The 54259-nt window shown below is 57.3% G+C and carries 64 protein-coding genes and 1 tRNA gene (2 of these 65 running past the window's edge); 32 read left to right on the top strand and 33 right to left on the bottom strand.

Annotation, left to right across the window (positions count from 1 at the left end; translation table 11 throughout):
• The 4 genes from ABLN94_RS21365 to ABLN94_RS21350 form a co-directional block, all read right to left on the bottom strand.
• Nucleotides 1-1445, bottom strand: the 5' portion of a protein-coding gene (locus tag ABLN94_RS21365) for an FG-GAP repeat domain-containing protein (protein ID WP_352996252.1). 1021 nt of this gene lie to the left of the window's left edge; 1445 of the gene's 2466 nt are visible here — the first part of the coding sequence; the start codon lies at nt 1443-1445; its stop codon lies off the left edge, out of view.
• 410 nt (nt 1446-1855) lie between these two features.
• Nucleotides 1856-1978, bottom strand: coding sequence for a hypothetical protein (locus ABLN94_RS21360; RefSeq protein ID WP_352996250.1), 123 nt, complete (start codon nt 1976-1978; stop codon nt 1856-1858).
• Nucleotides 1979-3047: 1069 nt separating this feature from the next.
• Nucleotides 3048-3123 (bottom strand) — tRNA-Ala (locus ABLN94_RS21355).
• Between the two features lie 141 nt (nt 3124-3264).
• The gene (locus ABLN94_RS21350) at nt 3265-3591 is read right to left on the bottom strand and encodes a TIGR02300 family protein (protein ID WP_352996248.1); all 327 of its coding nucleotides are present in this window, start codon (nt 3589-3591) and stop codon (nt 3265-3267) included.
• Between the two features lie 100 nt (nt 3592-3691).
• Between ABLN94_RS21350 and ABLN94_RS21345 the strand changes: the two genes are divergently transcribed.
• From ABLN94_RS21345 to ABLN94_RS21335, 3 genes are all read left to right on the top strand, one after another.
• Nucleotides 3692-4387, top strand: coding sequence for a M48 family metallopeptidase (locus ABLN94_RS21345; protein ID WP_352996246.1), 696 nt, complete (start codon nt 3692-3694; stop codon nt 4385-4387).
• 30 nt (nt 4388-4417) lie between these two features.
• Nucleotides 4418-5065, top strand: coding sequence for a GntR family transcriptional regulator (locus ABLN94_RS21340; RefSeq protein ID WP_352996244.1), 648 nt, complete (start codon nt 4418-4420; stop codon nt 5063-5065).
• Nucleotides 5066-5176: 111 nt separating this feature from the next.
• Nucleotides 5177-6304, top strand: coding sequence for a lytic murein transglycosylase (locus ABLN94_RS21335; protein ID WP_352996242.1), 1128 nt, complete (start codon nt 5177-5179; stop codon nt 6302-6304).
• A 4-nt stretch (nt 6305-6308) separates the two neighbouring features.
• Here the strand turns inward: ABLN94_RS21335 and ABLN94_RS21330 are convergent, their stop codons facing one another.
• The gene (locus ABLN94_RS21330; RefSeq protein WP_352996240.1) at nt 6309-7271 is read right to left on the bottom strand and encodes an acetyl-CoA carboxylase carboxyltransferase subunit alpha; all 963 of its coding nucleotides are present in this window, start codon (nt 7269-7271) and stop codon (nt 6309-6311) included.
• 123 nt (nt 7272-7394) lie between these two features.
• On the opposite strand from ABLN94_RS21330, the gene ABLN94_RS21325 reads away from it, so the two are divergent.
• The gene (locus ABLN94_RS21325) at nt 7395-8228 is read left to right on the top strand and encodes an AraC family transcriptional regulator (RefSeq protein ID WP_352996238.1); all 834 of its coding nucleotides are present in this window, start codon (nt 7395-7397) and stop codon (nt 8226-8228) included.
• A 1-nt stretch (nt 8229) separates the two neighbouring features.
• Here the strand turns inward: ABLN94_RS21325 and ABLN94_RS21320 are convergent, their stop codons facing one another.
• Entirely contained in the window at nt 8230-8826 is a 597-nt protein-coding gene (locus ABLN94_RS21320) for a LysE family translocator (RefSeq protein ID WP_352996237.1), read from the bottom strand.
• Between the two features lie 73 nt (nt 8827-8899).
• Here ABLN94_RS21320 and ABLN94_RS21315 point away from each other — a divergent pair, with 73 nt between their 5' ends.
• Complete coding sequence (locus ABLN94_RS21315; protein WP_352996235.1) at nt 8900-9352, top strand: Lrp/AsnC family transcriptional regulator; 453 nt, start codon at nt 8900-8902, stop codon at nt 9350-9352.
• A gap of 117 nt (nt 9353-9469) precedes the next feature.
• Nucleotides 9470-10048, top strand: coding sequence for a PA14 domain-containing protein (locus ABLN94_RS21310; protein ID WP_352996233.1), 579 nt, complete (start codon nt 9470-9472; stop codon nt 10046-10048).
• A gap of 35 nt (nt 10049-10083) precedes the next feature.
• On the opposite strand, the gene ABLN94_RS21305 is transcribed toward ABLN94_RS21310, so the two are convergent.
• Entirely contained in the window at nt 10084-11046 is a 963-nt protein-coding gene (locus ABLN94_RS21305) for an L-malyl-CoA/beta-methylmalyl-CoA lyase (protein WP_352996231.1), read from the bottom strand.
• Nucleotides 11047-11341: 295 nt separating this feature from the next.
• Here ABLN94_RS21305 and dgcN point away from each other — a divergent pair, with 295 nt between their 5' ends.
• From dgcN to ABLN94_RS21290, 3 genes are all read left to right on the top strand, one after another.
• Nucleotides 11342-12343: an N-acetyltransferase DgcN gene (gene dgcN / locus ABLN94_RS21300; RefSeq protein WP_352996229.1), complete on the top strand. Its 1002-nt coding sequence runs from the start codon at nt 11342-11344 to the stop codon at nt 12341-12343.
• 64 nt (nt 12344-12407) lie between these two features.
• Nucleotides 12408-13373, top strand: coding sequence for an N-acetyl-D-Glu racemase DgcA (gene dgcA / locus ABLN94_RS21295; protein WP_352996228.1), 966 nt, complete (start codon nt 12408-12410; stop codon nt 13371-13373).
• An 11-nt stretch (nt 13374-13384) separates the two neighbouring features.
• A complete protein-coding gene (locus ABLN94_RS21290) occupies nt 13385-14245 on the top strand; it encodes a D-amino-acid transaminase (RefSeq protein ID WP_352996226.1) in 861 nt (286 codons plus the stop codon).
• Nucleotides 14246-14289: 44 nt separating this feature from the next.
• Here the strand turns inward: ABLN94_RS21290 and ABLN94_RS21285 are convergent, their stop codons facing one another.
• From ABLN94_RS21285 to ABLN94_RS21275, 3 genes are all read right to left on the bottom strand, one after another.
• Complete coding sequence (locus ABLN94_RS21285) at nt 14290-14604, bottom strand: DUF1244 domain-containing protein (protein ID WP_352996224.1); 315 nt, start codon at nt 14602-14604, stop codon at nt 14290-14292.
• Nucleotides 14605-14716: 112 nt separating this feature from the next.
• Nucleotides 14717-14956: a DUF6868 family protein gene (locus ABLN94_RS21280; protein ID WP_352996222.1), complete on the bottom strand. Its 240-nt coding sequence runs from the start codon at nt 14954-14956 to the stop codon at nt 14717-14719.
• A gap of 87 nt (nt 14957-15043) precedes the next feature.
• Nucleotides 15044-15781, bottom strand: coding sequence for an N-formylglutamate amidohydrolase (locus tag ABLN94_RS21275; RefSeq protein ID WP_352996260.1), 738 nt, complete (start codon nt 15779-15781; stop codon nt 15044-15046).
• Between the two features lie 133 nt (nt 15782-15914).
• Between ABLN94_RS21275 and pyk the strand changes: the two genes are divergently transcribed.
• The 7 genes from pyk to ABLN94_RS21240 all read left to right on the top strand — a co-directional run bounded on the left by pyk (nt 15915) and on the right by ABLN94_RS21240 (nt 21504).
• On the top strand, nt 15915-17360 hold the full coding sequence (gene pyk / locus ABLN94_RS21270) for a pyruvate kinase (protein ID WP_352996220.1): 1446 nt from the start codon (nt 15915-15917) through the stop codon (nt 17358-17360).
• Nucleotides 17361-17605: 245 nt separating this feature from the next.
• Nucleotides 17606-18043 (top strand): universal stress protein, encoded by a 438-nt coding sequence (locus tag ABLN94_RS21265; RefSeq protein WP_352996218.1) that lies wholly within the window; start codon nt 17606-17608, stop codon nt 18041-18043.
• A 14-nt stretch (nt 18044-18057) separates the two neighbouring features.
• Nucleotides 18058-19608, top strand: a complete 1551-nt coding sequence (locus ABLN94_RS21260; RefSeq protein ID WP_352996216.1) for an alanine/glycine:cation symporter family protein — start codon at nt 18058-18060, stop codon at nt 19606-19608.
• A 182-nt stretch (nt 19609-19790) separates the two neighbouring features.
• On the top strand, nt 19791-19991 hold the full coding sequence (gene rpmI / locus ABLN94_RS21255; RefSeq protein ID WP_010443552.1) for a 50S ribosomal protein L35: 201 nt from the start codon (nt 19791-19793) through the stop codon (nt 19989-19991).
• Nucleotides 19992-20005: 14 nt separating this feature from the next.
• Nucleotides 20006-20371, top strand: coding sequence for a 50S ribosomal protein L20 (gene rplT, locus ABLN94_RS21250; protein WP_008756009.1), 366 nt, complete (start codon nt 20006-20008; stop codon nt 20369-20371).
• Between the two features lie 236 nt (nt 20372-20607).
• The gene (locus tag ABLN94_RS21245; RefSeq protein ID WP_352996214.1) at nt 20608-20775 is read left to right on the top strand and encodes a hypothetical protein; all 168 of its coding nucleotides are present in this window, start codon (nt 20608-20610) and stop codon (nt 20773-20775) included.
• 45 nt (nt 20776-20820) lie between these two features.
• Nucleotides 20821-21504, top strand: coding sequence for a phosphatase PAP2 family protein (locus ABLN94_RS21240; protein ID WP_352996212.1), 684 nt, complete (start codon nt 20821-20823; stop codon nt 21502-21504).
• 73 nt (nt 21505-21577) lie between these two features.
• On the opposite strand, the gene ABLN94_RS21235 is transcribed toward ABLN94_RS21240, so the two are convergent.
• Both ABLN94_RS21235 and ABLN94_RS21230 read right to left on the bottom strand, forming a co-directional pair.
• Entirely contained in the window at nt 21578-22039 is a 462-nt protein-coding gene (locus ABLN94_RS21235) for a hypothetical protein (protein WP_352996210.1), read from the bottom strand.
• A 121-nt stretch (nt 22040-22160) separates the two neighbouring features.
• On the bottom strand, nt 22161-23552 hold the full coding sequence (locus tag ABLN94_RS21230) for an aspartate aminotransferase family protein (protein WP_170493667.1): 1392 nt from the start codon (nt 23550-23552) through the stop codon (nt 22161-22163).
• Nucleotides 23553-23774: 222 nt separating this feature from the next.
• On the opposite strand from ABLN94_RS21230, the gene ABLN94_RS21225 reads away from it, so the two are divergent.
• Nucleotides 23775-25403, top strand: a complete 1629-nt coding sequence (locus ABLN94_RS21225; RefSeq protein ID WP_352996208.1) for an acyl-CoA synthetase — start codon at nt 23775-23777, stop codon at nt 25401-25403.
• Here ABLN94_RS21225 and ABLN94_RS21220 read toward each other — a convergent pair.
• The 6 genes from ABLN94_RS21220 to hmgA all read right to left on the bottom strand — a co-directional run bounded on the left by ABLN94_RS21220 (nt 25400) and on the right by hmgA (nt 31219).
• Nucleotides 25400-25741 carry a DOPA 4,5-dioxygenase family protein gene (locus ABLN94_RS21220; protein ID WP_352996206.1) on the bottom strand — a complete coding sequence of 114 codons (342 nt, stop codon included), beginning with the start codon at nt 25739-25741 and terminating at the stop codon, nt 25400-25402. The genes ABLN94_RS21225 and ABLN94_RS21220 overlap by 4 nt on opposite strands.
• Before the next feature lie 99 nt (nt 25742-25840).
• Nucleotides 25841-26038: a DUF2783 domain-containing protein gene (locus ABLN94_RS21215; RefSeq protein ID WP_352996204.1), complete on the bottom strand. Its 198-nt coding sequence runs from the start codon at nt 26036-26038 to the stop codon at nt 25841-25843.
• 5 nt (nt 26039-26043) lie between these two features.
• Nucleotides 26044-27654, bottom strand: a complete 1611-nt coding sequence (locus tag ABLN94_RS21210; protein ID WP_352996202.1) for an FAD-dependent oxidoreductase — start codon at nt 27652-27654, stop codon at nt 26044-26046.
• 299 nt (nt 27655-27953) lie between these two features.
• Nucleotides 27954-29210 carry a fumarylacetoacetase gene (gene fahA / locus ABLN94_RS21205; RefSeq protein ID WP_352996200.1) on the bottom strand — a complete coding sequence of 419 codons (1257 nt, stop codon included), beginning with the start codon at nt 29208-29210 and terminating at the stop codon, nt 27954-27956.
• A gap of 22 nt (nt 29211-29232) precedes the next feature.
• Nucleotides 29233-29856: a LysE family translocator gene (locus tag ABLN94_RS21200; protein WP_352996198.1), complete on the bottom strand. Its 624-nt coding sequence runs from the start codon at nt 29854-29856 to the stop codon at nt 29233-29235.
• A 7-nt stretch (nt 29857-29863) separates the two neighbouring features.
• A complete protein-coding gene (gene hmgA / locus ABLN94_RS21195) occupies nt 29864-31219 on the bottom strand; it encodes a homogentisate 1,2-dioxygenase (RefSeq protein ID WP_352996196.1) in 1356 nt (451 codons plus the stop codon).
• Between the two features lie 56 nt (nt 31220-31275).
• Between hmgA and ABLN94_RS21190 the strand changes: the two genes are divergently transcribed.
• The 3 genes from ABLN94_RS21190 (at nt 31276) to ABLN94_RS21180 (ending at nt 34169) form a co-directional block, all read left to right on the top strand.
• Nucleotides 31276-31728 carry a MarR family winged helix-turn-helix transcriptional regulator gene (locus tag ABLN94_RS21190; protein WP_352996194.1) on the top strand — a complete coding sequence of 151 codons (453 nt, stop codon included), beginning with the start codon at nt 31276-31278 and terminating at the stop codon, nt 31726-31728.
• A 65-nt stretch (nt 31729-31793) separates the two neighbouring features.
• Nucleotides 31794-33029 carry an adenylate/guanylate cyclase domain-containing protein gene (locus ABLN94_RS21185; protein ID WP_352996193.1) on the top strand — a complete coding sequence of 412 codons (1236 nt, stop codon included), beginning with the start codon at nt 31794-31796 and terminating at the stop codon, nt 33027-33029.
• 192 nt (nt 33030-33221) lie between these two features.
• Entirely contained in the window at nt 33222-34169 is a 948-nt protein-coding gene (locus ABLN94_RS21180) for an AEC family transporter (RefSeq protein ID WP_352996189.1), read from the top strand.
• A 30-nt stretch (nt 34170-34199) separates the two neighbouring features.
• Here the strand turns inward: ABLN94_RS21180 and ABLN94_RS21175 are convergent, their stop codons facing one another.
• A complete protein-coding gene (locus ABLN94_RS21175; protein ID WP_170493701.1) occupies nt 34200-35009 on the bottom strand; it encodes a division plane positioning ATPase MipZ in 810 nt (269 codons plus the stop codon).
• A gap of 218 nt (nt 35010-35227) precedes the next feature.
• Here ABLN94_RS21175 and ABLN94_RS21170 point away from each other — a divergent pair, with 218 nt between their 5' ends.
• The gene (locus ABLN94_RS21170) at nt 35228-36115 is read left to right on the top strand and encodes an AEC family transporter (RefSeq protein ID WP_352996187.1); all 888 of its coding nucleotides are present in this window, start codon (nt 35228-35230) and stop codon (nt 36113-36115) included.
• 79 nt (nt 36116-36194) lie between these two features.
• Entirely contained in the window at nt 36195-37790 is a 1596-nt protein-coding gene (locus ABLN94_RS21165; RefSeq protein ID WP_352996185.1) for an MFS transporter, read from the top strand.
• Between the two features lie 32 nt (nt 37791-37822).
• Here ABLN94_RS21165 and ABLN94_RS21160 read toward each other — a convergent pair whose 3' ends face one another.
• Nucleotides 37823-38050 (bottom strand): hypothetical protein, encoded by a 228-nt coding sequence (locus ABLN94_RS21160; RefSeq protein WP_352996183.1) that lies wholly within the window; start codon nt 38048-38050, stop codon nt 37823-37825.
• Nucleotides 38051-38219: 169 nt separating this feature from the next.
• Between ABLN94_RS21160 and ABLN94_RS21155 the strand changes: the two genes are divergently transcribed.
• Entirely contained in the window at nt 38220-39218 is a 999-nt protein-coding gene (locus tag ABLN94_RS21155) for a Hint domain-containing protein (RefSeq protein WP_352996181.1), read from the top strand.
• Between the two features lie 186 nt (nt 39219-39404).
• On the opposite strand, the gene rpmE is transcribed toward ABLN94_RS21155, so the two are convergent.
• Both rpmE and rplS read right to left on the bottom strand, forming a co-directional pair.
• A complete protein-coding gene (rpmE, locus tag ABLN94_RS21150; protein ID WP_352996179.1) occupies nt 39405-39626 on the bottom strand; it encodes a 50S ribosomal protein L31 in 222 nt (73 codons plus the stop codon).
• An 11-nt stretch (nt 39627-39637) separates the two neighbouring features.
• Nucleotides 39638-40021, bottom strand: coding sequence for a 50S ribosomal protein L19 (gene rplS, locus ABLN94_RS21145; protein WP_170328369.1), 384 nt, complete (start codon nt 40019-40021; stop codon nt 39638-39640).
• A 380-nt stretch (nt 40022-40401) separates the two neighbouring features.
• Here rplS and ABLN94_RS21140 point away from each other — a divergent pair, with 380 nt between their 5' ends.
• Nucleotides 40402-41199 (top strand): glycoside hydrolase family 25 protein, encoded by a 798-nt coding sequence (locus ABLN94_RS21140; RefSeq protein ID WP_352996177.1) that lies wholly within the window; start codon nt 40402-40404, stop codon nt 41197-41199.
• On the opposite strand, the gene trmD is transcribed toward ABLN94_RS21140, so the two are convergent.
• From trmD to ffh, 8 genes are all read right to left on the bottom strand, one after another.
• Nucleotides 41196-41993, bottom strand: a complete 798-nt coding sequence (gene trmD / locus ABLN94_RS21135; RefSeq protein ID WP_352996175.1) for a tRNA (guanosine(37)-N1)-methyltransferase TrmD — start codon at nt 41991-41993, stop codon at nt 41196-41198. The genes ABLN94_RS21140 and trmD overlap by 4 nt on opposite strands.
• A complete protein-coding gene (locus ABLN94_RS21130; RefSeq protein ID WP_352996173.1) occupies nt 41990-42805 on the bottom strand; it encodes a hypothetical protein in 816 nt (271 codons plus the stop codon). Before ABLN94_RS21130 ends, trmD begins: the two co-directional genes overlap by 4 nt.
• Entirely contained in the window at nt 42805-43308 is a 504-nt protein-coding gene (gene rimM / locus ABLN94_RS21125; RefSeq protein ID WP_352996171.1) for a ribosome maturation factor RimM, read from the bottom strand. Before rimM ends, ABLN94_RS21130 begins: the two co-directional genes overlap by 1 nt.
• A gap of 144 nt (nt 43309-43452) precedes the next feature.
• Nucleotides 43453-44088: a 5,6-dimethylbenzimidazole synthase gene (bluB, locus tag ABLN94_RS21120; protein ID WP_352996169.1), complete on the bottom strand. Its 636-nt coding sequence runs from the start codon at nt 44086-44088 to the stop codon at nt 43453-43455.
• Nucleotides 44089-44100: 12 nt separating this feature from the next.
• On the bottom strand, nt 44101-44478 hold the full coding sequence (gene rpsP / locus ABLN94_RS21115) for a 30S ribosomal protein S16 (protein ID WP_352996167.1): 378 nt from the start codon (nt 44476-44478) through the stop codon (nt 44101-44103).
• Between the two features lie 96 nt (nt 44479-44574).
• Nucleotides 44575-44871, bottom strand: a complete 297-nt coding sequence (locus ABLN94_RS21110) for a chorismate mutase (protein WP_170493735.1) — start codon at nt 44869-44871, stop codon at nt 44575-44577.
• Nucleotides 44872-44905: 34 nt separating this feature from the next.
• On the bottom strand, nt 44906-45460 hold the full coding sequence (locus ABLN94_RS21105; protein ID WP_352996165.1) for a GNAT family N-acetyltransferase: 555 nt from the start codon (nt 45458-45460) through the stop codon (nt 44906-44908).
• Nucleotides 45457-46962 (bottom strand): signal recognition particle protein, encoded by a 1506-nt coding sequence (gene ffh, locus ABLN94_RS21100; protein ID WP_352996163.1) that lies wholly within the window; start codon nt 46960-46962, stop codon nt 45457-45459. The genes ABLN94_RS21105 and ffh overlap by 4 nt, the downstream gene beginning before the upstream one ends.
• 258 nt (nt 46963-47220) lie before the next feature.
• Between ffh and ABLN94_RS21095 the strand changes: the two genes are divergently transcribed.
• A complete protein-coding gene (locus ABLN94_RS21095) occupies nt 47221-48108 on the top strand; it encodes a 5'-methylthioadenosine/S-adenosylhomocysteine nucleosidase (RefSeq protein WP_352996161.1) in 888 nt (295 codons plus the stop codon).
• Between the two features lie 68 nt (nt 48109-48176).
• Nucleotides 48177-48707 carry a prolyl-tRNA synthetase associated domain-containing protein gene (locus tag ABLN94_RS21090; protein ID WP_352996159.1) on the top strand — a complete coding sequence of 177 codons (531 nt, stop codon included), beginning with the start codon at nt 48177-48179 and terminating at the stop codon, nt 48705-48707.
• On the opposite strand, the gene ABLN94_RS21085 is transcribed toward ABLN94_RS21090, so the two are convergent.
• Together ABLN94_RS21085 and ABLN94_RS21080 are read right to left on the bottom strand one after the other, a co-directional pair.
• Complete coding sequence (locus ABLN94_RS21085) at nt 48708-49448, bottom strand: aspartate/glutamate racemase family protein (RefSeq protein WP_352996157.1); 741 nt, start codon at nt 49446-49448, stop codon at nt 48708-48710.
• Between the two features lie 72 nt (nt 49449-49520).
• Nucleotides 49521-50102 (bottom strand): FMN-dependent NADH-azoreductase, encoded by a 582-nt coding sequence (locus ABLN94_RS21080; protein WP_352996155.1) that lies wholly within the window; start codon nt 50100-50102, stop codon nt 49521-49523.
• Nucleotides 50103-50219: 117 nt separating this feature from the next.
• Here ABLN94_RS21080 and ABLN94_RS21075 point away from each other — a divergent pair, with 117 nt between their 5' ends.
• The 4 genes from ABLN94_RS21075 to ABLN94_RS21060 all read left to right on the top strand — a co-directional run bounded on the left by ABLN94_RS21075 (nt 50220) and on the right by ABLN94_RS21060 (nt 52855).
• The gene (locus ABLN94_RS21075) at nt 50220-51098 is read left to right on the top strand and encodes a LysR family transcriptional regulator (protein ID WP_352996154.1); all 879 of its coding nucleotides are present in this window, start codon (nt 50220-50222) and stop codon (nt 51096-51098) included.
• Nucleotides 51095-52009: a DMT family transporter gene (locus ABLN94_RS21070; protein ID WP_352996152.1), complete on the top strand. Its 915-nt coding sequence runs from the start codon at nt 51095-51097 to the stop codon at nt 52007-52009. The genes ABLN94_RS21075 and ABLN94_RS21070 overlap by 4 nt, the downstream gene beginning before the upstream one ends.
• Before the next feature lie 60 nt (nt 52010-52069).
• Complete coding sequence (locus tag ABLN94_RS21065) at nt 52070-52351, top strand: hypothetical protein (protein WP_352996150.1); 282 nt, start codon at nt 52070-52072, stop codon at nt 52349-52351.
• A 90-nt stretch (nt 52352-52441) separates the two neighbouring features.
• Nucleotides 52442-52855 (top strand): universal stress protein, encoded by a 414-nt coding sequence (locus ABLN94_RS21060; protein WP_352996148.1) that lies wholly within the window; start codon nt 52442-52444, stop codon nt 52853-52855.
• Nucleotides 52856-52861: 6 nt separating this feature from the next.
• On the opposite strand, the gene ABLN94_RS21055 is transcribed toward ABLN94_RS21060, so the two are convergent.
• Complete coding sequence (locus ABLN94_RS21055) at nt 52862-53197, bottom strand: ArsR/SmtB family transcription factor (RefSeq protein WP_352996146.1); 336 nt, start codon at nt 53195-53197, stop codon at nt 52862-52864.
• Nucleotides 53198-53428: 231 nt separating this feature from the next.
• On the opposite strand from ABLN94_RS21055, the gene ABLN94_RS21050 reads away from it, so the two are divergent.
• A complete protein-coding gene (locus tag ABLN94_RS21050) occupies nt 53429-53761 on the top strand; it encodes an AtpZ/AtpI family protein (protein WP_352996144.1) in 333 nt (110 codons plus the stop codon).
• Nucleotides 53762-53763: 2 nt separating this feature from the next.
• Nucleotides 53764-54259, top strand: the 5' portion of a protein-coding gene (locus ABLN94_RS21045; RefSeq protein WP_352996142.1) for a F0F1 ATP synthase subunit A. It continues 263 nt past the right edge of the window; 496 of the gene's 759 nt are visible here — the first part of the coding sequence; it begins with the start codon at nt 53764-53766; its stop codon lies beyond the right edge, outside the window.

The raw sequence follows: 54259 nt of genomic DNA, 5'->3' as shown, positions 1-54259 counted from the left end.
GCCGCCAAAGTACCGTTTTCGCCCGGCGTGATCCCCGTCTTGCGCGTTGTGAACTTGCCGGTTCCGTCATTAAGACCCAGAACCACCTCGCCGTTGTCAATGTACCACACATCAGGGGTCGGCTCGGGTGATGGATCTGTTGATACGGGCTCAAAGCGCAGAAAATCCGTGCGCAACGGCTCACCGCCATTGGCTTTGCCGACCAACGTGATCTGGTCACCTTTCTCAAGGGTCAGATTCTTGATTGTACGTTCCGCGCGACTACTCGCACTGGCCAGATCGCTTCCATCGGTACTGTCCCACTCGAAACTGTCGATCTCTTTGCCATTTAAAAGGACCCGCATAGACGAAACGCCGTCGGTTTCATCAAAATAGCCGATCGTAAAGTCAAAGGTTCCAGCTTTTTCCACCGTATAAAGCGCGCTGGCTTCGGCACCTTCTCTGGCCTGCAAAAACGCATCGCCCGAGGCGTTGGGATTTTCAACCACTCTGAAACCAGAGAGGATATCCAGCGTCTCAGCCTCGACAATGAATGGCTTGCCTGGTGAGGGAGGTGGCGGTCCATCGGCCGACGGTTCGAAGCGCAGAAAATCCGTTCGCAACGGCTCACCGCCATCGGCCTTACCGATCAACGTGATCTGGTCATCTTTCTCAAGGGTCAGATTCTTGATTGTACGTTCCGCGCGACTACTCGCATTGGCCAGATCGCTTCCATCGGTACTGTCCCACTCGAAACTGTCGATCTCGTTGCCATTTAACAGGACCCGCATAGACGAAACGCCGTCAGTTTCGTCAAAATAGCCGATCGTAAGGTCAAAAGTGCCGGCTTTTTCAACCGTATAAAGCGCTCTGGCTTCGGCACCTTCTCTGGCCTGCAAAAACGCATCGCCCGAGGCGTTGGGATTTTCAACCACTCTGAAACCAGAGAGGATATCCAGTGTCTCGGCCTCGACAATGAATGGCTTGCTTGGTGAGGGCGGAGGCGGCCCATCGGCCGACGGTGCAATATCCAAATAATCCGTGCGCAACGGCTCACCGCTATCGGCCCGACCACGCAGCACGACACTGTCTCCCGGGTTTAGCCAGACAGAGAGAACCGTGCGCTCTTGTAGCCCATCGGGTGTCACAATCCTGCTGCCGGTTGTGCTGTCCCATTGGAAACTGTCGACGACAATTCCGTTGACGACGAGTTCCATGTAAGAAACGCCGTCAGTCTCGTCGAAGTAACCGACAGTCAGATCAAAATAACCAGACTCACCTTCAAATAGCCCTCCGGCCCTGGAAATATCACCTTGGGCCTGCAAAAAGCTGTCGTCGGAGGCATGTGGATTTGTTTGGATTTTAAACCCGCTGTCAAAGCTGAATTTCTCAGCTTCATTTCGGCCTAGAGCCAGCGTGGCAGTAAAATCAGATTCAATAGGATCGTTGGGAATGGTATCGGGCATCGGGCCACCTCTTTAAAAAAAAATTACAGTTTTTAGGGATCTGAAAATCTTGTTCTTCAAAAGGTAGTGCCGACGATGTTGCCAGAAAAACCGATTCGAATCACGTTTCTCCTTCGTCTTGTCTCTTCGTCAGTCAACTGTCATTAAATAGTCCGCCTTGTCCGCAACTCGGACTTTTGTCCGTTTGCGGGAGAATTAAGGCGTCCGATGTAATGCTCTACGGAACCGTCAATCGTATCAATGCAGACAGAGCTGCGGCATCGACTTTAAAAAAAGGGCGCGCAGTTTTTGTCTATGAACCTTGCTTTTTCATCTGTGCCTTTATGGGATTGGAGAACAATTGCCTCGGCCAGCGCCAATTGCTCAGCGCTCGGGAGCCAACCCTGCTCCGCCTAAGCTTCAAGCCCAGCTCAGTGCGAAAAACCCAACGCGGCGGCAATCGCGTTGAGCGCTGCGTGTTGAGCAACACGGTCGGCCCGCGCATATCGTTTTGCGAGCGTTATAAGTGTGGTGGTTTCGTTTTTCTTTGTCATGATCTGTTTCCAGATGGGATCTGACCAAGTGTCCGCTACTAACCAGATCCCACAATCAGGCTGGATTGCTCATGTGTTAAGGAGAGTGCTGCGCAGTTTCGCGTGGCGAACACACCGGCGTCCACCTAAGGTCAAATTGAGTGTGCAGGGTTTTACCAGGTCCGTCGGGTAGTTGCCGAAGGTCTCTAGAGGTGCCGGATGTGCGTAAGAATCTGTGGTTGACTGACGCACGGCAAAGGGGGCGCATGAAGGTTTGGGAACAATTTGAAGCCAAGCTAGCCAGCGCAATCAGAACGAGTAGCAACTAGCCGATAGCAACGCGACGGAAGTACTGGAAACATTGGGTCTGCTTAACTACCTATATTGCATGATTAAATCGTTACGCCTGGCATTTGCGACGGCACTTTTTCTGTCTTCGTTTCCAGTGATCGCCGAGAACTCTATTTTGCCGGAACAAGGGTTCCCGAGAGGAGCCGAAGTAGCGTTTGAAGTCGTGTCCTGCATAAACACTGTGAATGGTCATGTTGAACCCGTTCTTGGAACACCTTGGGAACTGACACAAGCTGTCCTCGAACTGCCATATGAACATGAGCTCGAACGGTTAGCTGACGGGCTTTTTTTTTGTTGTTGGTAGAAGGCTTGGGTATCACGGGACTTGGGTAGTCCTTCTCGATATCTCTCGAAGCGATTGGTTGCGTATGAAGTCAGGGATGAAGAAGCGGACCTTTGGACTTTTGGAGCAAGTCTTGTGTCGACCGAAGTCATTTCCGCTCTGTAAGAATGCAGTGTGAGATGCGGTGGGTTCTGGGCCAATGAGTTTCCGATGTTCCCTCTCGAAGCTCCTACTGTAGCACCGTTGCCAAAGGAACAGAGGCTTCCAGACAACCTCTTAAAAAATGATGCTAACTTGCTGCCACCAATTGCAGAGGGCGAATAGAAACGCCGCATGAAATGTAACCTTTCCGCATGCCGTGTCTAGACAACGAGAGATGCGCACGCAGCTTTATTTTGTGTCACACCTGTGTGTTACACCGCTCTAAGGCTTGATACGAGTTGTTCTATTAGGTTTTGGTGGAGCCTAGGGGAGTCGAACCCCTGACCTCTTGCATGCCATGCAAGCGCTCTCCCAACTGAGCTAAGGCCCCATCTAGGTACTGCCGAAGCAGTGGACGGACGTTTATGAGACGGCGGCGGTGAGCGCAAGTCCAAAAAATGGAAAATGCCAAAAACTTTCCGACTTACGTCCTGGTCGGTATGAGGCGGCGGTGGGCCGCCTCTGACCGGTCTTAGTTTTCGTCTTCCGACGACATGTCGGTGATATCGTCCAGCGAGACGTTATCATTGCCGTCGTCATCATCGTCCAGCAGGTCGTCGTCCAGATCGACGTCGACATTGTCGTCATCATCCAGAACCAGATCTTCTTCCGACGCGTTCTCACGCGCCTTGGCCGAGGCCGCATCTTCCGCGTCAGCGGCGATCATCCGGCTTTTTCCGGTTTCCAGCTCCACGATCTCGCCAGTGTAGGGGCTGATGATCGGGTCCTTGTTCAGGTCATAAAACCGCTTACCGGTTGTCGGGCAAACGCGCTTTACGCCCCATTCTTCCTTGGGCATGTCAAATCCCCTTGATATCAGGTGAGTCGTAATAATGATTCAGGTCACGTGCCACATGCAGCAGGCACTGTCAAAGCCTTTGAGCAGGAGAAACAGGCATATGGGAGATCACGCACTGCCCGGTCGGCCTCCGGTGCCACTAACGTTACGCAAATCGGCACGGGCGCGGCGGATCAGCTTGCGGATTTCCCAGTTGGACGGGCGGGTTACACTGACCTATCCGCAGGGTGTGCCCGAGGCCGAGGCACTGGATTTCGCCCGTGTGAAAGAACAGTGGATACGTCAACATTTGCAGGATCGACCCGATCCGGCGGTGGTTCAGTATGGCCAAGTTATTCCCATCGAGGGGGTGGAGCGGCGAATCGTTCCGGCAAGCGGGCGACGGGTATTGCTGCAGGGCGACGAGATTGCGGTGCCCGAAGGGTCCGAGGCGCGGCGCCTGTCGCGGTTTCTGAAGGAACTGGCGCGGGATCGTCTGACCGGGGCCTGCGACGATTACGCCGCGATGCTGGGCAGGTCGTATTCCAGCCTGACAATCCGCGACACTCGGTCCCGTTGGGGGTCTTGCAGTTCCACCGGTGGGTTGATGTTCTCGTGGCGACTGATCCTCGCCCCATCTGAAATCCTGCACTACGTCGCTGCTCATGAAGTGGCGCATCTGGTCGAGATGAACCACTCAGCCGCTTTTTGGGCGCAGGTTGAACGAATTTTCGGCGACTTTCGCGATCAGCGGCGTTGGCTGCGCGACAACGGAGCGCAACTTCATCAGTACAGATTTGACGCCGCTGTGAGTTGACCCTGCTGATATTTGTGATCACATGGGCGAATGTTGACCGCACGCTCCTCTGAATCGCAAACCGTCACTCACGACAAAGTTTACCGCGCCCTGCGTTCGCGCATCATGCACGGAGAAATGGCACCTGGCCAGGCGTTGACCCTGCGAGGGATCGGCAAGGAGTTCGGTGTCTCAATGACCCCCGCGCGCGAGGCCGTGCGGCGGCTGGCGGCCGAGGGGGCGTTGTTCTTGTCCACGTCGGGCCGGGTCTCGACACCCGAGCTGACCAACGATCGGATCGAGGAACTGGCCGCCTTGCGCGCGCTGCTTGAGGTCGAACTGGCCAGCCGTGCTCTGCCGCGGGCACATATGGCGCTGATCGACCGGTTGCAGAGCATCAACATGAACGTGGCCGAAATGGTCACCAAGCGCGATGCCGTCGGCTATATCCGAACCAATCTCGAGTTTCACCGCACGCTTTATCTGCGGGCGCAGGCCCCGGCCATGTTGGCGATTGCGGAGACCGTTTGGCTGCAACTTGGCCCTACCATGCGCGCGCTCTACGGTCGGTTGCGGCGGACGGATCCTCCGCATAACCACAAGCTGATCATCGCAGCGTTGCAGGCAGGGGACGAGCCCGGATTGCGGCTGGCGGTTCGCTCGGACGTGACACAGGGCCTGCGGTTGCTGGTCAGCTGAGCGGCTTGTCGCCGAAGACCTGAAAATGCGCCTGATCGGCTTTGTCGTTGTGGCTTGGAGATTGGGTCTGGGTTACTCTGGACCAAATCACAACAAGAGCAGATTTCAGCCATGATCAATCGACGTATTTTTTCATTGGGGCTCGGGTCAACCTTGCTGGCCGCTTGTTCAACCGGTGCCCCCACCAGCGCACCCGCCTCTCGGATGCGGACGGTTCCCAATGCGGGGTGGGACGCCTGGGTTGCCGGCTTCAAAGGCCGGGCCGTATCGCAGGGAATTTCACAAACCACCCTCAACCGTGCCTTCCAGAGGGCAGGATATCTGCCCGACGTGATCGAGCGGGATCGCAATCAGGTCGAATTCAAACGCTCGCTGGAGGATTATTTGGCAATTGCCGCTTCGGACGAACGGATCGCCACCGGAAAGCAGATGCTGGTGCGCCACGCAGGCACCCTATCGCAGATCGAGGCGAAATACGGCGTCGATAAAGAAGTTGTAGTCGCCGTCTGGGGCTTGGAAAGCCGTTATGGTGCGCGGCGCGGTGATGTGCCAGTGATCTCGGCGACGTCCACGTTAGCTTATGACGGGCGGCGTGGCGCGTTCTTTGAAAAGCAACTCGTGGCCGCTTTGAAAATCATTCAGGAAGGTGACACGACACCCGACAAAATGACGGGTAGCTGGGCTGGGGCAATGGGACATACGCAGTTCATTCCCACGTCTTACCTAGCCTATGCAGTGGATTTCACCGGCGATGGGCGGCGAGATATCTGGTCGGATGACCCAGCGGATTCGCTGGCTTCAACCGCTGCCTATCTGGCGCGCGCGGGCTGGGTTCGTGGGCAACCTTGGGGCGGAGAAGTCGGAATGGTCTCAGGTACGCCCGTCGCGGTGTTGCAGCCGCAAAAGCCGGGGCCGCGTATCGCCGTTTTTCGCAATTTTCAGGTGATCAAGCGCTATAACAATTCAGACAGCTACGCGATCGGCGTTGGGCATCTGTCTGACCGGATTGCGGGTGGTGCGCCGTTTCAGGCCTCGTTCGGGCCGGACGCGACCGGTCTGACATTGGAGGATCGCAAAGAGCTTCAGCGACGTCTGACTTCGGCGGGCTATGACACCCAAGGCGCAGATGGCGTAATTGGCAATAACACCAAATCGGCCACCAGCGCCTATCAGCGTGCGAATTCCCTGCCGGTGACCGGGGAGCCATCGGTTGCGTTGCTGCGCAGCTTGGGAGGCTGACGGCTTACGCCGCCAGCCCTTTTGAACCGATATCCAGAAATTTCTGACGGCGGTCTTTGATCAGGGCCGCCGCATCTTTACCGTCCAGCTCTTGCAGCATGTCGGCAATTGCAGTGCGTACGGATTCGACCGTGGCAGGGCGATCACGGTGCGCACCGCCTTTGGGCTCAGCGATGATCCGGTCGCAAACGCCCAGCTTGTGCAGGTCTTGCGCGGTCAGGCGTAGTGCTTCGGCCGCTTCGCGCATTTTTTCAGCGTCCTTCCACAGGATCGAGGCACAGCCCTCGGGCGAAATCACCGAATAAACCGAATGTTCCAGCATCGCGACACGGTTCGCCGTGGCAAAGGCCACAGCCCCGCCCGAGCCACCTTCGCCGATGATCACCGAAACCAGCGGCACACCGATCTTCAGGCACATCTCGGTTGAGCGCGCGATGGCCTCGGACTGGCCCCGCTCCTCGGCACCTTTTCCGGGATAGGCGCCTGCTGTGTCGATCAGAGTGATAACGGGCAGCCCAAAGCGCCCGGCCATTTCCATCAGGCGCACAGCCTTGCGATACCCCTCGGGGCGGGCCATGCCGAAATTGCGTTCGATCCGCGATTTGGTGTCCGAACCTTTTTCGTGACCGATCACCATGACCGGCTGATCGTTGAACCGCGCCAGACCACCAATAACCGCCAGATCGTCCGCAAAGTTCCGGTCGCCGGCCAGCGGGGTGAATTCGGTGAACAGAGCATCCACGTAATCATTGCAATGAGGGCGTTCCGGATGGCGCGCCACCTGACATTTCCGCCAAGGGGTCAGATCGCCGTAAAGCTCTTCCAGCAGTTTGGCAGCCTTGGCGTCCAAGGCGGCGGCTTCTTCGGCCACGTCCATCTCTTCGTTGGCGCGAGCCAGCGCACGCAATTCCTCGGCCTTGCCTTCAATCTCGGCCAGGGGTTTTTCGAAATCCAGATACTGGGTCATGACGCCTCTCAACGCGGAAGTTCCCTGCTATATGACCTGAGGTCGCCCGGGATGCAACTCAGCAAGATTTGTGGATGCGGAATATGCAACCTCGGAAGGGCAAAGAGGAAGGAAGGGATGCCAATGGCAACCAGCTATGAAAATCGCATTCTGCGGGTGTTGGCTTATATCCATGACCATCCCGCCGGGGATCTGTCGCTGGATTCCTTGGCCGACGTCGCCGCCATGTCGCGGTTTCACTGGTATCGGGTGTTTCGCGCCCTGACCGGAGAAACCTGTGCGCAGGCGGTGCGCCGCATCCGGTTACACCGCGCGGCGGTTGGTCTGGTGCAATCTGAAAAGCCGGTGGCGCAGATCGCATCGGATGTCGGCTATCCCAACCAGAACTCTTTCGCGCGGGCCTTTTCCGAGGCCTATGGCAGCAGTCCCGCTGCCTTTCGTGAAGCCGGGCAGTTTCTGCCCGCCCATCCAAAGTTCAAAACCGGAGAGTATCCTATGCATCCAGTTACCACCCGTACCGAACCCGCCCGCCGCGTGGTCGCTCTGCCGCACAAAGGCGCCTATGCCGAGATAGGTAAAAGTTTTGAGGCCTTCAGCGCGCTGTGCGAGGCTCGCCAGCTATGGCCGCAGGTCGGCCCGGTGATTGGCATCTATTTGGACAGCCCCGACGCGCTTCCTGTCGAGGATTTGCGCAGCTACGCCGGGGCCGAGTTTCGCGGCGACGAGACACCAGAAGGGATGGAAACCGTGCAAATCCCCGGTGGCAAGACAGCCATTCTAACCTTCCAAGGCCCGTATTCAGGGCTTGCGGCTGCCTACCACAGCTTGTTCGGAAACTGGCTGCCGGAGTCTGGTGAAGAACCCACGGACCAGCCCTGCTATGAAATCTACCTGAACGATCCGCGCGATACCGCGCCCGAAGAATTGCTGACCGAAATCTGCTTGCCTCTGAAGTAGCTCAATTCGGCCACAGGACGGGGTAGAGCGAGGCGACCAGCAACGCCGCCATGGTCCAGTTGAACACCACCAGCCGGCGCGGGTTCGTCAGGACTCGCGCCATCTGCTGCCCTAAAACGGTCCATGTGCTGACCGAGGGCAGGTTCACCACCCCAAAAATCAGCGCCACGATCACGATGGCCTGCAGCGTGTGGTTCGGCGTGTAGGCCGTGGTGGCCGTCAGAGCCATCGCCCAGGCCTTGGGGTTGACCCATTGAAAGGCGGCGGCTTGTAGAAAGGTCATCGGATCGCCCTCGGAGGTCCCGGCCGTAGCCGGAGCAGCGTGGGCGATTTTCCATGCCAGAAATAGCAGATAGCCGACGGAAACAAGCTTCAGAACTGTGTAACTGACCGGATAGCGGTCAAACACCTGCACCAGACCGGCTCCGACCAGCAGAACCATGACGGTGAAACCCAGTCCGATCCCCAGCATATGTGGGATGGTCCGGCGAAAGCCGAAATTAGCGCCCGACGCCATCAGCATCAGGTTGTTCGGCCCCGGCGTGATGGACGAGACGAAAGCAAAGGCGATCAGGGCCAGGAGAATATCGTAGGTCATAGCGCGCATAATTGCTGAAAAATTGGCAAATGAAATTGCGTTTTGGAGTGTACTTGCACTATTCTTGCAATTTATGACGAAGATCGACCAAATAAACCGCCAAATATTGCAAGAGCTGATCCGGGATGGTCGCATCAGCAATCTGGAACTGGCCGACAGGGTTGGTCTGTCGCCGTCGGCCTGTCTGCGCCGTGTGCAAGAGTTAGAACGCGCTGGAGTGATCTCGGGCTATCGTGCGGTTCTGAACCCCGCCGCGCTTGGCGTGGGGTTCGTGGCCTATATTGGCGTCGGCCTTGGGGAGCACACTAAGGCTGCGCAGGAAGGCTTCGAGCGCGCCCTCCAGCGTGCGCCGGAAGTGGTGGAATGTCACAACATTACGGGCACGATCGAATACCTATTGCGCGTGGAGTGCGCTGACCTTCCTGCGTACAAAACGTTTCACACGGACGTGCTTGGAACGCTGCCGCATGTAACCTCAATCACGTCTTATGTGGTGATGGGCTCTCCCAAGGATACGCGTGCCTGAAAGGCGGGAAAGTGATTTTTAACTGTCTTGCCGGGCGAAAACTCAGGTCTTACTGTCATGTCAAAGGTCCAACAAATGGGGATCAACCTCAACTGGGCCAAATTCAGGGAGATGACCATGACATTCATCTGGACCGGTGCGCTTGCCGCAGCTTTGGCGTTGATTGCCGGGGCAGCCATATCCGCGCCATTGAAACTGCAACCCGCCAACCCACAACCCAACCCGCAGGCCGGGTTGAATGTGAAGTACTTTGGTACAGGCAATCAACACAAAAAAATCCGAGATCTGAACCAGGCAAAAAGCCTGCTGTCTCAAGCGCAGCCCGGAAAACCGTTGCGGGGGTTGGATTATAGAGACACCAGTAAGGGTGAGGATGTCATGACGTTCGACGGCGCTTACAATGTCGCCGCCGAGGTCACGGGGTATATGCGTTTTGATTCACCCGGAACTTACGAACTCGAAACATGGTCGAACGACGGAATAGAAGCTTGGGTTGGTGGCCAACAGATTGGCCACGTGAATGGTGTTCAAGGATGTGAAGCCAATCAACGAACCGAAGTCGAGGTTCCACAGGCAGGATGGTATCCTCTGAAAATATTCTATTACCAGAAGCTAGGAACGTCTTGCCTAATGATGAAATCGGGCAAGCAAGGCGAGAAGTTTACCTGGACGCCCAACAACGTCTTCGGTCGGTAACAAAAGGCGCCCCGCAGGGCGCCTTTTCTCTAAAGTCAGCCGTTGGCGGCGATCAGCTCGGCTTGAGCCACGATCACTTCGGCCTGCTTGATAGAGGCGATGTCGACCAGGCGCCCTTTGTAGACAGTTGCGCCTTCACCATTGGCCTTCGCCTGCTCCATGGCAGCCAGAATCTCGCGTGCCTCAGACACCGCTTCATCCGACGGGGTGAACACCTGATTGGCCAAGGCGATCTGTTTCGGGTGGATCGCCCATTTCCCGACCATGCCAAGCGTAGCTGAGCGTTTGGCCTGCGCGATGTAGCCCTCATCATCCGAGAAATCGCCGAACGGCCCGTCGACCGGCAGCACACCATGGGTGCGGCAGGCGGCGACGATGGCGGCCTGCGCCCAGTGCCACGGATCAGACCAGTGCTTTTCACCTTCGCGCAGCATGTAGTAGTTTTCCTGCGTGCCGCCGATGCCAGTGGTCTGCATCCCCATTGACGCTGCGAAATCCGCAGCACCCAGGCTCATCGCCTGCATCCGGGGGGACGACGCCGCGATTTCTTCGACGTGGGCAATGCCAGCAGCGGATTCGATGATGACCTCGAACGAAATCGGCTTGGTGCGTCCCTTGGCGCGCTCAATGGCGGTCACCAACGCATCCACGGCATAGACATCCTCTGCACAGCCGACCTTGGGGATCATGAATTGATCCAGACGGTCCCCGGCCTGCTCCAACAGATCGACCACGTCACGATACCAATAAGGCGTATCCAGGCCGTTGATGCGTACGGACATGTACTTGCTGCCCCAGTCGACGGTGTTCAGAGCCTCGATCACGTTGGCGCGGGCAGCATCCTTGTCTGAAGGCGCAACCGAGTCCTCAAGGTCGAGGTTGATCACATCCGCCGCAGACGCGGCCATTTTCGGGAACAGTTTGGTATTTGATCCCGGCCCGAACAGCTGACAACGGTTGGGGCGCGCAGGTGCGGCAGGTTGAAGGCGAAAGCTCATTTGGACCTCGTGAGAGAAATGAAATTACAATTTTCCTACTCATTGAGGTATTAAATTGCGCGAACATACGCAAGCGTCTTTGTGCATCTGCGGCAATGCATTCGCAGCATTCGTCGCGATACAGCACTTCATCCGTGATTAAAGTTTGATCACTGTGAAAACTTGAAAGATTCTTGTGCTCTGCAGTGAACTCACGCGAAAATTTCCCGTTCGACCCGGTTGAGTCGGATGAAAACGCGAAACACTCGTTGGGCAGGTCCCATAGGCTGCGCCGGAATCAAAGGAGGGAACCGCAATGATCGAGACACCGTACCTGCTGTTTTTGGGCGATGCGCCCGACCAATTGGCGGCCAAAGTGGCCATCGGTATTCGGGACTGGCGTCCTGAAAATGCCGTGGGCCAGTTTCGGATGGACGGCTGCAAGGCCGACCTGGGCTTGACTGACATGACCCTGGCCGAGGCCAAAGAGGCCGGAGCAAAGACTCTGGTCATTGGTGTGGCCAACCGTGGCGGTGTAATCAGCCAAGCCTGGAAAGAGGTCCTAATTGCCGCGCTGGATATGGGATATGACCTCGCCTCGGGTCTGCACAACCTGCTGCGGGACGAAGGTGATCTGGTCGCCGCGGCGCAGACGCACGGTGGTACTTTGCATGACGTTCGCGTGCCGACCGTTGGGTACCCGATTGCCAACGGTAAGAAACGCACTGGCAAACGGTGCTTGGCCGTTGGAACCGATTGCTCGGCAGGCAAAATGTACACCGCAATGTCGATGGATGCCGAAATGCGCAAGCGCGGTATGAAATCGACCTTCCGCGCTACGGGTCAGACCGGCATCCTGATCACCGGTCAGGGCGTTCCGCTGGACGCAGTGGTTGCGGATTTCATGGCCGGTTCGGTTGAATACCTGACACCCGAAAACGATGCGGACCATTGGGACCATATTGAGGGGCAGGGATCGCTGTTCCATGTCTCCTATTCCGGTGTGACCATGGCGCTGATCCACGGTGGTCAGCCCGACGCGCTGATCCTGTGCCACGAACCGACCCGTACGCATATGCGCGGTCTGCCGGAGTACTCTGTGCCGACGCTCGCGCAGCTGCGTGACACGGCACTGCCATTGGCGCGAGTTGCCAATCCCGACTGCCAGGTCGCCGGCATCTCGATCAACACACAGCATCTGAGCGAAGACGACGCACGTGCCTATATCGAGCAGGTCGAGGCCGAGATGGGACTGCCCGCCACCGACCCCTATCGCTTTGGCGCGGGTAAGCTGGTCGACGCACTGGCCGCGATGTGATCAAAAAGGCCCGTCGGGGATACCTCCGGCGGGCTTACTTAGGAAAATATGAAGGAGCAGGCGCGTGCAGATTGAAGTCTCTCGTGATGTATTCCGGCTGGCGCAAGTCTTTACCATTTCGCGCGGATCGCGGACCGAAGCCAAGGTGCTGACCGTGCGCGTATCTGATGGCGTTCATCAGGGCTGGGGTGAATGCGTGCCCTACGCACGCTACGATGAGACGCTGGAGTCTGTTGAGGCTGAAATCGCCGGGCTGCCCGATGCGTTCGATCGCGCTCAGCTGATGGATCTGCTGCCTGCAGGTGCCGCCCGCAACGCGGTGGATTGCGCACTGTGGGATCTGGAGGCCAAGCGCGCCGGAAAACGCGCATGGGACTTGGCCGGGCTGCCAGTTCCAGGGGCCGAGATCACCGCCTATACCCTGTCGCTGGATACGCCCGAGAAGATGCAGGCGCAGGCGGCGGCTAACGCGCATCGGCCGCTGTTGAAGATCAAACTGGGCACTCCGGATGACATGCCCCGCCTCGAGGCCGTCCGCGCAGGTGCACCCAATTCCAAGATTATCGTTGACGCCAATGAGGGATGGTCGGCCGAAGTGTATGCCGATCTGGCGCCGCATCTGGTGCGGCTGGGTGTAGCACTGGTAGAACAGCCTCTGCCCGCCGGTGAAGACGACGCGCTGATCGGAATGGAGCGCCCGGTGCCAGTTTGTGCCGACGAGTCCTGTCATGATCGGGCCAGCCTGCCCGGCCTGAAGGGTAAGTATGATGTGGTCAACATTAAGCTCGACAAGACCGGCGGCTTGACCGAGGCGCTGGCCCTGCGCGAACAGGCCCTGGCCGAGGGCTATCAGGTGATGGTCGGCTGCATGGTCGGCAGCTCTCTAGCCATGGCACCTGCGACACTGCTGGCGCAGGGTGCGATGGTCACAGACCTTGACGGCCCGCTCCTGTTGGCAGAAGACCGCGACAACCCGCTGATATTTGATGACGCCGGAGTGCATCCGCCTGTGGCTGCGCTTTGGGGCTGAGGAGACAAGACATGACCCGCACCGTTTACGTAAATGGCGAATACCTGCCCGAGACCGAGGCCAAGGTGTCCATCTTTGACCGTGGTTTCCTTTTTGCTGACGCCGTCTATGAAGTCACCAGTGTTCTGGACGGCAAGCTGATTGATTTCGAGGGGCACGCTGTGCGTCTGAAGCGGTCTCTGGATGAACTGGAGATGGCTGAGCCCTGCACCAAGGAAGAGCTGCTGGAAATTCACCGCAAGTTGGTCGAGCTGAACGGCATTGAAGAAGGCCTTGTGTATCTGCAAGTGAGCCGCGGGTCGGACGGCGACCGGGACTTTGTGTTCCCTTCGGCGGATACCAAACCCAGCCTAGTGCTGTTCACCCAGAACAAGCCTGGTTTGGCCGACAGTCCTGCTGCGAAAAAGGGTGCCAAGATCATCTCGATTGAGGACATCCGCTGGGGCCGCCGCGATATCAAAACCGTGCAGCTGCTGTATCCGTCGATGGGTAAAATGATGGCAAAGAAAGCCGGTTGCGATGATGCGTGGTTGGTCGAAGATGGGTATGTCACCGAGGGCACCAGCAACAACGCCTATTTTGTCAAGAACGGCAAGATTGTCACCCGCCCGTTGTCCAATGACATTTTGCACGGCATCACGCGTAAGGCCGTGCTGCGCATGGCGGCAGAGGCGCAGATGGAAATCGAAGAACGCCTGTTTACGATCGACGAGGCGAAAGAGGCTGATGAAGCGTTCACCACCTCGGCAAGCGCATTTGTCATGCCGGTAGTAGAAATCGACGGCGTAGCGCTGGGCGATGGCACTCCGGGTCCGATCGCCAACCGTTTGCGCGAGATCTATCTGGACGAAAGCCGTAAGGCCGCGATTTAAACAAAAAGGCCCGCCAAATCGGCGGGCCTTTTTCGTTCCGGGCGTTAGCCCTTTTTCCCCACATTCTCTTCGAACGCGACCTTGAAGGCGGCCTGCTTCTCGGGGCTGGCCTCGGTTTGGTAGTTGGCTTTCCATTCATCCATGGTCATGCCGTAGAAAATCTGACGGGCCTCGTCCTTGCCCATCTCGATGCCTTTTTCATTGGCCGCTTCCTGATACCAGCGCGACAGGCAGTTTCGGCAGAACCCCGCTAGATTCATCATATCGATGTTCTGTACGTCGGTGCGATCTTCCATCAGGTGTTTCTGCAGCCGACGGAACGCGGCGGCCTGAAGTTCGATTTCGGTTTGCTTGTCCATTGTCGGGCTCCCAATGAGTGTCATGCGTCTTGTGCCTGACCTAACAATCCGAAAGCTTTGTTACAATAAACAGGAAGGGCCAACAGGCCCTTCCCAGCGGGGGATATCGATTTTATGCCAGCTTTAAGGCCAGCCACGGCATTAGGCAGAAAACGATTGTCAGGATCTTGTAGTTGGCTAGATACCTGAAGTAGGCCCTTTTTGCATCGCCCGGTTCCATCTGGAACATCCGGCCGTGTATCCCGGCAGCCCAGTCCTGCAGGGTTACGATCAACAGGGCAGATAACGCCAAAAGGGCAAAGTTAAGGACCGTCATCCAGCCGAAGACGGTCGTCAGGAATTCCTGAGTCATGGTCGTCTCCTTTCCCATAAAATATGGGGTTCAAAGGATGCCCTCACAAGAACGTAAGGCGTTGAATCGACCTTGTTTGACCCTACGTCACAGACCGCTTTCGCCCAAAGCGTCCTGCAGGATCACGGCCAGACGTTCGGCCCATTCACGCTGGCCGGCATTGTCTGCAATCAGGTCATTACGCAGCTCGATCAGGGCATTTGGGCGGCCATGTGTTGTGCAGTGGCGGTCAATCGCGTCACCGGGCAGCACACCGGTATAAGGTTCATTTACACCGACGCAAAGGTCTGTTTCGGCCTCAAGCCGGTTTATCAACGGGCGCGAGAAACGTTCATCCGGGGTGTGCAACACGCCGATATGCCATGGGCGCGGCTCGCGGCCACGCAGTTGGCGAGTGAAAGAATGCATTGAGACGATCACCGCGTGCGGCAGGCCTGCCATTTGCTCTAACGCCTTGTGGTAAGGGCGGTAGCACATATTTAGACGCCGCTTGCGCTCGGCTGCGTCGGCGCGGCGGTTGCCGGGAATGATCGAGCCGTCATAAAGCTTCATGAGAAGGGTCGGGTCATCCTCGCCCCGGTTTGGGTCGATCACGAGCCGAGAGAAATTGGCGGCGATGACGGGGGCATTCAATATCTCACCCAGATGCTTGGACACCTCATAGGCACCCACGTCATAAGCGATGTGACGTTCCATATCCTCGCGCGGCAGGCCGAGGTCTCCGCCGTTGATTTCGGGCGGCACTGTGTTGGTTGCGTGGTCGCATGTGATCAACCAGCGCGAGGGGCGATCAGCACCATGGATAAAAAACGGGGAATACGTCATAAGCCTGTCATCTAGTTTGTCGCAGGTGTAGGGCAGTTGCTTCGGAAAGGGAATTGCGCAATAAGCGGCCTGAAGCAATGTTTGCGGTAACATTTTTGCGAATCCCAAGGAAGACGTGAGGAGAACGACACCAATGCGACGCCTGAGAAATGTAAAAATCGTGGCGACGCTGGGGCCGGCGTCCAATGACTATGACATGATCCGCGCCCTGCATGAGGCGGGTGCAGATGTGTTTCGCCTGAATATGAGTCATGGCAGCCATGACGAAATTCGCGAGCGGCACCGGATCATCCGACAGGTGGAAAAGGATTTGGACAGCCCGATCGCGATCTTGGCTGACCTTCAGGGGCCGAAACTTCGCGTGGGTGTCTTCGCCAATGACGCGGAAGAACTGGAAGAGGGCGCGAATTTTCGGTTGGACCTTGATCCCGCTGCGGGAGATATCAATCGGGTCTGCCTGCCGCATCCCGAAATTTTCGCGGCTCTGGAGCCGGGCGCGCGTCTGCTGGTGAACGATGGCAAAATCCGACTGATCGTAAAGGACTGTGGTCAGGACTTTGCCAATTGCACGGTTGAGGTCGGCGGTACGATCTCGAACCGCAAGGGCGTCAACGTGCCTGACGTCGTGCTGCCGCTGGCGGCGTTGTCCGCCAAGGACCGGGATGATCTGGAGTTTGTCTGCCAGCTGGGCGTCGACTGGCTGGCGCTGAGCTTTGTGCAGCGCGCCAAGGACGTGTTTGAGGCCCGTGCGCTGGCCGATGGTCGCGCTTCGATCTTGTCCAAGATCGAAAAACCTGCCGCGGTTGAGGCGTTTGACGACATCCTCGACGCCTCGGATGGTATCATGGTTGCGCGTGGCGACTTGGGTGTTGAACTGCCGGTTTCCGCTGTGCCGCCAATCCAGAAACGCTTGGTGCGGAAATGCCGTGGCGCTGCCAAACCAGTGATCGTGGCTACGCAGATGCTGGAAAGCATGATCGAAAGCCCGATGCCAACACGGGCCGAGGTCTCGGACGTGGCTACCGCGATCTATGAGGGCACCGATGCAATCATGCTCAGCGCGGAATCGGCGGCAGGATCGTATCCGGTCGAGGCCGTGCAAACCATGAACAAGGTCGCCATCGAGGTCGAAGCCGACCCGACCTATACGCAGATTATCACCGCATCGCGTACCGCGAAGGGGACAACGATCGCTGACGGTATCGTCGCCGCCGCGCGCGAGATTGCGGAAAAGACCGATATCAAAGCTATTTGCTGTTTTACCCAAAGCGGTACCACGGCTCTTCTGACTGCCCGCGAACGCCCCGGCGTGCCGATCATCGCCATGACGCCAGCCACGGGTACGGCCCGTCGCCTGTGCCTCACCTGGGGGTGCCACTGTGTGATGACGCCGGAACTTGAGCGGTTCAAAGGTGCCGTTGTCAACGCTGCCCGCGCCGCCCGTGCTGGTGGGTTCGCCTCAGAAAGCGACCAGATCGTTGTGACCGCAGGTGTGCCGTTCAATGTGCCCGGAACCACGAATATTCTGCGCATCGCACCCTGTGACGAGCGTCTGATCTACAATACCGATCCAGGTTGATTGGGGCGGTTTTCCGTCCTTGAGGAACGCTGTAATGTAAGGTTTGCCTATTATTTAGGCAAAAAAAGATCAATCAAATCAATAAAAAGCCGGACTCAGGGTTGAATCCGGCAATTTCCCCTCTGTTTTTCGGTGTTTTTCCCGGATACTTGTCCGCAGGGCAGTCTACTCAATTAAGTTCCAGGTTCCGGCTGCCCCGCCGGGGGCACGGGCTCCGGTACAATCAACGATAACGGAGGAGCGTCATGACAACGAAAATTGTCATAGGACTGGACGGGACAGAAACCGGGGAACGTGCGATCGCCTTTGCCAAAGATTTGGCGGGACGTATCGGCTCATGCGAATTGCTTGTGGTTTATGTGATCGAATGGTCCCCATTTACTTTCCAGACACCGGAAGAAAACGCCCTGCGGCACAAGCGGCGCGAAGAAGAGGTCAAACTGGCCACAACACGGATTATCACGCCAGCGGTGGACGCTCTAAAGGCTGACGGCTTCTCAGCGCAAGGCATAGTACGCCATGGCGACGTAGCAGAGACGCTGAATGCGATCACGGTTGAACACGGTGGCACCCAGATCATCGTCGGGCGCGCTTCGGCAGACGGGTTCAAAAAACGCCTGTTCGGCAGCTCGACCCAGAATCTGGTCATGCATGCCGATGTGCCGGTCACAGTAGTGAACTGAGGGGAGTGACAAGAATGAACAAGCTTCAACACTTGGGGGTGGCCATTGCTGCCGCCCTGACCGCTGCTCCTGCAATGGCGCAGGAAGCGCCGGGCCTGGATGACAAGATCAATCAGGCCTTTGCCGATTTCACCGGGCCGTTTGTCAGCTTTATCTTCGCTCCGTTTCCGGGCACAGGATTCCCATGGATCGTGGGATGGCTGGTGATCGCGGCGACGGTCTTTTCGCTGTACTTCGCATTTGTGCAATTCCGCTTTTTCGGGCACTCCATCAGTCTTGTCAAAGGCGACTATTCCGATCCCAACGATGCGGGTGAGGTCAGTCACTTTCAGGCACTGGCAACCGCGCTTTCGGGCACGGTCGGTCTGGGTAACATCGCCGGTGTGGCGGTGGCCGTTGGCATAGGCGGGCCAGGCGCGACATTCTGGATGATCATGGCGGGTCTTCTGGGCATGGCGTCGAAATTCACCGAATGTACTTTGGGCGTGAAATACCGTAACGAATACGACGATGGCACCGTCTCGGGCGGCCCTATGTATTACATGTCCAAGGGGTTCGCCGAGCTGGGCCTGCCGGGCGGCAAGATTCTGGCCGTTCTGTTCTCAATCTTCTGTATCCTCGGCGCGCTGGGCGGCGGAAACATGTTCCAGGCCAACCAGGCGCATCAACAGATCGCGGGTATCACCGGCGACTATCCCGGCTGGATCACGGGGCTGGTTTTTGCCGGTATCGTGTTCGCAGTGATCGTAGGTGGCCTTAAGTCCATCGCGCGCGTAACCGAGAAGGTCGTCCCGTTCATGGGCATCATGTACGTGCTGGCTGCTCTGGTCATCATCATCATGCACGCGGACCAAATCGGTTGGGCTTTTGGCCAGATCTTCGCAGGTGCCTTTACCGGCCTTGGCGTGGCCGGCGGCATGGTTGGCGCTCTGATCCAAGGCTTCCGCCGTGCGGCGTTCTCGAACGAAGCGGGCGTTGGTTCTGCTGCGATTGCACACTCGGCCGTGCGGACCAGCGAGCCGATCACGGAAGGGTTCGTGTCGCTGCTTGAGCCGTTCATCGATACCGTCGTGATCTGTACCATGACCGCGCTGGTGATCATTATCACCCAGCAGCTGATCATCGATCCGCAAACTGGCCTGTATATGCTGACCGAAGACGGTTCGGGTATCGCAACTGTTGATGGCAACTCGGGTGTCAGCCTGACTTCGGCCGCCTTTGGCAGCGCCTTTGGATGGTTCCCCTATGTGCTGGCGGTCGCGGTGGTGCTGTTTGCCTTCTCGACCATGATCAGCTGGTCCTACTATGGCCTCAAAGCCTGGACTTACCTGTTTGGCGAAGGCCACACCAAAGAGCTGGTATTCAAGATCATCTTCTGCATCTTCGTGGTGATCGGTGCGGCGGCCAACCTTGGCCCGGTCATCGACTTCTCGGATGCGGCGATCTTTGCGATGGCGGTTGTGAACGTCTTTGCGCTTTACTTCCTGATGAAAGTGGTGCGCGAGGAACTGGCCAGCTACTCAGCACGGCTGAAGAGCGGCGAGATCCGCAAGTTCGGCCACTAAGCCATACCACCGGGGCGGCGTGTGTCGCCCCGGTGCCTGACCGCTCTGCGAAAAGCGCAGATTCTGGTCAAAACCCCCTTGCCAGTATGACGGAACTTGCGTAAACGGCGCTTCTGATCGCGTGACCGGCCGAGATGGCATGCCGAGTCGCGTTTAGTACCGAACCCTGAAAGGAGACGGAAATGCCTAAGATGAAGACCAAGTCGAGCGCCAAGAAGCGCTTTAAGGTGACTGCGACCGGTAAGGTCCTTGCTGGCCAGGCCGGCAAACGGCACGGCATGATCAAGCGGACCAAAAAGTTCATCCGCGACGCCCGTGGCAACACCACCCTGTCCGCCCCCGACGCCAAGATCGTCAAGGGCTACATGCCCTACGACCGCTAAGAGGAGATTAAGAGATGTCCCGCGTTAAAGGTGGAACCGTAACTCACGCCCGTCACAAGAAGGTCATCAAGGCCGCCAAAGGTTACTATGGCCGCCGCAAGAGCACCTTCAAGGTTGCCCGTCAGGCCGTCGACAAGGCCAACCAGTACGCAACCCGCGACCGTAAAAACCGCAAGCGCAACTTCCGCGCGCTGTGGATCCAGCGTATCAACGCTGCTGTCCGTTCGCATGACGAAGCACTGACCTATTCCCGCTTCATCAACGGCCTGAACCTGGCCGGTATCGAAGTGGACCGCAAAGTTCTGGCCGACCTGGCCGTGCACGAACCGGAAGCGTTCGGCGCGATCGTCGCCAAAGCTCAGGCCGCTCTGGCTGCCTGATCCTCTTTCGAGAGACAGTGAATGAAAGGCCGTTCCCGATGGGAGCGGCCTTTTCTGTTTGGGCAATTGAGTGGCAGATGTAGCGATAAGTTACCTTTACAAGCCGCTCAGGTGCTTTCGCGGACCGGCGACATGGTCGGACAGATCAACGACGCATTAAGCAAACTTAATCCAAACGCAATATGCGCTCCTAGGAACGATCAACACATGACGCTCACCTAACAGGAGTGAGTACCATGAAACATGCTGCCTTGGGTTTGGTGGCCCTGAATTTGGCTTTTTTAAGTGGTCCAGCCTTGGCGGATTGTTACTTCGGAACCGATGCTTTGACCGGCATGGAAACTATCATCTGTGAAACAGATGGTAGCTTTTCCAGTTGGGGCAACATGATCGCCGAAGCCTGAAATTCTCTGACAACGCCCGTTGTGTAGTCCGAAAAGGAAACCGTTATGTTTAAGGGTACTGTTGCCGTTGTTGCCCTCGTGGCCCTTGCGGGGCCTGCCATATCAGCCCAGTTCTATCCGGCGAACAGTCTCGACAGTGTCGCACTGATTGGTCCTCCTGCCGAACCCGGCACGGCGGAGTTCGACAAAGAAATGTTCACAGTCATGTGGTTGCAGGAAAGCCGAACTCCTGAACAGGTGGACTTTGTCCAAAAGTCCGTCGATCTGGAACGCTTTGCACCTATCGTCGCTACTGGGTTGTTGAATGTCGACACGCAGGTTTTGAGTGAAACGCTGGATCAGATTATTGACGAAGTGCGTGACGACTATAATTTCGTTAAGGCGAAATACGATATTCCACGCCCTTTTGTGATCAATGATACCGTTGAGCCCGTTGCGACTGCGTTCCCTGTAACCTCCTATCCGAGCGGACATACGATCCGTGCAATAGTATATACATCGGTTCTTTCGGACGTTTTCCCAGAACATTCCGATGCACTTGAAGACCTTGGGAGAGAAATTGGTTACGGCCGAGTTATCGGTGGCGTGCACTATCCAATGGACGTCGTTTCAGGGCAAGTATTGGGTAATGCTTACATGGAAGTGATCCGCGACCAGCCTGCCTACCACGAAGCGTTGAATGCCATTCAGTTAGGCAGCGACGATGTAGCCATGCCGATCAGTCAGTAGGTACGTTATCAGAAGCGCTGGCCGCCATTCTACTGAATAGATCGAGGTTCCGGCCTTTGACGTGGGTGTTGGCTTACTGTTCATCCTTCTTTTTCACCAATTGCGCAGCAAACGCCACCCCGGTACCCGGCCCGGCATAGGTGACCATGATCACGTCATCCAGATAGACACCGTTGAAAATCCCGGCCGAAACGTCCTCACCTGAAATCCCGGCCTCGGCCAGAACAAAGCGGGTGGGGTCGTCTAAGGAGAAGGTGCCCATCGCCTCTTCGACGATCCAATCGGTGTCTCCGATCCGCCGCCAGCGGTTGGTGGCGGTGATTAGGTTGCCGTCGAGTTTGGTGATCTCCAGCTCCATTTCGGTCTTCAGCAGACCTTTTTCGTGGTTCGGGTTCGACTTGGCAAAACCCACTAGATAGGTACCGTGCCACGTTCCAACGATCTGAGGGAAGCCGCTGCCGGTTTCAGCTGTGGCTGGGGCAGCGGTGGCCAGTATAAGGGCTGCAGCCAAGCTGCGGATAAAGTTGAGTAACATTAATCAATCTCCTGCATAGGATGAAATCAGGCTACCTGAGATCAGGAAATTGGCAAGCTATCACTCTAAAACAAAAAACCGGCGCGATAGGCGCCGGTTTTCACAGATTTCATGCAGTGCGTTAGCCGAACACGCGGCCCAGTGCACCATCGACTGCGTCGGTGATCTGGTCGATGTCATCCGCCGTTGCGATCAAGGCGGGCGAGAAGCACAGCGTGTTGTTGCGGCTGGGGATTGAGCGGTTGGTGGCACCGATGATCACGCCCTGCGCCATACAGTCAGCGACGACCGCCTGGACCTTTTTCTCGTCCATCGGCTCTTTGGTGGACCGGTCTGCAACCAGCTCAGCGCCCAGGAACAGGCCCTTGCCGCGCACGTCGCCGATGACCTTGTGCTTTTCCATCAGCGCCTGAAGGTTGTCGAACATACGATCGCCCATGTCGGTGCAGTTCTGCAGCAGGTTCTCGTCCTGAATGATGCGCATGTTTTCAACCGCAGCCGCCGGACCCGCAGTGCAGCCGCCAAAGGTCGAGATATCGCGGAAATAGCTCATTGGATCAGCTGCGTCGTCCTTGAACATGTCAAAGACTTCCTCGGTGGTGACCATGCAGGCAATCGCCGCATAGCCCGAGGCAACGCCTTTGGCCATTGTCACGAAGTCAGGCTTGATGCCGTATTGCTGATAACCGAACCAGGTACCGGTCCGGCCAACGCCGCAGACCACTTCGTCGATGTGCAGCAGCACATCGTATTTCTTGCAGATTTCCTGCACACGCTGCCAATAGCCCTCGGGTGCTTCGATCACGCCACCGCCTGCGGTTACCGGCTCAAGGCACAGCGCGCCCACGGTGTCGGGACCTTCGCGCAGGATGACTTCTTCGATCTGATCCGCGGCCCAGACGCCAAAGTTCTCTTCAGGCGCGCCGTCCAGTTCGTGCTTGCGGTATTCCATGCAGTGGGGCACGCGCACGAAATCGGGCGCGAAGGGGCCGTATTGCGCGGTGCGCTCGTCCTGACCGCCAGCCGACATGGTTGCCAGCGTCGAGCCGTGATAGTCGCGGTCACGATATAGAATCTTGGTCTTTTTACCGCCATAGCGCTTGTGCGCTATCTGGCGAACCATCTTGAAGGCCTTCTCGTTCGCCTCAGAGCCCGAGTTGGTGTAGTAGACGCGGCTCATGCCCGGCATCTTGTCGATCAGCATCTCGGCAAAAACCGAACCGGGAATCGAACCTGCGGTATTGGCGAAATAGCACAGCTTCATCAGCTGATCATAAACCGCCTTACAGATCGATTCGCGGCCATAGCCGACGTTGACGGTCCAGACACCACCGGACACGGCGTCCAGATGTTCTTTGCCGTTCTGGTCCCAAACGCGCATGCCTTTGCCTTCGACAATGATGCGAGGGTCATTGGTTTCAAAGGGTTTATGCTGGATCAGGTGGTGCCAGATATGGGCGCGGTCGGCCTCGACTACGCGGGAAAGATCGTTTTCGTTGAACGTGCCGTCCATGACATGTCCTTTCAGTAAGATGCGGTGCGCGGAATGCGGGAACTGCCCCGATCCGACAGATGTTTTCGATGGCTCAGATCACCGCGAATGGCCTGCCGGAGATAGGGCCAGATTGCATCATCCCGTATTACCAGTCCAGACCTGCGCCGTATAACTACGGGTTTGTCACGCGCCAATCTTTGTGCTCAATTCGCGCTGAACGCGGTTTGGGAGGATTAGCGGATGGGAGCCACACAGATTTACGAGCATCATCTGGACAAATGCCGGGCAAATTTCACGCCCTTGTCCCCGCTGAGCTTTATCGAACGTACAGCGCAGGTTTATCCCGATTACCCTTCGGTTGTGTATGGGGAGCGTCGGTATAGTTGGGCGGAGACCTATGCACGCTGTCGCCGTCTGGCAGGAGCTCTGACTGCGCGAGGGATCGGGAAGGGAGATACAGTTTCAATTATCGCAGCCAATATCCCCGAGATGTATGAGGCGCATTTTGGTGTACCAATGGCCGGGGCCGTTCTGAACGCGATCAACACGCGGCTGGACGCACCGATCATCGCTTTCATCCTGAACCATGCGGAAGCCAAGGTGCTGCTAGTCGACCCCGAATTCACGGGCGTGGTGAAAGAGGCACTGAAAGAGGTCGACCATGACCTTCTGGTGATTGACATCGAAGACGCCAGCTACCACGGCGGAGAAAAGCTGGGCAGCCTGACCTATGACGCGTTGCTGGCCGAGGACGACCCGGAGTTCGACTGGTCCTTACCTCACGACGAATGGGACGCGATCACTCTGAACTATACCTCCGGCACCACGGGCAACCCGAAGGGGGTGGTCTATCACCATCGCGGGGCGGCGCTGAACGCGCAATCAGACCTGCTGGATTGGGACATGCCCAAACACGCGGTCTATCTGTGGACGTTGCCGATGTTCCATTGCAACGGTTGGTGTTTTCCCTGGGCGATGGCGGCAAATGCGGGTGTCTCGGTCTGCTTGCGTGCGGTGCGGGCCGAGCCGATCTATGCCGCCTTCCGGGATGAAAAGGTCACTCATTTCTGCGGCGCGCCAATCGTTCTGAACATGCTGGCCCACGCGCCTGACGAGCTGAAGGATTTCAACCATCAGATCAAGGTGATGACCGCCGGTGCCCCGCCGCCCGCCGCAGTGATTGAGGCGATGGAGGCGATGGGTGTCGAGGTGACTCATGTCTATGGCCTGACCGAGACCTATGGCCCGTCGGTGGTTTGCGCTTGGAAAGATGAATGGAATGCCAAAGGCGCGCAGGAACGCGCCGCACTGAAGGTCCGCCAAGGGGTGCGCTATTCGGCCCTGTCCGGTCTGATGGTGGCCGACCCTGAAACGTTGGACCCTGTCCCTGCAGACGGCGAAACCATGGGCGAGATATTCATGCAAGGCAACGTGGTGATGAAAGGTTACCTCAAGAACCCGGACGCGACGGACAAGGCCTTTGCCGGTGGTTGGTTTGCCTCGGGCGATCTGGGGGTGATGTATCCCGATGGCTATATCGCGCTCAAGGATCGGTCCAAGGACATCATCATCTCGGGTGGTGAAAATATCTCGTCGGTTGAGGTCGAAGGTATCCTGTACAAACACCCTGCCGTGATGGAGGCAGCAGTGGTGGCGCGACCGGATGAAAAATGGGGTGAAACGCCCTGTGCTTTCGTTGAACTGAAGCCCGATGCCACCGCGACAGAGGCGGACTTGATCGCCTTCTGCCGTGATAACATGGCGCATTTCAAGGCGCCAAAAACGGTTGTATTCGGAACTCTGCCCAAGACTTCAACCGGTAAGGTTCAGAAGTTTGTGCTTCGGGAGCAGGCTCGGGCGTTGACTTAAGCGCCCGCCTTTTCGAACATAGCCAGGTTTAGGCCCAGCATCTCGCCCATCCAGACGGCGCGGTCCCGGTGATCCTCCAGGTGCTGGCCGGTTTCTGGGTGAGTAAAGATTGTCAGCCCCTGCCGGTTCAGCATCAGCCATGGGATAACCTGATCGAAGGCGTCGGCTGCAAAACCCAGCTGGCAGCTCCAGCGGGAGTGCGGGCCAACGGGGCGGGTGTGCATGCGGCCCATCTCAACAGGGAACAGGCGCGCGGCTTCTTCGCAAACCTGCCGCGCTGTGTCTTGGGTGTCTGCGTCGTAATAGACATGGGCGTGATAACCGACGATTTCTGGCATGGCGACCTCATTCCTCAAATGTGGACAACCTAAGTCGAACCGACAGTCATTCCCACCTGCGCCCATACACAAACTCTGTGCACGGGCTCAGAACCATGTTCAGCCTGGTTTTTTGGCTGCCGTCTTCACGGCCTGCGTCAGTACGTCAGCATCTCCGATATGGTTGGCAAGTACTAGAATCAGCCGCGCGTTTAACGCATCGCTGTCAGTTTTACTTAACCCTTCATGGGCGGCAAGCAGACCGGCATAGAAATCATCGGCATTGTCTAGATTCGGGGTGAGGATCAGATCAGCCATTTTGCTTACTCCTTACCTGTGGCCCGGCGGATCGCCTGCCGGAATGCGTTTTCTTCGAACGAGTCGCGCCGCGCGGCGACGTGCTGATCGGGGCGAATTAGATAGACCGCGCTGGTCGCATCTCCCAGATATCGCCGCTTGAGTTCCAGTGTCAGGTCATCCTTGACCGACAGCGCCAGTCGTGTGGCTTCGACCCCGTCTTCTTCGATGCGCTCGGGGGCGTCGGCGTCTATGGTCAGCAGGGTGAACTTGCCCGCAAGTTTCGGAAGCAGGAACTCATCGCCCAGTGGCGCATCTGGGCAGGCCGCTCCAGGGCGCGTGATGCCCGGACCGTCCAGTGCATCTGCCGAGCTCAGAGAAGATCCTTCATAGGTGCAAGGCGTGCTCAGACGCCCGGAATTGACCAGAGGACGAGCGAATTCATGCTCTTCGCTCAAGTCCAGAACCGCGTCCCGCAGCAGGCGCGACATCTCGGATTTCGGCGTGATGAAATCGGTTGAGCGGCTGGAGTTGATGATATTCTCATCCGCTGCCTGCGTCCTCTCACGGCTATAGCTGTCCAACAGAAGTTCGGGCGCCTTGCCGTCGATCACCAGTTTCAGCTTCCAGCACAGGTTGTCGGCGTCCTGCATGCCCGAGTTGGCACCTCGCGCCCCGAACGGGCTGACCTGATGCGCACTATCACCGGCAAACAGCACTCGGCCATAGCGGAACCGCTCCATACGGCGGCACTGGAAGGTATAGATCGAGACCCACTCCAGATCGAATGCCACATCCTCACCCAGCATCGCCTTGAGGCGTGGGATGACATTTTCTGGGCGCTGCTCGCGCTCTTTGTCGATATCCCAGCCCAGTTGCAGATCAATACGCCAGACATTGTCGGGTTGCTTATGCAACAGCGCCGATTGTCCGCGATTGAAGGGGGGATCAAACCAGAACCAGCGTTCCGAGGGGAAGTCGGCCTCCATCACCACATCCGCTATCAGGAAGTTATCCTCGAATACGCGGCCTTCAAATTCCAGCCCCAGCATCCGTCGGGTAGGAGAACCGGCCCCGTCGCAGGCGATCAGCCACTCGGTCTCGACATTGTAAGGGCCTTCGGGGGTTTCGACCTCCAGCGTGACATGGGTGTCATGGGTGCCGATGGCCTCGACCTTGTTGCGACCGCGGATTTCGATGGGCGCTCCTTCGGCCTGCAATTCCCGGACGCGGTCGACCAGAGCGTTTTCAAAGTAGTATTGCTGCAGGTTGATAAAGGCGGGGTTTGCATAGCCCGTGTCGGGCTGCAGGTTGAATTCATAGACCTGCCGGTTGTCGAAAAAGACCTTGCCTGTGTCCCATTGCACGCCTTTTTCCACCATTGAACGACCTGCACCAAGACGGTCGGCAATATCAAGTGTGCGCTGCGAAAAGCAGATAGCCCGGCTTCCGAAGCTGACCTTGTCATTGTCGTCCAGCACCACGACCTCGACCCCTTGCTGTGCAAGATCAATCGCTGCAGCCAGCCCGATGGGACCCGCGCCGATCACGATAGCCTGGTGTCGAGCGGGGCTGGCCGCATCCTGATCCGGGCTGCGCTGATACGCATAGAGCGGTACTTCGAAAATCTTGTTCATGGGCTCTCCCCCGATGTTCTGGCGCTGATGAAACGCAAGATTTCATTCTCCGGGCACGTCTGGCCGAAGGTTTGAGGCAATGGTTTCACTGAACAAACCGCCGTAAAACGATCTGGATCAAATGCGACGGAATGTCCCTTACCTTGCAGTTCCGCCCACATCTAAAGATTGTGTAGTCGGCGAACCTCGGGTCGTGCTGAGCCGTATAGGCCTAAAGTCTTTCGACAATCTCCGCGGATGAGACCGTCTTTTTTAACCGGCTCGATTGAGAAGCAAAAGCCTTGGTCATGCGTTCCTCCTTACCGTTTGTAGGGATTTGGGAGGGCGGGCAGAACGGCACCTGAGCAGTCGCCGAACCCGATGATGTAGCCCTTACCTTTGGCCGAACCGGTCAGAGTCAGTGTGTCGCCATCTTCGATAAAACTGCGCGTTTCACCGCTGTCCAGTGTCAGCGGTTCCTTTCCGCCCCAACTCAGTTCCAGCAGCGATCCACGTTCAGGTTTTGTGGGGCCAGAGATAGTGCCAGAGCCCAGCAAGTCGCCGGTATTCATCGGGCAGCCAGAGGTCGTGTGATGTGCCAGTTGTTGCGCCGCCGAGAAGTACATCTGGTTGTAGTTCGTCCGGGCGATGGTGGTGGCGGCCTTGCCTTCGGGCGCCATCGTGACCTGCAGATCAATGTCATAAAGCATCGGACCAACGTCCTTGAGGTGTTCCAGAAGTTCGACATCACGTTCGGGAGTGTCACAGCGGAACGGCTCCAGCGCTACCTTGGGGACAATCCACGGGCTGATCGAGGTGGCCGTGGCCTTGGCCTGAAACGGTCCGAGGGGTTGGTATTCCCAAGCTTGAATGTCGCGCGCCGACCAGTCGTTTAGCAGGACATAACCAAAGATCATGTCGTCCGCCTCTTGTACCGAGACTGGCCCGTCTGAAGGTGTGCCAACGATCGCGCCCATCTCAAGCTCGATATCGAACCGTTGCGACGGGGCGAAGCGAGGCAGGGAATCGTTTGGTCCTTTCAGCTGACCCCAGGGGCGGCGAATTTCCGTACCCGAGACGACAACTGAGGAGGCGCGACCGTTGTAACCGATTGGTATATGCAGCCAGTTCGGCGGCAGTGCGTTTTCCGGACCGCGAAACATGGTGCCGACATTCTGGGCGTGATGACGGCCGGCATAGAAATCGGTGTATTCGCTGACGGCAAACGGCATGTGCATTTCAGCCTCTGCCTGCGCGACAAGCAGGGGTTCGATCTTTTCTTGCTCCTCGGACCCGGCGGCCAGCAAACCTGTCAACCGGTTCCGCAACGCAGCCCAAACAGCGGGGCCCTGCTCCATCAGCGGGTTCCAGAAGGGCAGGTCAAATAGCGGCTCTTCAATCAGGTCGATGAGGCCCTTGGCCTCGGCGGCGGTGACATCCAAGATCATATCGCCGATCGCCACGCCGCAGCGCGGGTGGCTGCCTTCGGTTGAAAACACGCCATAAGGCAGATTGTTCAGCGGAAACGGGTGGGTGGCGTCATTGGCCGAAGCCACCCAGGATTTCATCAACGGCATCTGTGATCCTTGTGTATCTGATCTATTGTGCGTCGCGCAGGGATTTCAGACCCAATAGCAGCGCGGCCAAAATCATGAAACCACCGCCAGCGCGATCCAACCACAACCGCGCCGTACCTTTGAGGCGCGTCGCCAACCAACTGGCGCTGCCGCCATAGGCTGTCAGGAACAAACCGTCGAGGGTCAGGTAGGTGGCCGAGAGAATTGCGAATTGCGGCCAGAACGGCAGCGCTCCGTCAATGAACAGCGGGAAGAGGGCGGCAAAGAACACCACTGCCTTGGGGTTTGCGGCTAAGGTGATAAATCCCTGCATCCAGAGTGCCTTGCGGCTGGCGCGGGGTGCGGCTTCTGTTGTCTTACGTTCGGCCTTTGTGATCATTTTCACACCAAGAAACAGCAGATATGCCACGCCCAGCCACTTGATCACAGCCAACGCCGTGCCCGAGGCCGCGATGATTGCCGCCAGACCGAGACCGGCGGCCAGCATCTGCAACAGGTTCGCGGTCAAATCCCCGGCTGCAGTGAACAGCCCGCGTTTCAAGCCGTTCGTTGCCGAGTTGGACAGCATCAGCAATTGGCTGGGGCCAGGCGTGCTCATCAATAGCAGGACCGTGGCGACATAAGTAAGCCAGATGTCAAAGCTCATTGCGACCTCATTTTTTGCCGGGCGTTCCGTCAAACTTTTTCTCAAGCGAGGTCCAGCAGTCAATGTAATCGTCCTGCAAGGGGGCCTCATTGGCCGCAAAAGACGTCAGATGCTGCGGAAAGCGGGTTTCGAACATGAAGGACATGGTGTTGTCCAGCTTGTCTGGGCCAAGATTGGCATTCGAGGCTTTGTCGAAGGCCTCGCGGTCCGGACCGTGGGGCAGCATCATGTTATGCAGGCTCATGCCGCCGGGAACGAAGCCCTGCGGTTTGGCGTCGTACTGGCCGTAGATGTTGCCCATCAGCTCGGACATGATGTTCTTGTGATACCAGGGCGGGCGGAAGGTATCCTCCATCACCATCCAGCGCTCGCGAAACAGGACAAAGTCGATATTGGCCGTGCCTGGGTCGCCGGATGGCGCGGTCAGGACGGTAAAGATAGAGGGGTCGGGGTGGTCGAACAGGATCGCGCCGACTGGGCAATAAGTGCGCAGGTCGTATTTATAGGGCGTATAGTTCCCGTGCCACGCCACGACGTCCAGTGGGCTTTGACCAATCTTTGTGGAGTGAAACTGCCCGCACCATTTGACGGTGACGGTCGACGGGACTTCGCGGTCCTCAAACGCGGCCACCGGAGCCTTGAAGTCACGCGGATTGGCCATGCAGTTTGCGCCAATCGGTCCTCGGCCGGGTAGTTCGAATTTCTGACCGTAGTTCTCGCAGACGAATCCACGTGCGGGGCCTTCCAGAACTTCGACACGGTACACCAGACCGCGCGGGATGATGGCTATCTCTTTGGGTTCCAAATCAATGATCCCCAGTTCAGTCGCAAAGCGCAGACGGCCTTCCTGCGGCACCACCAACAACTCAGAATCGGCTGAGAAGAAGTAATCATCCACCATGGATTCAGTAACCAGATAGATATGGCTGGCCATGCCCACCTGCGTGTTCACGTCACCCGCCGTGGTCATCGTCCGCATGCCGGTCAGCCAGGTCAGGCCATCATCTGAATGCGGCACCGCATCCCAGCGATACTGGCCCAGGCTGATCACGTCCGGATCAATGCATGGTGCAGACTTCCAATAGGGCAGGTCAATTTTTTCATAACGATGTGAATGTTTTACCGAAGGGCGGATGCGATAACACCACGTCCGTTCCGGCGGGTTCGCGGTAAAGGCTGTGCCGCTGAGTTGCTCGCCATACAGGCCGTAATTGCACCGTTGAGGACTGTTCATCCCCTGCGGCAGCGCGTCGGGCAGCGCTTCGGTTTCAAAGTCGTTTCCAAATCCGGGCATATAGCCCGAATGGGTGCCAACAGGCGTGCTGGCCTGTGTCAGACTGTGCGTATCCGTCGGACGATTCATCGCGTTTCCCTCCGTTGCTGGTTGCCGGATAATAGTTGATTTTGTAACTAACAAGCATGACACAGGACGATTCCCCAAAAAAAGATGACTTTAATGTGCAAGATTTTCTGCCCTATCTGCTGAATCGCGCGGCTGAGGAAAGTTCGCTTGAGTTTCAACAGATTTACAAGGATCGCTATGGAATGCTGCGCACCGAGTGGCGTGTATTGTTCCATCTGGGCAGTTACGGCGAGATGACCGCAAAAGAGATCGGAGAACGTGCCCGGTTGCACAAAACCAAAGTCAGCCGGGCGGTGCACAAGTTAGAAACCCGCCGGTATCTCGTGCGCACTCGCAATGAAACGGATCGTAGGGTTGAGAATCTGACACTGACCGCACAGGGGCAAGCCGTCTACCGCGAGCTGAGGCACATTGCCGGGCAGTATGACTCAAAACTGGTCGCCCAGTTCAGCACCGAAGAGGCTGCCGTGTTGCGAAAAATGTTACGGCGACTGGCGCATATGGTCTGAATAGTGGTAATTTCGCCCCTCGGCCCCCAGATTACATCCAGAGCGGACACTGGAATAATAACAAAATGACGACCCCGACTGCCGAAACGGCTAAATCAACTGATCTTATAAACTGGCTTGTCACACGTGGCCTAGAAGGCGCTACGAAAGAGGATTTGCTGGATGGCTACTGCAACAAGCTGCTGGAGTTGGGTGTTCCACTGATGCGCTTTCACGCGGCACAATCAACGCTGCACCCCGTTTATGGCGGCACCGGATTTAGCTGGTATCAGGGGCAGGGTGGTGAATCCGAGACTTTTGAGTATTCAGAAGAGCCTAGCGAACAGTGGCAGCAAAGTCCTCTCTACGCGATCCTCAACAATGAGGTGGATGAAATCCGCGAACGCCTGGTCGATCAGAATGAGGCCAGTCGTTTCCCCCTGCTGAACGACCTGCGCCAGATCGGTGCGACGGACTACTACGCCACCGGAGTCAACTTTGATGTTCCAACCCACAACGCACCGAGAGACGCTGAAAAGGCGGTGGGCGGGGTGTTGATGTCCTGGACCTCGAACGCGCCCAAAGGGTTTCTGGATGGGGATCTAGATTTGATCAATACCGCGCTGCCACATCTGGGTTTAGCCCTGAAGTCTGCGGCGAGTGCCCGGATCTCTAAGGACCTGATGCGCGTCTATCTGGGCCGCGATGCTGGGCGGCGCGTGTTGTCGGGGGAAATCCGTCGCGGATCGCTGCAGCAGATCGACGCGGTGATCTGGAACTTTGATCTGGAAGGCTTCACCAGCCTGTCTGAAGAGCTGCCTGGCAATGAAATCATCGACATGCTGAACGACTATCTGGCCGTGGCCGTCGGTGTTGTGCACGAAAACCGCGGCAACATCCTGAAATTTATGGGGGATGGGTTGATGGCGATGTTCGATGTGGGCGAGATCGACGAAGACGCCCGCGCGGCGCTGAAAGCCGTTCCGATGCTGCAGCAGCGGATTGAGGACTTGAACGCCCACCGTGTAGCTGAGGGCCTGCCGATAGCTAACTTCACTCTGGCTCTGCACGCAGGAGAGATTCTGTATGGAAATATTGGATCCGAGACCCGGCTGGATTTCACCGTAATTGGTCCGGCGGTGAATCAGACAGCCCGGATTGCCGGAATGCATCGGTCGCTGGGGCAGAAGATCCTCATCTCGGATGACGTGGCGCGTGCTGCGCAGCCCTGCGGTCAGGATCTGATATCGGTTGGGCGCTACATGCTGCGCGGTGTGTCCGAGCCGAAGGAGTTGTTTACGATCTACAAGGCCCCGCATTAGGGGGCCTTTGTAATTGATACCAGTTGACGGCATCGGTCGCGTGTTGGCCTCGCTACCCCGGTTGTTCTGAATCTCAGGCAACTGTCTGTTTCTGAGCGATTTTGACGGATCAGGTATCTGTTGTATGATCCCTATCTGCGTTCGAAGACCGTCATGATTAACTGGGTACACATGTAAGGAGTCGAGCAGGCCGTGCAGTTCGATACTCTTTTCGACTCCTTCGTGGTGATGCTGGCTCTGGTCGGATCGGCGGTTTGGTTCCGGCGCAGAAATGTCATTCAGGATCGGGAGCAAGGGGTATTCGCACGCTTGGTGACGGATTTCGCTCTACCGGCGCTGATCTTTGCCAACCTCAGCAGTGAACCCTTTCGCGTTCAGAATTTCGAACTGGCATTAGTTCTGTTTCTAGCCATTGCCGTAGTCATGATCGCAGCCTGGCTGGCCGGGCGTTTGATGCGGTTGGACCGACCGGTGCTGGGATCGGTGATCTTGGTTTCGGGGGTCGGCAGCACCTCGACGCTGGGCTATTCGCTGCTTCAGAACATCTATGGCGACAACACCGAGATCATGAGCCAGCTTGTCGTGATGGGTGAGATCGGAGTCGTGCTGCCCCTGTTCACCGTCGGTGTCGCTATCGCCAGCTATTTCGGCGAGAACGATGGCGAGGGCCCCACGGTCGGCGAGGCGTTCCTTACCTTCCTGAGGTCCCCTATTTTTTTAGCCTTTGTGCTGGGGGTGCTTGCTTCGGCCATTGGTCTGCCAGAGGGCAACAGGATTGTCGAACTGCTGGAAGACTTCCTCGGGATCGCCAGCGCCTCACTGACTTTCCTTGTAGCCTTTACCATCGGTCTGATGTTGAGACCTATCGCGTTTGGCCAGTTGGCTGGTCTGGTTGTGCTTGTCTGTGTGCTCAAGCTGGTCCTTGAGCCAATGGTCGCGGGAAGCTTTGCTTATGCGCTGGGGCTGTCGGATTTCCAGCACGACATTCTGGTGGTCGAGGCCGCGATGCCGTCCGGTGCGCTGGCGGCGGTGATTGCGGCTCGGTACGGGTGCGACTCGGCCATTGCCTCAGCCTTGCTGATCGCAACCTTTGTGCTCAGCCTGTTCGCTCTGCCTCTGATCGGTTTGCTGATACTATGAAATGAGTGGTTGCGTTGGGTTTGACGGCCTTTAAAAGTCGATCTCGACGCCCGGCAGGTTCAGTTCTTTCATCATGTCGCGCAACTCTTGACGCGCTGCGATGTTTGAGATGTTGAGTTGCTTGACGCCGATATCCTTGAGGTCCAGCAGGGTCAGGCCGCGCGGAAACAATTCGCGGAAGATAACACGTTCGGAGAAGCCCGAGGCGACGCGGAAGCCGATGCGTTGCGACAGCATCTCGATCGCGCGCTGCATCTTTTCCTTGTTAACCATACGCTGCGTACCGACGCGGTTTCGGACAACAACCCAGTCGATGGGTTTCAGCCCGGCCTGCGCCCGCAACTGCCGCGCGTTCCAGACCATCTCGGAATAGACCGACGGCCCGAGGATTTTCTCACCCTTTGAATCGATCCGCGCCAGCAGGTCGAAATCGATGAAACTGTCGTTCAGCGGCGTGATCAACGTATCGGCCAGTGAATGTGCCACCTGACTGAGGCGTGTGTGTGAGCCGGGGCAGTCAATCAGGATAAAGTCGCTGTCGCTTTCCAACTCGGCCACCGCGGCCGACAGGCGGTGGTCATAGATATTCTCGCCAGGTTTCAGCGTGCTTGCGTCGATCTCGGGCAGGTCATGGTGGCGCGGGCTAGGCAGCCGTGCCTCCGAGCCGTTCATGAAGTTGCCGCGGTTTTCGAAATAGCGCCCGAGGCTGCGCTGCCGCAGATCCAGGTCCAATGTGCTTACCTTGTGGCCCAACCGTGCCAGAGCCGTGGCCACATGCATCGACACGGTCGATTTGCCTGCGCCGCCCTTCTCGTTCCCCACTACGATGATGTGTGCCATGCCTGTATTCCCATGTCCCGCCGTGTTTGCCCACACGTTGTTGCGACCCACTATATGTTGTGTAAGGCTAGAAGGGAAGAACCCCAAGCGTTGTTGCAGTCCGATAATAGGCTCTAAAATGGAAAACCAAGCCTTGGGCGCGGGTTAGGTTGCGTACTTGTCAAATGCAACGCCCTGTTTCACTGTCTGATGCAGGAAATTGCGAGTAGGGGCGGCCATTGGAGCACCTGTTTCTGAACGTTCTGAACGTGGTCCTGCCCGTGCTGATCTGCGCCGGAATCGGATATTGTCTGGCAGTGATAAAGGCACCTTTCGACAATAAGGTGATCGGGGGGATTGTCTCGCGGGTCGGTTATCCCACATTGATTATCTCGCACCTGTCCTCCACAAAGATTGCTGTTGGCACGTTTCTGGATGTGATGGCCGCGGCGGCGTTGACGATTATCGGATTTGGCCTGTTGGGTTTTGTCGCGCTCAAGGTGCTGCGTCTGCCGGTCCGGGCATTTTTGACGCCGCTGATGCATGGCAATGTGGGTAATATCGGTCTGCCAATAGCTCTGTTGGCGCTGGGTGATGCGGGGATGGCCTATACGATGGCGTTCGTCGTCGTCGTGTTGATCAGCATCTTTACCGTTGGCATGTGGATTCCGGCCGGAGAGTTCTCGCCCAAAAAGCTTGTCACATCGCCAATCATCTATGCCGTGATCCTGTCCCTAGTCCTAATGTCCACAGGATACAGCCTGCCGCAACCGGTGGCCAAGTCCTTTGACATTTTAGGTGGCCTGTCGATCCCGCTGATGCTGCTGACGTTGGGCCATACGCTTGCCGATCTACGAGTTAAAAGCATCGGTCGGGCCGTCACGTTGACCATACTTCACTTGGTGATGGCCATTCTGATCGCCAGCACTTTGGTCTGGGGGTTCGGCTTCTCCGGCGCCGAGCGAGGCGCGGTGATCCTGTGCTGCCTGATGCCATCTTCGGTTGCCACATATCTATTCATCGACCAGCACGTGCCGGAATATGGACCGGATGTGGCGGGGTTCATTCTAGTGTCCACGTTGACAACAATCGTCGTGTTGCCCGTCGCGCTATCTTACTGGATCTGACGCAAGCCTATGCGCAGTGACAAAAATCGCTTAACTTATTAAAAGTTAAGCGGAACAGCCACAGATGCGAGGCAGTGAGATGAGCGACCCAAGCGCAGCGGAACCTACGCAAAAAGGGCGCGCGCGTGTCGTGCTTGCGATGACGGCGATCTGTATGATGGTCGTGGGGTTCAATACCACTGCTGTGACCACTGTTCTGCCCAACTTGAAGGCCGAGTTCGATCTGACCCCGTCCGGGTTGCAGTGGGTGATGGCCACCTACACCGTTGCCAGCGCTACGCTTGTCACCATCGTTAGCCGCCTGGGGGATATCACCGGCAAGATGGGGGTGTTTTTCTTTGGCATGATCGTTTTTGCCATCGGATCTGCATCGGTCCTGTTTGCGCAGGACGGAGCAATGTTGCTGTTCGGTCGTGGCGCGCAGGGGGCCGGTGCGGCGGCGCTGTTCGGCACCTCTCTTTCCCTGCTGACTGCTGCCACACCCGAGGAACAACGCGCCAGCGTAACCGGTGCCTGGGGCGCTGTCGTTGGGTTGGCAATTGGTGTCGGTCCCATCGTGGGAGGCGCGCTTGGCCACTACGTCAGCTGGCGGGCGGTGTTTGCGGTCGACTTGCTTCTGCTGGTTGTAGCCTTTTTCATCGGGTTGCATGTCAGCAAGCGGAAATACGTGCCGGATACTCGCCTTGCCGGAGCGAAATTCGACTATCCGGGTGCGGTAGCCATCCTGTTTTTCCTGGGGCCGCTGTCCTTTGCGCTCAGCAACGGGGAAAGCGGCGGTTGGGCCACGCTCCTCACGCTGGTCCCGCTGGCCATAGCCGCGATGGCGACTGTCGCGCTGGTGATCGTTTCACGCCGCAGCGACGACCCGCTGATTGAATTGCGGTACTTCCGCCATCCACGCTATTTCATGGCCGCGGCAGGCATGTTCTTTACCGGCTTCACGCTGTTCTGCTTCTTTGTCTATTTCAATACCTTCGTACAGTCGCCAGATGCTTTCGGGTATACATCCATCGGAGCGGGGCTAGCGATTATGCCGCTCAGTCTCAGCATGTTCGTGATCTCCGTTACTGCGCCTCGGTTTCTGGCGCCCTACAGCTTTCAATGGCCGGTCGCGATTGGCCTCGGTGCGATGGCCTGCGGTTTCCTGTTACTGATGACGACCACGAACACCACGCAATATACCGAAATTTGGTGGAAGCTGCTGATTGTTGGCATTGGCATGGGCATCTGTTTCTCGCTGCTACCCCGTCTTGGTTTGCGCCTCCTGCCCGAAGAGCACGTGGGGCAGGGATCGGGTGTGATCAACGCCTGCCTCTATTTTGGCGCCACCCTTGGTGCAGTGGTCGGAGGTCTGGCCGAGTCTATTACCACCCGCCGGGGTCTTTCCGAGGTGATCGATGCGCTACCCGCTGGTTCCACCCAGCGCGAGGATCTGGCCCATGCGCTGACCCACGGCAGTCCCAGCCAAATCCAACAACTGATCGCGGGGATGGATCCTACGACCAGTACTGCTTTGGCAAAGGCACTAAGGGATCTGCAGGATAACGCATTTGACAGCGCCATGGTGGTCGCTGCGATCGCGGCTCTGGTTGGAATGGCGCTGGCGCTGATGTTGCTGCGCGGTCCTGTGCCACCGGTTCACAGTGCGGCAGAGTTAACGCGCCAACCGCGCTAAACAGCACATTTCTTCAACGTCAGTCCAAAAAATTAACCGCCAAGATACACGCCATCTCTGGGGCGATAAAAAACCTTCTGATCGTGTAGTTTACCAAGGAGATCGTGGACCCGGCGCAAGGTTTCCTCGCGCTCGGATTTGCTGTCGTCCGTCTCATCCAGCGCTGCCAGAGACAAAGAGGCCGCCGAACCACGTAACGCCGTTTCGATCAGGTCCATATCCTCGACCGATAGTTCGAACATATCATTGTACTGGGGCATATTCTGCTTCTCCGTGGGTTTTTGAACCTGCGTCTAGAACCAGTCTAGCATTTGTTGACGTCTTAAGAAATTGATCCGTGTCTGATAACATTCGTTGAAGCTGAAAGGGAGCTAACGTACAAATTCAGATACGAAACTGTGACTGTTAACTAGTGAAAAAGAAGTAAATATGCCAAGTTACGATCTTCTCGTTTATCGAATTGCCACCGGCGACGACACTTACCAAAATACAGGCAATTTCACTATTGAAGTTGCTGGTGAAGTCACAATCGAAGAAAACAACGGTGTCAACGATACAATATTCAACGACTTCACTCACGGACCCAATCAGGCAGATGCGTCAGACCAAGAGGTAATTGCTTCGTCTGTTTCCGGAATTGACGTGGGTGAAACCCTCGATGCGAGATATTCAATATCTTTTACAGGTAGCGATGGGAGTACCGGGACGGTTCATGTCCTCTTTCAAAATGAAGAATCTTGGGGGGGATCTACAACTTCATATCCGTTAATTGTTTCGGATACTCCACTAGATCCCACTGTAACTTATACCTTTGGCGCCAATAACGTTAATGGCTTCGTAGAGTATGACGATTTGTATATTTGTTTTGCCAAAGGCACCAAAATTCTGACAGTCGAGGGTGAAAAGCCGGTAGAAGAGCTAAAAACGGGCGACCGAATAAAAACCAAACACAACGGCGCGCAGCCAATAAAGTGGATTGGGTTCAGCACAGTAAATGCGTTGGGCAAAGCTGCGCCTATAGTGTTCGATCCTTATTCTATAAATAACACTGAGCAACTCGTTCTCTCTCCTTTGCATAGAATTGTTCGAGAAGGGTGGCGTGCAGAGCTCTTGTTCGGAGAGAAGGAAGTTTTTGTAGAAGCTAAGTCCATGGTTAATGGGGACTCGATACGGCAAGTTCCAAGACCCAGCATCACTTATTACCACGTCATGCTGGAACAGCATGAAGTGATTTATGCAAACGGCGCAGAGGCGGAAACGTTGTATCTTGGTGAAATTGCAAGGTCATTCATGACTGAAGAGCAACTGGATGAAGTGTCTTCGATTTTTCCTGAACTATTTTGCGAAACATCTACTCATGTTGGAGGGGTTTTATTGCGTTCTCTCACCAATAGAGAGGGAAAGCTGCTAGCCGAAAGATTCCAGTAAAACGCCTTAGAACCAGTCGAGGATGCTCTAGATATTCGTTTGACCACTGTCGGAAATCGTCACACTCGCGCGCTGTATTGAGCTTAGCGATTAGACGGCGCGCCTTTATAGGCTCTTAGCCTCCCATATCAGCAACAAAAAAGGCCGCCCCGAAGGACGGCCTTTCGCATTCGAACCAGGTCAGGCTTAGAAGCCCAGACCTTCGTATTTCTTTTTGAACTTCGACACGCGGCCGCCGGCGTCCATCAGGCGCGACGAGCCACCGGTCCACGCGGGGTGCGAGGAGGGGTCGATTTCCAAAGCCAACTGTTCGCCTTCGCTGCCCCAGGTGGACTTCATCTGAACCACGGTGCCATCGGTCATTTTGACGTTGATGACGTGATAATCGGGATGGATGTCTTTTTTCATCTTTCCGCTCCTTACGCCTCGGCGCCAGCCTTGGGCTTGTAGTTGGTGACTTCGGCGATACGCGCGGATTTACCACGGCGCGAGCGCAGGTAGTACAGTTTGGCGCGACGAACGCGGCCACGGCGGACAACGGTGATGCTGTCGATGTTGGTCGAATGCAGCGGGAACACACGCTCCACGCCTTCGCCAAACGAAATCTTGCGAACGGTGAACGAACCGGCGATGCCGCTACCACCTTTGCGCGCGATGCAGACGCCTTCGTAGTTCTGCACACGGGTACGCGACCCTTCGGTCACTTTAAAGCCGACACGGATAGTGTCACCGGCTTTGAAATCGGGGATGTCTTTCCCCAGGGCGGCAATCTGTTCCGCCTCAAGCTGTGCGATCAGGTCCATCGCAGTTACTCCTATCTGCTCGTGGTTGGTCCACGAAGTTAAGCACGGCCTGAGAGCTCTTGGTCTTCATCGGGTTCTGCGTACAGCCCGCCAGAGGTCAGATCGAATGTTCCTTTGGTCTGGTTCGCCCTGACACGCCGTGGCTGAAGAAAGCCGAGCGTTGCGCCATTTTGCAAACCAAAACACCGGAGACGCGCAGTTGCGGCACCGGATTGCGCCGCTTTACGGGGTTTGCGGTCAGGGATCAAGCCAAAAACGCCATATTTTTCAGGCTTGGGCGGTGGGTTTTCGCCGCTCGAAAACTGCACCGTTGCCTTGTGGCGCAGATCAGGCATGCTGGAGGCAATTATAAGAGCAGAAATTTGAAACAGGAACCGATCATGCGCATTGCATTGATGCTGGCCATCCTGGCCTTTGCGACCCTGTCCTGCGGTCGCAGCAGTCCTCTGCCCCAACAGGTCGAGGCTAAAGCTTTTCTGAGTACAACCTCACCTTCGGTCATTTACCCGGCCTTTGGTGATGCCGACCCGCATGACTGGAACGGAAGGCACCCGGGCCACTATCCGGTACACGGATTGGACGTATCGCGCTGGCAGGGGCCGATAGATTGGCATCGAGCCAAGGCATCGGGCGTCAGTTTCGTGTTCATCAAAGCGACCGAGGGTGGCGACGTGGCCGACCCCATGTTCGACGACCACCGACGCGGCGCGCAGGCCGCAGGGGTACCGTGGGGTGCGTATCACTACTACTATTTCTGCCGCCCAGCCCATGAACAGGCGCGTTGGTTCATCAAAAACGTCCCCAAGGGGGCTGACTTACCGCATGTGCTCGATATGGAATGGACCCCGCACTCCCGAACTTGCAGGTTGCGCCCTGATGGCACCACCGTTCGGGCCGAGGCGAAGCGTTTCCTCGATATTCTGGAACGCCACTACGGGCGCCGCCCGATTGTTTACACGACCGTCGATTTCCATGGTGATACGGATATCGGCCGTTTGCGCGGAACCGAATTCTGGCTGCGGTCCGTTGCCGGGCATCCGCACAAGGTCTATCCCAAGTCGCCTTGGAGGTTCTGGCAATACACCGGCACCGGATTGGTGCCGGGAGTGCAGGGTAAGGTGGACATCAACACCTTCAATGGCCACCCCGAGACCTGGGCTCGCTGGAAAGACGGCTAATCCTGCGACTTCTTATAGGCGTCCCACATATCGGGCCGCCGTTCGCGGGTAATCTGTTCCGACATCTCGTGCCGCCAGTTTGCGATGCGCCCGTGGTGGCCGGACATCAGGATGTCGGGGATAAGGCGCCCTTTCCATTCGGCGGGTCGGGTGTATTGCGGGTGTTCGAGTAGGCCGGACGAAAAGCTCTCCTCTTCGGCCGAGGCTTGGTTCCCAAGCACGCCAGGGATCAGCCGTACCGTGGCGTCGATCAGCGCCTGCGCTGCAATCTCGCCACCGGTCATGACGAAATCCCCTAGGCTGACTTCCTGCACGCCGTAATGTTCCAGCACCCGTTCATCAACACCTTCGAAACGACCACACAGCAAGGTCATACCGTCACAGCGTGCAAGGTTCTGCATCATGCGCTGATCCATCCGACGTCCACGGGGGCTGAGATAGATCAGCGGCCAATTGCCCTGTACTCCCGCCATCGTCTGTTCGATCGCTTCACCCAGCACATCGGCGCGCAGCACCATACCCGCACCCCCACCTGCGGGCGTATCGTCCACGTTGCGGTGCTTGCCGATCCCGAATTGGCGCAAATCGACCGTTTCCAGCTGCCAAAGACCCTCTTGCAGAGCCTTTCCCGTCAGGCTTTCTCCCAACACCCCGGGAAAGGCCGAGGGGAACAGTGTGATGATCTTGGCCTTCCACACACCATGCAGGTCCGGCGTGGGAGTCATCAGCTCACGCGGTTTCATTGTCGGACGGATCGCCTTACGGCCGTGGGATTTGCTGGGCTTGTCTGTCATGTCGTGCCGATCAGGGTGTCTTTTGCGCGTTCAATAATCGCGGTCTTTTGCTTGATTAGGGCAGCCTCGCCCAAGCGTGAGCGGTTTAGATCCAGCAGCTCGGCCAGAACATCCTCGGGCAGGCGGTTATTGACCTTAGAGGGCGGTATCAGAAGGTTGGCCTTGTCGCGCGGCAGGTCAAGATACTCGGCAAAGGGGGTGCCGGTGCCGTATCGGCGTAGTTGCAACTCTTCCAGCCAGTCCGAGGTCACAATGACCGAAGGTAATCGGTTCCGGATCTGATCCACCGTGTCCTCAAGCGGGGGCAACTGATCCATGTTTAACCGGTAGGTATCAAAATCATGTACCTGGCGCATCCGCTCCAGATCGTGCGCCCATAGACTGCGTAGCCATCCGTCGCGTTGGCGAAGGGACAGGTAGATCGTGATCTCGACCTCTTGGTTCGAAAAACGGTGACGGATCGCATCCACCAAACAAGCGGCAAGCTCAGGGGTGGCAGCATAGCCTTGTTCGATATTTCGACTGGGGCGCAGGCCCGCGAAGTTTTCCTCGCTAACGATGAGCCCGCGTTTGTCGCCGAAATCCAAGGTTTCAAGGAAGCCCCGCACTTGCGTGCCAAACTCTGCAAGCGTTCCAACGGTGCCATATACGGAATGGTTTGTAGCCGCCTGAGACAGGCCGGAATTGCGGGTTCGATAGGGCAACACCAGCGCAAAATGTGGCCAGATCAGTTCGCGATTTTCGTACAGAAAGGATTGCGCTGCGGTAGTACCGGTTTTGTGCAGGCCCAGATGCAGCAGAACGCGCCGCATCAGAGCAGCCCCTCGGGTGGGTCGGCGATGATGCGGCCTTTGTCCAGATCGACGGTTGGCACAGCCTCCAGCGTAAATGGTAGCAGGACGGTGGATTTCAGGCCCGGACCGTGCAGTTCCAAAAGATCGGTTGCGCCGTGGTTTTGCACCGATTTTACCCGTCCCAGCAGGGTGCCTCCGGTGTCATACACCTCAAGCCCGATCAGGTCGGTGTGATAGAATTCATCATCGGGAAGAGATGGCAACTGATCCCGACGCGCATAGAGGCGCAGGCCGTTGATTGCGTCTGCTTGCTCTTTGGTCTCAACGCCACCAAGACGGGCCGCGAACCCGTTCTTGATCGCACGCGTCAGCACAAGCGGATACCTTTCCGTACCAGCTTCGTCGGTCAGTGGAGAGTAGTTTTCGATGTCTTCAGGCACCGCGCAAAAGCTTTTCAGGCGCACTTCACCACGAACGCCGTATGCGCCTGCAACGCTGCCCACGCAGATCAGATCACTCATTTGGCCCTTCCACCGTCATACATATCCCGTCTTGCCAATTTCCGCGCGTCTCACAAGCCTCGCGCTGGTTCGAGCGTTCAAAAAACACGCCCACAATAAAGGCGATCATCAGAAGGATGGGAAGTCGAATAAGCCCGAACATCGTTAGCGTACCTCAACCGGCAAAGTGTCGTATCGGCGTTCCCAGCCGATGCGTTCCAGTTCCGGCGTGTCAGAGAACTCTTCGGGCCAGCCGACACAGAAATAGCCGATCAAGCGCCACTTCTCAGGGGCGTTCAGGTCACGCGCCAGCTGGTCAGGATCCAAAATTGAGACCCAACCCAGCCCCAACCCTTCGGTGCGCAGAGCCAGCCAGAACAGGGTAACAGCGGAAACGACCGAATAGCGCCGCATCTCGGGCATCGTACCCGCGCCCAGACCTTGCCCCTTGTCGGTGGCATCATCACAGAAAACAGCAAGCTGCACCGGGGCCTCTTGCATGCCAGACAGTTTCAACTGGCTGTATAGCTGCGCTTTCTCACCGGAATACCCCTCCAACGCCTGTGCGTTGGCGGCCTGAAAGTTCTCCAGCGCCGCTTTGCGCGCCGCCTCACTTTCGACGCGGATTACGCGCCAGGGTTCGCTCAGCCCCACCGAGGGGGCCAATCGAAACGCGTCGAGGCAGCGCGTCAGCACTGCCTCGTCAACAGGATCGGTGCGGAACCGGCGCACATCGCGCCGGAGCCGCATCAACAGATCGAACTGCGTGCGAAAATCGTGGGTGAAAGTCTGATCCTGCACGCGCCCGCCTGCTTATTCTTCTGCAGCAGCTTCTTCAGCCGGTGCAGCCGCTTCAGCAGCCTTGGCCGCTTTCTCTTCCGCGCGCTCCTGAGCTTTCTTGCCCGGAGTACCCTTGTTGGGGTTGTTGCGCTCGGCCTTGTCACGGGTGCCGGTAGCTTCCAGCATACGTGCGATACGGTCGGTGGGCTGTGCGCCCTGATCCAGCCAGTACTGAACGCGCTCCATGTTCATTTTCACGCGCTCTTCGCTGTCTTTCGGCAGCAGCGGGTTGTAGGTGCCCAGTTTTTCGATGAAACGGCCGTCGCGCGGCATGCGGCTGTCAGCAGCCACGATGCGGTAGAAGGGACGTTTTTTCGAGCCGCCGCGGGCGAGACGAATTTTCATTGCCATGGTGGTATCTCCTTTGGATGGCATCACGCCAGAGGCGTGTCTTTGTAGAGACCGGGATCGTTTCCGGCTATTCTTGGTATTCGTTGAACCGGAAAGTTACTCTTGGTGTTTCCGGTGGTGTCGGATGACTTCCTGAATGATGAAATTCAGGAAAGCCTTGGCGAAGTCGGGGTCCAGATCGGCCTCTTTCGCCAGGTCTTCGAGCCGTGCGATCTGCGCTGCTTCGCGCGAGGGATCGGACGGGGGAAGGTCGTGTTCGGCCTTGAGCTTGCCAACGGCCTGCGTGTGCTTGAATCGCTCGCCCAGCGTGTAGACAAGGATTGCGTCCAGCCGGTCGATGCTTTCGCGATGCTCTTTCAGCAGCATGGCAGCCTGCGCCACGGGGTTGGTCATTGGCCGGTCCTCTTGGTGCTCAAAGCGAAATTGGTCATGCGTAGGCCTCCATGCCGCCATTCACCAGATCGGCGGGGGCAGGGTGGCGCCAGATTTCGGTGGTGCCGAATTTTGGATGTTCGTAGTGGTAGTCGAGTTCAGCGTCCAACCGTTTGGCCACGGCTTTGCTTGCGTCGTTGTCAGGGTCGATCAGCGAAATCGCCGTGTCCCAGCCCAGCACGTCATAGGCATAGGCGCGCGCGGCCAGAGCGGCCTCGGTCGCATAGCCCTTACCGGTGGCATGGGTCATCAGGGTCCAACCTACTTCGGGCTCGGGCCAACCTTCGGGAAACCACAATCCGATCCGACCGACATAGGTGCCGGTGTCTTTTTCATCGACGCTCCAATACCCGTAGCCACGCAGAGCCCAATGACCAAAATGCAGGGCAATCACCCGCCACACTTCATCCCGGCGCAGAGGTCCGCCGACGTACTTCGCAGCATCACTGGCAAAGAACTCGGCGTCCGCGTCCAGATCAGTTTCGGACGGCGCGCGCAGGATCAGGCGCTCGGTCTCAAGCCGGGGGATATGTTGGGTGATCGGGTTCACTTCTTCTTACCGAACCCGCTGAGGCCCGGGGGCAGGGCCATGCCGCCGCCCATTCCAGGCATACCGGGCATCTTGCCGCCCATAGCCTTCGCCGCCTGTTCCAGCGCTTTGGGGTCCATACCCGCGGCCATTTCCTCAGGCGAGGGGCCACCTTTGCCGAACATGCCCTTCATGGCCTGTTTCAGCATCTTGCCTTTGCCCATCTTGCCCATCTTCTTCATCATGTCCGACATCTGCCGGTGCATCTTGAGCAGCTTGTTGAGGTCGCTGACCTCCATCCCCGAACCGGCCGCGATCCGCTTCTTGCGGCTGGCCTGCAGCAGCTGCGGGTTGGCGCGTTCACGCTTGGTCATCGACTGGATCATGGCGATCTGCTGGCGCAGGATCTTGTCGTCCAGTCCGGCCTGATCCATCTGCTTTGCCATTTTACCCATGCCCGGCATCATGCCCATCATGCCCTGCATGCCGCCCATCTGGATCATCTGCTCCAGCTGCATTTTCAGGTCGTTCATGTTGAACTGACCTTTGACCATGCGCTTCATCATGCGCTCGGTCTGTTCTATCTCCATCGTTTCCTGGGCCTTTTCGACCAGGGCAACGATGTCACCCATGCCCAGAATACGACCGGCGATCCGGTCCGGCTCGAATGTTTCGAGCGCGTCCATCTTTTCGCCCAGACCGACAAAGCGGATCGGCTTACCAGTCACGGCGCGCATCGACAGCGCCGCACCGCCGCGCCCGTCACCGTCCATCCGGGTCAGGACCACGCCCGAGATGCCGACCTTGGCGTCGAACTCTTCGGCGACCTCAACGGCGACCTGACCTGTCAGACCGTCAACCACCAGCAGGGTCTCGCGCGGATCAACCGCGTTGCGGACCTGTTCGACCTCATCCATCAGGACTTCGTCAATGTGCAGACGTCCCGCGGTATCCAGCATATAGACGTCGTAGCCGCCCAGCGTCGCCTGCTGCTTGGCGCGTTTGGCGATATCGACGGGTTTCTGTCCGGGCACGATCGGCAACGTATCGACGCCAACCTGCGTGCCCAGCACCGCCAGCTGATCCATCGCCGCCGGGCGATAAACGTCGAGCGAGGCCATAAGGACCTTCTTGCCCTCTTTCTCTTTCAGGCGTTTGGCAAGCTTACCGGTCGTGGTGGTCTTACCCGAACCCTGCAGGCCAACCATCAGGATCGGGGCAGGTGGGTTGTCGATCTTCAGCTTGCCGGGGTCTTCCTCGCCGCGCAAGGTATCGACCAGTGCGTCATGCACGATCTTGACGACCTGCTGGCCGGGGGTGATCGATTTGGTCACCGCCTGACCGGTCGCCTGTTCCTGCACTTTCTTAACGAATGCGCGGGCAACTGGCAGCGAGACGTCAGCCTCAAGCAGAGCGACCCGGACCTCACGCAGGGCGGTTTTTACGTCTTCCTCGGACAGGGCACCCTGTTTGGTCAGCCGGTCAAAGACGCCGGAAAGGCGTTCGGATAGATTTTCAAACATGCCTTCGGCCTCCTTAGCCGGTTATCTGGTGGCACTTCCTAGGTAGGAAACGCCGGTTAAATACACAATTGCCCCCACGGGCGAAACTCGCTGGTGGGGGGCGATCCCTGAACGACTCAAGGGACCGGAAGGTTAGACTCTTCCGGATGTTTGGCGCGGCGATACGCGAGGTGGTCTGAATTGTCAACACTGGCCGTTGTTGTGGAGCCCGGACTTCTGACCCTATCTTGAGCCTCATACAGCCCAAGGAATCGATCCATGACTTCACACAATCCTGCATCCCATCTGTCGGCTTTCGGCGCGGATAAGAAAAGGGCCAGCCCCCGAATGGCTGTAATTTCGGCCTTTGAACCCGAAATCGAGATTCTGCGCAAGCGGCTGGATGATCCCGAAGCCGTTCGGATCGTAAACACCGAGTTCGTGACCGGGCGCCTTTCAGGAAAGCCGGTCGTGGTGTTTTCCTCGGGCGTCTCCATGGTGAATGCGGCGATGAACACGCAGCTGGCTTTAGACCACTTTGACATAACGGGCATCGTTGTCTCGGGCGTGGCAGGCGGGGCTGATCCGGCCTTGTCGATTGGCGACATAACGGTGCCTGTACGTTGGGGTCAGTACATGGAAATGGCCTTTGCGCGCAAAGCCGGGGACGGATATCAGCTGCCGCCTTTCCTGAATTCGAACTTCCCGAATTTTGGCATGATGCACACGTTGAATATTGGCGTCTTCGAGGAACTTGCGGGGCATGGAAAAAGTCGGTTCTGGTTCCCCGCCGACGCGGGGCTTTTGGACGCGGCCCGGGCTGCCGCCGAGAAAGTTGCCCTGTCCGACACCGCTGCGGATGGAGGGACTCTGGCCCATACGCCCAAGGTCTATGTCGGCGGCGGAGGTGTGACCGGGACAGCCTTTGTGGACAATGCCGAGTTTCGCGAATGGGCGCATGACACGTTCGAGGCGCGGGTTCTGGATATGGAGACCGCGGCCATCGCACAAGTGGCGGACGCCAACGGGGTTCCACTTCTGGCCTTTCGGGCCCTGTCCGATCTGGCGGGCGGAGAAGCGGGCGCCAACCAGTTCGACACGTTCATAAAGCTAGCGGGCGGGAACCTGGCGAATATGGTCGAGGCTTTCCTGAAAGAGGTCGACTAGTAGTTTCGTCTTGATCCTGGGCGAACCTCCGCGTCTAAAGGCGCTGATTGACCAGGGCAGGAGAATCCATGGACGCCTCATCCGCTTTTCAAGACACATTGCCGCTCAGCTCTGATGCGCTGCTGGCCCAATTGGACGAATGGGGGCTGAGCTATCGCCTGCACACGCATGTGCCTTTGCGCACGGTGGAAGATGCCAAAGGGGTAGAAGATCAATTCATGGTGCCAGGCGAAAATGCGCTGCGGCTCAAGAACCTGTATCTGCGCGACAAAAAAAAGCGGAACTATCTGGTGACGCTGGAACAGAGCCGCGAGATTGATCTAAAGGCTCTGGGTGCAGAGTTGGGGATTGGCAACCTGTCCTTTGGCTCGGCTGATCGGTTGACGCAGAACCTTGGTATCCGACCGGGCGCGGTCAGCCCACTGGCGATGATCAACGGGGTACAGAACAACGTCCGCTTCTTCATGGACGGCGCGGCGCAACAGGCAGATGTCATCTATATGCACCCGCTGGTGAACGATCGGAGCGTGGCGATGGCGCGCGCCGATCTCATGGCCTTCTTCGACCGTATCGGCTGTGAAGTGACTTGGTTGCCCTGATCAGCCCTCCAACGCCTCTTTCAGTGCAGCAGTCACATGAGCCGCGGACGGGTTGATGAACAGATGCCCATCCGCCTCGAACACCGGGTCGTCCAGATGATCGGGGAAGGCCAGCGGCAATTCGGTACACGCGAGCAGAATGGCCGTGTCGGGTGCGGCGTGCTTGTTGCAAAACGCCAGCAAACGGGTGCGCGCGGCTTCAGAGGCCCCGCCATAAAACTCGCTGTCGATCATGGCCTGCATCTCGGCAATTTCGGTTTCGGGAAAACGATCATTGGCGGTGATGCCCTCTTTGGTCAGCCGGTCGGCGTAATCGGTTGCCTGCATGGTGACGGTCGTGCCCAAAACCAGCGCCCGGGAAGCGCCGGTTGTGGCGGTGACCTCGGCAGTGGCGTCGAAAATACTGAGAATGGGCATTGTGACGCCCTGCCGGATCGCGTGAAGCCGCGCGTGCGGAGTGTTCGAGGCGATGATGCCGAAATCGCAGCCTGCATGTTCCAACGTGAGCAGGGCTTCGCGAAACACAGCGTCGAACCCGGCCCAACTGGCCTCATCCTCCGCCACGCCGCGCAGGGCGCGGGTTTTGGCTTGCGTCACGGATTCGATGGTCATCGGCGGGATCGGTAGCGGAGAGCCGTGGCCGCGTTCGGCAAAATGCCGGCTCGCCCCTTCAGCAATCGCCCGGTAATAGTCAACGGTCGAGGCCCAGCCCACGCCGCCCAGAATTCCGATCTTTTTCATAACAAACGCCCAGTCTGCCAATTCCCGTTTCGGTGCAGACTGGACGTTTTGGATTGCAAAGGCCAGAGGTGATCAGGCCGCCAGTTCGGCCACGGCTTTGTGGGCGTTGTTCAGGGCCGCTTCTGCATCCAGCGCCATTTTGTCTGCAGCTACAACCTCAACATCTGTGATGCCGATGAAGCCCAGCACGTGGCGGACGTAGTCTGTTGCAAAGTCGATCTCGGATCCGACTGCCGTGCCACCCGATGCAATAGCCAGAACCACGCGTTTACCGTCCAGCAGCCCTTTGGGCCCGTTCTCGGTGTACGAAAATGTCAGGCCTGCACGGGCAACCAGATCAATCCAGGCCTTGAAGGCGGCAGGGACAGAGAAGTTATAGATCGGCAGGCCGATGACGATGGTGTCGGCGTCTTGCAATTCGCCCACCAGAGTATCTGACAGGGTCAACTGATTGCGCTGTGCGTCGCTACGTTGATCCGCAGGTGTAAAGTTGGCGTTTATCCAGCTTTCGGTCAGGAGGGGCAGGGGGGTTGCCAGATCGCGGCGAATAATACGAGCTGCGCCCAGGTGTTGAACGATCCGGTCAGACAGGTCACGGGTGGTCGATCCTTCGCGGCGGGCCGAGGCGTCGATATGCAGGATGGTTTTGGTCATTTCACTTGGTCCTTGTGATAGGGTTTTGCGTCTGCACCGAATATGGACGTTGCGTCTGTGAACAAAACTCGGATATATCAACATTGACTGTTGGAAATTGCACACAAGAAAATCGCCATGGACAATTGGGATGAAGTGAGAACCGCCTATCAGGTCGCCCGCATGGGGACAGTTAGCGGTGCGGCCGAAGTTCTGGGTGTGCACCACGCCACAGTGATCCGCCATATCGACGCGATCGAGGCGCGGTTGGGTGTTAAGCTGTTCCAACGCCATGCGCGCGGATACACACCGACCGAGGCGGGTGAAGACCTTTTACGTGTTGCGCAGGCGACCGAGGACCAGTTCAACCAATTGGTTGGTCGTATGAAAGGGCGGGGGGATGATGTCGCGGGCGAGCTTGTGGTCACTTCTCTGGCTTCGTTGGCGCCGCTTGTGGTTCCCGTTCTCAGTGAATTCCAGCAGCTCCACCCCGGCGTGATCGTGCGATATCTGACTGGAGACCGGCTGTTTCGCCTCGAATATGGCGAGGCGCATGTGGCGATCCGGGCCGGATCGGTGCCGGATCAACCGGACAATGTGGTTCAACCCTTCTGGAATCAGGAGGTTGGGCTATACGCCAGTAAGGAATATATCGCACGTCGGGGTGCCCCATCGGGCGTCGAAGATTTCGCCAATCACTCCTTTGTCGGTAATGACGACGAAAACAGCCGCGCCCCATTCTCGCAATGGCTGCGGGAGCACGCGCCAGACGAAGCGATCACTTTCCGATGCTCGAATAATTTCACAATGTATCAGGCGGTGCTGTCCGGGGCTGGGATCGGCTTCATGTCGCGCTGGGAGGCGGCGCGGAACCCTGAATTGCAGGAGGTCATGACCCATCTACCTGAATGGTCCGGTAAGCTGTGGCTGGTGACGCATGTGGATCTGCATCGCACGACCAAGGTGCAGGCCTTCCTGACCTTCCTCAAAGACCGCATGAAAGAGTGGATGGTGTGACGCCGCAGGCTCAAGGCCATCTGGCCATGCTTGCCTTTTCGGCGCTTGTGGCAGGCAGTTTTTCACTGGGCTCGATGATCGCAAATGAAATCGCGCCCGAAGCGATCACTGCGGCGCGCTTTCTGATTGCTTCTGTGTTGATTGGGGTCGCGGTGCTGTTGACCACTGGTTTGCCGCGCAGCGCGGCGCAAGCGCCGTGGCGTTATCTGGTGCTCGGCGGGCTGTTCGCCGCGTACTTTGTGTTGATGTTCCATGGCCTGAAAACCGCGCCGCCGGTTAGCGCGGCGGCCGTATTCACGCTGACTCCGGTGATGTCAGCCGTCGCCGGGTGGGTGTTGCTGCGACAAATCACAACGCCAAGAATGGCTCTGGCGCTTTCGGTGGGCGCATTTGGCGCTTTGTGGGTCATATTTCGCGCGGATTGGCAGGCTTTCAAAGCTTTTGAGATCGACCATGGCGAAGTCATCTATTTCTTTGGCTGCGTTGCGCACGCGGTCTATACGCCGATGGTGCGCAAGCTAAACCGAGGTGAGCCAGCGGTGGTATTTTCCTTTGGCACACTGGTCGCAGGCTGCCTGTTGTTGACACTTTACGGCTGGTCCGAAATTCGCTCGACAGATTGGGTCAACCTGCCGCTGATCGTTTGGGTTGGGCTTTTATATGTTTCGATCTTTGCAACGGCGGCGAGTTTCGTTCTCGTGCAGTTTTCAACGCTGCGACTGCCTTCGGCCAAGGTCATGGCCTACACATACCTGATCCCCAGTTGGGTGATCTTATGGGAGATTGCGCTGGGCCAGCAGCCACCCGCGTTGTTGGTGCTTGTCGGAGCAATTCTGACTGTCGTTGCACTTGTTCTATTGTTGAAAGTCGAAGATCAGCCACGCACCGCGACAAATCCCGTACCTAAATGAAGCTTGCTTTCCGGTCGGATTGTGCCAGCGTTGGCAGAGAAAACGCATAGGCAACTGACCATGAAACCAGTATTTTTTATGATCGCAGCGGCGGGTTTGTACGCCTGCACCCAAAATGTGCCCGACACCTCGGTGTCTGAAGCCGACCTGCAGGGTAGTTGTGAGGCGCTTGTTTCGGCCGAGACTGGGGTCGATCCCGATGGTGTAACAGCCGTTTCAACCCAGGCTAAACCAACAGGGTCGGTGACGACTTTGACAGTGGTCGGGGCACAAGCGCCCTGGCTGTGCCGCGCGGATCCGTTCGGTGTTATAACCGGCGTCGAGTATAGCCAGGAAGGGTAATTGCCTTTTCCTGTATTGGCCGAGCGTTGAGGTAGATCAAATCTCAAACATGCGAATATCTCTATTCTTGGGGCTGAGGAGGAATTCGCCATGTATACCCACATCATGTTCCCAGTTGACCTGCACCTGCCGCCCGAAGTGCGTAAGGCCGCAGACGTCGCAGCTGAGGTTGCCAAGTGGCAAGGAGCAAAGATTACAGTTGTCAGCGTAACCGGCACCCAGCCCGGTGACCCCGTTCAGACCGATGCAACAATCAACGAAGAGCTGCGCGTATTTGCTGAGCAACTAGCCAAGAATAGCGGGACCGATGTTGAGTTTCGCAATATCCATTCGGTCGATGTCGCGGCTGAGGTTGATGGCGATCTAAAGGGCGCCGCCGAAGAAATCGGCGCTGACTTGATAATTGTCGGCACCCACACTCCGCGGATAACCGACTATATCTTTTCAAGCCACGCGGGCTATTTGGCCAATCACGCCAACGTTTCCGTTTTCGTGGTGCGTTAATTTGGGTTAGGAGTCGTCGGACGCAGGCAGTTCGATTTCCAGGAACCGTTCGAACGCGTCCAGATTGACTGGTTCGAACTGTCCGAAACCCTGCATCCAAACCGATGCATTACGCAGAGCGTCCGGCTCCAGCTTGCACCACTTCACCCGACCGCGTTTTTCCTGGCTGATCAGCCCAGCCTTGGTCAGGATGACCAGGTGTTTCGAGATCGCAGCCAGCGACATCTCGAACGGTTCGGCTACGTCGGTCACGGCCATATCATCCTCAAGCAGCATTGCCAGAATAGCGCGGCGCGTGGGGTCGGCGAGGGCGGCGAATACGGTATCAAGGTCGTTTGACATGCAATCGCTGAACCACAGCCTTTGAGTTTGGTCAACCATTTGGTTGAATATGCGAAACCCGCGTTTTCAGCGTGAGGTATACTGATCGCGCGGTTTTTTGCTAGATCGATTCTGAAGTATTTTTCAATCAAAACAATATCTTGACGTGCGGCAATTCGGGCGCTCAATAGCGTTGACTCTGTGCGTCTTGGCCCTTAGCACCCTACCCAAGACTGTGCGAGGGATTTGCCCGTGACCGATGATGACCAAAAGCAGCGTATGGCGCAGCTGGAGGCCAAGATCGAGGCGGCGAAAAAGGCGAAAGTGCCTAAGCCCCGTGCAGATGCTGACGTGTCCGGGGGCGAGCTTGCCTGGAGGATGGTCATCGAAATGGTATCCGGTCTGGGGATCGGATTTGGCATCGGATACGGGCTGGACAGCCTGCTCGGGACGATCCCGATCTTTCTGGTGTTGTTCACATTGCTGGGCCTTGTCGCGGGCGTGAAGGTTATGCTCCGCAGCGCGAAAGAGGTTCAAGAGAAACAAGCGGCGGCTGAGGCGGCCGAGAAGGACGAGAGGGACTGAACGTGGCAACTGAGACCACCGCAGCAGAAGGCAGCAGCCTGGTTTTCCACCCGATGGACCAGTTCATCGTTAAGCCGTTGTTCGGTGACGGTGGCATTGCATGGTACACGCCCACCAACGTGACTCTGTGGCTGTTCCTGGCGATTGCGGCGATCTTTGGTTTGCTGGTGCTTAGCACCTCTAAGCGCGCGATTGTTCCGACCCGGATGCAGTCGATTGCCGAACTGGCCTATGGCTTCATCTACAAGATGCTGGAAGACATCTGCGGCAAGGAAGGCGTCAAGTACTTCCCCTATGTCATGACCCTGTTCATGTTCATCGTCTGCGCGAACTTCCTGGGCATGATCCCCATGTCCTTCACCACCACATCGCATTTCGCCGTAACCATCCCGCTGGCTCTGGCCGTGTTCCTGACCGTGACCGTTCTCGGTTTCGTCAAGAACGGCGCCGCGTTTTTGGGCCTGTTCTGGGTCTCAAGCGCGCCGCTGGCACTGCGTC

This window comes from Ruegeria sp. SCP11 (assembly GCF_040329455.1).
GTDB lineage: Bacteria > Pseudomonadota > Alphaproteobacteria > Rhodobacterales > Rhodobacteraceae > Ruegeria > Ruegeria atlantica_E.
This window is presented reverse-complemented; position numbering and strand designations above follow the sequence as displayed.

Coding starts and splice junctions, on each gene's coding strand:
- ABLN94_RS21140 (WP_352996177.1), top strand. CDS start 40,402: ATGCGCATTGCATTGATGCTGGCCATCCTGGCCTTTGCGACCCTGTCC.
- ABLN94_RS21110 (WP_170493735.1), bottom strand. CDS start 44,871: ATGACCAACCCCGTGGCGCAGGCTGCCATGCTGCTGAAAGAGCATCGC.
- ABLN94_RS21350 (WP_352996248.1), bottom strand. CDS start 3,591: ATGCCCAAGGAAGAATGGGGCGTAAAGCGCGTTTGCCCGACAACCGGT.
- ABLN94_RS21235 (WP_352996210.1), bottom strand. CDS start 22,039: ATGTTACTCAACTTTATCCGCAGCTTGGCTGCAGCCCTTATACTGGCC.
- trmD (WP_352996175.1), bottom strand. CDS start 41,993: ATGACAGACAAGCCCAGCAAATCCCACGGCCGTAAGGCGATCCGTCCG.
- ABLN94_RS21320 (WP_352996237.1), bottom strand. CDS start 8,826: ATGACCTACGATATTCTCCTGGCCCTGATCGCCTTTGCTTTCGTCTCG.
- ABLN94_RS21190 (WP_352996194.1), top strand. CDS start 31,276: ATGACACAGGACGATTCCCCAAAAAAAGATGACTTTAATGTGCAAGAT.
- ABLN94_RS21055 (WP_352996146.1), bottom strand. CDS start 53,197: ATGTCAAACGACCTTGATACCGTATTCGCCGCCCTCGCCGACCCCACG.
- ABLN94_RS21310 (WP_352996233.1), top strand. CDS start 9,470: ATGACATTCATCTGGACCGGTGCGCTTGCCGCAGCTTTGGCGTTGATT.
- ABLN94_RS21240 (WP_352996212.1), top strand. CDS start 20,821: ATGTTTAAGGGTACTGTTGCCGTTGTTGCCCTCGTGGCCCTTGCGGGG.
- rplS (WP_170328369.1), bottom strand. CDS start 40,021: ATGGACCTGATCGCACAGCTTGAGGCGGAACAGATTGCCGCCCTGGGG.
- ABLN94_RS21175 (WP_170493701.1), bottom strand. CDS start 35,009: ATGGCACACATCATCGTAGTGGGGAACGAGAAGGGCGGCGCAGGCAAA.
- ABLN94_RS21160 (WP_352996183.1), bottom strand. CDS start 38,050: ATGCCCCAGTACAATGATATGTTCGAACTATCGGTCGAGGATATGGAC.
- ABLN94_RS21290 (WP_352996226.1), top strand. CDS start 13,385: ATGACCCGCACCGTTTACGTAAATGGCGAATACCTGCCCGAGACCGAG.
- ABLN94_RS21280 (WP_352996222.1), bottom strand. CDS start 14,956: ATGACTCAGGAATTCCTGACGACCGTCTTCGGCTGGATGACGGTCCTT.
- rpmI (WP_010443552.1), top strand. CDS start 19,791: ATGCCTAAGATGAAGACCAAGTCGAGCGCCAAGAAGCGCTTTAAGGTG.
- rplT (WP_008756009.1), top strand. CDS start 20,006: ATGTCCCGCGTTAAAGGTGGAACCGTAACTCACGCCCGTCACAAGAAG.
- ABLN94_RS21305 (WP_352996231.1), bottom strand. CDS start 11,046: ATGAGCTTTCGCCTTCAACCTGCCGCACCTGCGCGCCCCAACCGTTGT.
- hmgA (WP_352996196.1), bottom strand. CDS start 31,219: ATGAATCGTCCGACGGATACGCACAGTCTGACACAGGCCAGCACGCCT.
- ABLN94_RS21095 (WP_352996161.1), top strand. CDS start 47,221: ATGACTTCACACAATCCTGCATCCCATCTGTCGGCTTTCGGCGCGGAT.
- ABLN94_RS21090 (WP_352996159.1), top strand. CDS start 48,177: ATGGACGCCTCATCCGCTTTTCAAGACACATTGCCGCTCAGCTCTGAT.
- ABLN94_RS21340 (WP_352996244.1), top strand. CDS start 4,418: ATGTTGACCGCACGCTCCTCTGAATCGCAAACCGTCACTCACGACAAA.
- ABLN94_RS21230 (WP_170493667.1), bottom strand. CDS start 23,552: ATGGACGGCACGTTCAACGAAAACGATCTTTCCCGCGTAGTCGAGGCC.
- rimM (WP_352996171.1), bottom strand. CDS start 43,308: ATGAGTGATCTGATCTGCGTGGGCAGCGTTGCAGGCGCATACGGCGTT.
- ABLN94_RS21060 (WP_352996148.1), top strand. CDS start 52,442: ATGTATACCCACATCATGTTCCCAGTTGACCTGCACCTGCCGCCCGAA.
- ABLN94_RS21315 (WP_352996235.1), top strand. CDS start 8,900: ATGACGAAGATCGACCAAATAAACCGCCAAATATTGCAAGAGCTGATC.
- ABLN94_RS21245 (WP_352996214.1), top strand. CDS start 20,608: ATGAAACATGCTGCCTTGGGTTTGGTGGCCCTGAATTTGGCTTTTTTA.
- ABLN94_RS21165 (WP_352996185.1), top strand. CDS start 36,195: ATGAGCGACCCAAGCGCAGCGGAACCTACGCAAAAAGGGCGCGCGCGT.
- ABLN94_RS21360 (WP_352996250.1), bottom strand. CDS start 1,978: ATGACAAAGAAAAACGAAACCACCACACTTATAACGCTCGCAAAACGA.
- ABLN94_RS21130 (WP_352996173.1), bottom strand. CDS start 42,805: ATGCGGCGCGTTCTGCTGCATCTGGGCCTGCACAAAACCGGTACTACC.
- ABLN94_RS21210 (WP_352996202.1), bottom strand. CDS start 27,654: ATGAACAAGATTTTCGAAGTACCGCTCTATGCGTATCAGCGCAGCCCG.
- dgcN (WP_352996229.1), top strand. CDS start 11,342: ATGATCGAGACACCGTACCTGCTGTTTTTGGGCGATGCGCCCGACCAA.
- ABLN94_RS21285 (WP_352996224.1), bottom strand. CDS start 14,604: ATGGACAAGCAAACCGAAATCGAACTTCAGGCCGCCGCGTTCCGTCGG.
- ABLN94_RS21260 (WP_352996216.1), top strand. CDS start 18,058: ATGAACAAGCTTCAACACTTGGGGGTGGCCATTGCTGCCGCCCTGACC.
- ABLN94_RS21345 (WP_352996246.1), top strand. CDS start 3,692: ATGGGAGATCACGCACTGCCCGGTCGGCCTCCGGTGCCACTAACGTTA.
- ABLN94_RS21200 (WP_352996198.1), bottom strand. CDS start 29,856: ATGAGCTTTGACATCTGGCTTACTTATGTCGCCACGGTCCTGCTATTG.
- ABLN94_RS21335 (WP_352996242.1), top strand. CDS start 5,177: ATGATCAATCGACGTATTTTTTCATTGGGGCTCGGGTCAACCTTGCTG.
- ABLN94_RS21220 (WP_352996206.1), bottom strand. CDS start 25,741: ATGCCAGAAATCGTCGGTTATCACGCCCATGTCTATTACGACGCAGAC.
- ABLN94_RS21080 (WP_352996155.1), bottom strand. CDS start 50,102: ATGACCAAAACCATCCTGCATATCGACGCCTCGGCCCGCCGCGAAGGA.
- rpsP (WP_352996167.1), bottom strand. CDS start 44,478: ATGGCAATGAAAATTCGTCTCGCCCGCGGCGGCTCGAAAAAACGTCCC.
- ABLN94_RS21275 (WP_352996260.1), bottom strand. CDS start 15,781: ATGACGTATTCCCCGTTTTTTATCCATGGTGCTGATCGCCCCTCGCGC.
- ABLN94_RS21225 (WP_352996208.1), top strand. CDS start 23,775: ATGGGAGCCACACAGATTTACGAGCATCATCTGGACAAATGCCGGGCA.
- ABLN94_RS21330 (WP_352996240.1), bottom strand. CDS start 7,271: ATGACCCAGTATCTGGATTTCGAAAAACCCCTGGCCGAGATTGAAGGC.
- ABLN94_RS21075 (WP_352996154.1), top strand. CDS start 50,220: ATGGACAATTGGGATGAAGTGAGAACCGCCTATCAGGTCGCCCGCATG.
- pyk (WP_352996220.1), top strand. CDS start 15,915: ATGCGACGCCTGAGAAATGTAAAAATCGTGGCGACGCTGGGGCCGGCG.
- ABLN94_RS21265 (WP_352996218.1), top strand. CDS start 17,606: ATGACAACGAAAATTGTCATAGGACTGGACGGGACAGAAACCGGGGAA.
- rpmE (WP_352996179.1), bottom strand. CDS start 39,626: ATGAAAAAAGACATCCATCCCGATTATCACGTCATCAACGTCAAAATG.
- ffh (WP_352996163.1), bottom strand. CDS start 46,962: ATGTTTGAAAATCTATCCGAACGCCTTTCCGGCGTCTTTGACCGGCTG.
- ABLN94_RS21065 (WP_352996150.1), top strand. CDS start 52,070: ATGAAACCAGTATTTTTTATGATCGCAGCGGCGGGTTTGTACGCCTGC.
- fahA (WP_352996200.1), bottom strand. CDS start 29,210: ATGCCGTTGATGAAATCCTGGGTGGCTTCGGCCAATGACGCCACCCAC.
- ABLN94_RS21185 (WP_352996193.1), top strand. CDS start 31,794: ATGACGACCCCGACTGCCGAAACGGCTAAATCAACTGATCTTATAAAC.
- ABLN94_RS21325 (WP_352996238.1), top strand. CDS start 7,395: ATGGCAACCAGCTATGAAAATCGCATTCTGCGGGTGTTGGCTTATATC.
- ABLN94_RS21215 (WP_352996204.1), bottom strand. CDS start 26,038: ATGGCTGATCTGATCCTCACCCCGAATCTAGACAATGCCGATGATTTC.
- ABLN94_RS21085 (WP_352996157.1), bottom strand. CDS start 49,448: ATGAAAAAGATCGGAATTCTGGGCGGCGTGGGCTGGGCCTCGACCGTT.
- ABLN94_RS21155 (WP_352996181.1), top strand. CDS start 38,220: ATGCCAAGTTACGATCTTCTCGTTTATCGAATTGCCACCGGCGACGAC.